Below are 57,671 nucleotides of genomic sequence, written 5' to 3'. Positions count from 1 at the left end.
GCCTTTGGACAGGCGCTGCCGGAAGCACAGCATATCGCCTATGTTGGCGGACCTAACGCAACGGTGGAGATGGGGCAGCACAACGAGGTGTTCTACGGGGAAATGTGGATTCCTGTTGTGAGGAAATAAAGCGGAAATAAAAAAGGAAGCCACGGTATAGGAGGAATGAGGATGGCTTATACGGTCGATTTTAAAAGCGTGTCTACGGTTGGTTTGGAATCATCCCCGGCAGCCGAGGCGCTTGCCGGTTTACGCGCAAACGAAGCCCGTTATTTCATGAATAAGTATAAGCATGAATTTACCGTTGTGCCTGCCAGCGAAAGCAAGGAAACCCTGACGTATGTGAACCGGATTTTACAGGAAGAGCGGGGGATTGTGTTCTCGGCTGCTCCTCTGGAAACCTCGCGTTTCCAGGTGGACAATATCAAATTTGCGTACGTCCTCTATGAGGATGGTCTTGCGCTTAATGTGATGTATACGGTGGATGATCCTAAGAAACGGGCGGTTGGCTTTAAACTATCCGAAGGGATGGAGGTACCGCAGGAGCTGGAAGGGAAGTTTAAGTTTGCAAGGTAGAAATCGAAATTAGCCTGAACCGTCCGGGGCTCGTTTTTTGTCATAAAGGGAGAATATGAAAGCGAGAATTAAAGGGGAACCTTCATGAAGCTAGCATTTTATGTATCGCAAGGTTTTGGTCTTATGCTCATCGGCATGGGCGGATATCACCTGTTCAAGGCGAGACAAATCGAAGGCATGGGAGCGCTGGGTGCCGGATTTCTAGGAGCAGCTGAATTTGGCCTCGGCGCACTGCTCATCATCATCTCTGTAATCGTATATTGGATCAGTAAACGGAGAAAAAATCGCACTTGACCCTTCGGCATTCATTCGCAACAATAAAGTGAAGGGTGAAGCGGTTGCCCTTACTTCAATGAACTCATCCTTTCGAGCAGGTGGTTCCTTAAACGGAGGCGAAAGCCATGAGAGTTACGACGGGCATTATGAAATACAAGCTGGAAATCCCGGTCCCCCGTAAACACTGGATAAATCGATCACATCTCCACTCATCACTTGGGGGAGTGGCAACGCAGGGAATTACCTTGATTGTCGCTCCCGCCGGCAGTGGCAAAACGACGGCCATGACGCAAATCGTACACGGCAGCAAACAACGGATATCTTGGGTTTCGCTTGACGAGCATGATAACGATTTGCACCGATTTTGGCGATATCTCGTACATACGCTTCAACCACATCTGTCCGCAGGTGCCAGTGATCGGCTGCTGTCTTTGCTTGCGGAATTTTCCGAGCATTCGGTTCGACCATTTCTGGACCAATGCCTTAATGAGTTGTATGAGGTGGCTGGTCCGATTAGCGTGGCGCTGGATGACTATCATGTGATCACACGTTGCGAGATTCATGACAGCCTTAATTATTGGCTGGACCATCTGCCCCCCAGGATACAGGTTGTCATCGCATCACGTACCGAGCCTCCGCTGAAGGGGCTGCAGACGTGGCACATCAGTGGAAAAATGCAAAGAATTGGATCGCACCAGCTGGCATTTACACCCGATCATGCTGAAGAGCTGTGCGTATCCGTTCTGGGTCGAGCTCTGCCCAGGGAGTGGGTGATTTCCCTCGTTGAACGTACGGAGGGCTGGGCTGCAGGGCTGCAGCTAGTACTGATCACACTGCTGCAGCGGCCGAGCGAGCAATGGCCAGAATGGATTCGTTCTCAGGATATGGGCAAATATATCGACAACTACTTATTTCGTGAGGTATGGAGCGGACTGGACGAATCAACCCGGATTTTTGTACTCAAGACGTCGGTTCTTAAGCGGTTCAACACTCCGCTATGTGAAGCCGTAACGGGGATTTCGGACTCCGAAGAGAAAATAAGCGATTTGCAGAGCAGAGACCTGTTCCTGCTTCCTGCCGGTGGAGATTATTATCGTTACCACCATCTGGCTGGCGATTTCTACGAAGCAATGCTCAGAAACCAATCCCCCGAGCGGTGGAACATCTTGAAACGCAAGGCATGCCATGCGTACGCACGCATCGGATGGTACGAGGAGGCGGTTGATCTTGCATTCGAGGCCGAGGCGTATGATCTTGCAACCGGGTTACTGGATCAACATCTTCACGAATTGGTTATGCGCGGCGAGTTCAGGCTCATTCAGGAATGGTTTGATCGTTTTCCGGAATCTTTCACGCTGCCAAGCAAGCTGCGACTGATCTGCGCTTTTGTCCGTACATTTATGGGCAAGTTTGACGATGCTCGCGATATGATGGCAGCAATGGAGGCGGAGCTGGACCACTCTTCCTCAAATGAAGAGCAGTTGGAAAATGTAAGCGGGCTGTTTTTTGTCAAAGCCAACCATGCGTTTCATTCCGGCCAGTTCCAGGATTGGTTTCGTTTTGCGGACTCCATCCAGCAACGCCTGCCGCAAGATCCGGTATTTTTTGAATTCAATTATAATCACAATCAACCTTTCGTCAGATATACAACCTTTGGCCTGAAAGGGGCTTTGACTGATACGACTTCAGCATTGGGGTGGCAAATCACATCGATTCTGGAACAGAATGGGTGGGGGGACTCGCTCATGTGTCAATATGTCCTGCAGGCGCTCGCGGAGGGCTACTATGAATGGAACGAACTGGATCAGTGTAAAGAACTGCTGGACCGTATAACGGCCGGAAGCCGTTACTTAAATATTGCGGGGCTGTTCGTCCCGGTACGGCTGACGATGGCCAGACTAAGTCTTGTCAGAGGAGATCGTGCAGGGGCAAGAGCCACGATTGAACAGACCCTTGATCGATTGGAGGGAGCATCCAAGGGGGTATGGTGCCAACCGTTATGGACTGCTCTTGCGGATATGGATATCCAGGAGGGCGCTGTTGACCGCGCTGAGGCACGTATGAAGGACATGAATATTTCCCCTGATCAGCGGGTTCATCTTGGCTCAGTCCAAGAGACGCTCACGCTGGTCAGGCTGCTCATTGCCCAAAGGCGGATCGATGAATCCCGCAGCCTGCTGACACGACTGTTGCTCCAGGCTGAAGAATCCGGCATGGTCAACATTGCCGTATCCATCATGGTTCTCCAAGCTTGCGCAGATGTGGCTCAAGGGAAGAAGCAGGATGCATTCGAGCGAATATATCACGCCCTTGCGCGTGTCCAGCCATTCCGCTATATTCGCACCTTCGCGGATGAAGGAGTATGGCTTCTGGAATTGTTGGAGGAGATGCTGGCTGCTTCTGCATTTGATGATCAACCAGAACTGAAAACCTATGCTCGTACGCTGGCGGCCGTCCTGGATGCGGAATCAGCAGCTGTGAACTCGGGGCCTAACCCAACTGTAACCGGGCACTCCCTAACGCCCCAGGAAACCGAAGTTGTCAAGCTGCTGCATTTAGGTTACACGAATCAAGACATCGCGGATGAGCTGGGATTAACACTCGGCACGGTTAAGGTATACTTAAACCGCATATATAGCAAGCTCGGCGTGCGCAGCCGAACCCAGGCTGTCCTCGCCACTACGCCAGCCCCTCCAGTTGCATCAATTATCCAGAAATAGGGAAATTGTAGATAACCTGGACTCTATTAATGAAAGCCACGGCACAGGGATGCCAAACTTCCCGGAGCTGTGGCTTTGTTGTGTCATGGTTACATTACATCCGAAAGTTAACTTTAGTTAATTGTTGGCATGCTGCTTCTTTGATAGTATGTCGAATAGGATCGGAAGGTGTAAGTGTTCGAAACGCCTTTCAATCTCATTATAAGCCATAGCAATTATGATGAAGGGGAGGTTTTATTTGCGGTTTCTACGTAAATCACTCGCTGTCTTGCTTGCATTCTTGCTGGTAATGACGCATATCCCGATTCCGGGCGCGTTCGCAGCTTCCGGCTTTCCCACAGCAGTAAGAGACGTTGGGGCAGGAAACGGCCACTCTATGTTTATCGATGGGGACGGGAACGTATGGGCATTAGGAAATAATGAATTTGGGCAATTGGGGAATGGAACAACCCGGAATTCGTCTCGTCCTGTGCAAGTCGCGAAATCAGATGGAGCTCCATTAACCGGCGCCATACAGGTTGCCGGCGGTTTCAATTTCTCGGTTGCACTGCTTGATGACGGGACGGTATGGTCCTGGGGTCAAGGAAGCTATGGCAGACTCGGAAACGGCGCGACGGATAATAAAAGCGCAGCCGAACAAGTCACTCAGGCAGACGGTACGCCATTGCATCAGGTGCAAAGCATTGCGACAGGCAAGGCGCATACACTTGCTCTCAAAGAAGACGGGACCGTATGGGGCTGGGGAGAGAATGCCGGAGGTGTGTTAACCGATAACTCGATTAACGGAACCGTACAGCGCGCGATGCAGCTCAAAGCTTCCAGCAGTTCTTATCTCACCAATGTAAAAGCCGTAGCCGCTGGTGAATATCACTCGATGGCTTTGAGGAATGACGGGACCGTATGGGCATGGGGAAACAACTTCTTTAATGGACTCGGTAATGGATCAGATACCGATTCGATCTATCCCGTTCAGGTGATCGATGTCACGAATCAACCCCTGACTGGCATCATCCAGATTGCTCATCACCGCCTTGGAGGCCTTGCTTTGAAAGCAGACGGGACCGTATGGAGCTGGGGCTATAATGAAAATTACAACTTAGGTGTTGGCACTGGCATGAGAACGAGCAGCAAGGCGGTGCAAGTGCTGCAAACCGGTTCGGTGCCGCTTACGGATGTCGCGCAGCTGGGCGGCGGTGATCGACTGAGCATGGTGATTAAGAAGGACGGTTCCGTCTGGTGGTGGGGGTTGCAGAACAACGGTTATTCTGTCGCCACTCGCTTCCTTGAAGATGGCGAACGGATTACAGGCGGAGACCTTCACAGCCTTATTGTCAAAAAGGACGGAACGCTCTGGGGCCATGGCTGGACCGTCAGCGGAGAACTGGGAATATCCTCTAGTTCTGTAAACAAGTATTACACTAACCCTGTACAGGTCTACCCGGCTACCTCACGAATGTACTCGAGCTCAAGCCTGCTTGATGCAGACGGCACCAGTAAAGCAAGAATCACAGTATCTCTCTATGATGGCAGCTACTTGTCCATCGGCAGGAGCGAGGGAACGGTCGAGCTTCATACTTCCCTCGGCGAGATCGGGCCCGTAACCGATCATGGAGACGGAAGGTATAGCGCCGATCTAACATCATCGAACACAGCGGGCACTGCGGTCATTACAGGAACCTTAAACGGATATCCCATACCGGTTGCTTTAAATGTCATTATGGTACCGCTGCCGCCTTCCATCGACCATTCCACGGTGACGGCTAGTCCCTCTTCCATAACCGCAGATGGACGAAGCACAGCCACGATTACGGTACAACTGAAGGATGCCAGCGGCACCGTGGTTAACGATAGACGACACGCAGTCCAGCTCGCAACGACAGCAGGAGCGCTTGGGAACGTACAATACGACGGAAATGGTACGTACATGGCGACATTAACTTCACCAACGACAGTAGGCCTGGCTGAGATTACAGCTTCCGTAAACGGTGCTGCGATCCGTCAAACGGCGACGGTTCAATACGTGGCTGGGTCTGCTTCGGCAGACATGTCAAGGATCGAGACTGGCGCCGGCAATATTGTTGTTGGTATGGGAAGCACGATGGTTACCGTCCATTTGAAAGATGCCTATGGCAATCCGCTGGAGACGGGCGGCGATACGGTCCAGCTTTATGCTTCCAGCGGAACCTTAGGGGCTGTTAGGGATCACGGCAATGGAACCTATACCAGCATGCTTAATGCAAGCACGACGGCCGGGACGTCAACGGTTCGTGCTGAAGTGAATGGGATGCCTCTGAATGATTCCGCTCAGGTTGTATTCGTACCTGGCAGGGCCTCGAGCCAAACTTCAGAACTGACCGCAGAGCTGGGAGAAATCACAGCGGACGGCAGCGACTCAACAATCATCCACTTGCAGATGAAGGATGCGTTTCATAATCTTCTGGACTCCGGAGGGAGCTATGTCGTGCTGAACACAACGGCTGGGGTGCTCAGCCCGGTGCAGGATCATCAGGATGGTACATATACAGCTGTTCTGACTGCGGGTACCAAGGTTGGTATCGCAGAAATAACCGGCAGTATGAATGGATTACCCCTCCTGAGCACTGTACAGGTTCAGCTGCTCCCGGGGCCTCCTGCAGCAAGTACGTCTACATTGTCGGTCGATCGTAGTATGGTATCTACGGATGACGGAATTGCAGAAGTGACGATACAGCTAAAGGATGCGTTCGGTAATGAATTGACAACCGATAGCGGAAGGATCCAGTTGGCCTCCACCCTCGGGACTCTTACCGAGCCTGTCTATACAGGTCATGGACGATATACGTCGCAGATTCGCTCGCGCCAAGCGGGCAAGGCTACCATTACTGCAACGATTAACGATACCAAGCTGGCTGCCGAAGCAGAGGTTGAATTCATTCCGGGTAAAGCTTCGCTCGCAGCTTCCACTATCGTTAGCGATCGGGAACGATTAACTGCAAATGGCACGGAGACGGCACAGATTACACTGCAGCTAAAGGACGACTCAGGCAATCCAATTGTCGACGAACAAGCATTGCCTGCAGTTGAGCTTAACAGCTCTTTAGGCAGCCTATCTGCCCCGGTCTATGAAGGAGAGGGCCGATTTACCGCCCGATTAACGTCAACCCAGACAGGTCTGGCAACAGTTACTGCCCGGATTGACGGTTCTCCTGTCTCTGCCAAAGCGTATGTAGAATGGTTGCCGGGTCAGCCGGACGTGAATGCATCGAGGCTGCTGGTTGACCAGACAGCGCTGCCTGCTAACGGGTCTTCCCATGCGCTCCTTACACTTCATGTGAGCGATGCATTCGGAAATCCTGCAAGCGGGACCGTTCAATTTATATCCTCGCTAGGAACGGTGACCGGAGTAACCTATGCGAGCCCGGGCCTTTATACGGCCGAGCTGCGCTCTACTGAAACAGGAATCGCGGATATTCAAGCCTGGATTGACGGCGAGGCCATACCAGGAAGCGTTCAAGTGGCCTTCAGCGACGGTATATGGTTGATGCCATCGGCCTATCGTGTGCAGATTGGAGAATCCGTGCGAACCGTTGTGGAGGTAACCTACGGCGATTCAGCATGGGACCGAACCGCCGAGTCTGATTTCCACTATGATCATGGTATGATCCAAGTTGCCCGAAGAGATGACGGTTACTGGTATATCACAGGCCTTCAAACCGGGACGACGGTGATTCAGGCGGTTTATCAGGCCGAGTCCGGCCCGATTGCAGCTTATGCCCCCGTCACGGTGTTTGCAGTGCCAACCAACCTGGTGCTAGATCCTTTGCGGTACACGGTAAAAGAAGGGGAGCATGCACAGATTGCGGTATTTGCCGAGTATTCCGACGGAACGAAGAGGGACGTAAGCCTGGAAGCCGACTATGTCCTGAAGGATAATAGCCTTGCTGCCATTGACGTGTCAGGACGTTTGCTTGGGCTTAAACCTGGAAGCACGGAGATCATCATAAGCTTTGAAGGCCTGCAGACTGTGGCTGAAGTGGAGATATTGCCTTCGCCATCTCCTATACCACCGCCGGCACCTAGAAATGATTCTCCTGCGTCTCTCCCGGCGGCTCCAATACCGGCTCCGGAACCTGCCCTGATGTTTGAGCTGCAGCTGGATGGAAATGAACGCCAGCTTATTCGACTGAACGCGACGGACCTCAAGTCGGGGGAAATTGTCATTGACACGACGGAAGGGGAGCGGGAGTGGACGCTGCACATGAAGCGAACCACCCTGGATCAACTCCGGAAGATCGACGATGCCATGGTTGTGACATGGAACACACCGCTCGGAACGATGGTGCTGCCGATTGCAGAAATAGGGGATACATTGTCAGGCTCTTCGGACGAGATTATCTTATCCATTCGGGCAGCGAGCGACAAGGATCAATCCAAGGTGGAGAGCATGGCTTTCAGGCTGGGTGCGACCTTACAAGGGAGAGCTTTCTCTCTGTCGATGGCAACCGTGGGCAAAGGGGGGAACACCGAGCAGCTTGTCCCAGTCCAGGCACTCGTACAGTTTCGACCAAGCGGGATCAGTGGCTCCAATCACCAGGTGACAGTCGCTACGGTGAACGAGGCAACCGATGAGTTCATTTATGCATTTACACATCTCTTCGAGCCTGGTTCAGAGGAGCTTACTCTAAGGACCGTTCCATTATATGCATTGCTGGAGATGACCCCGTCTTTTGCGGATATGCGCGGACATTGGGCCGAAGGCGCGGCAGAACAGCTGGCGAGCAGGCTTATTGTACAGGGTACCGGTCAAGGCAAGTATGAACCAGCCCGTCCAGTCACTCGGGCGGAGCTAGCCAGCATGTTGGTGAGAATGTTTGGCTGGACGGAGAAGGGAACCTCTGAGCCATTCAGCGACGTAGCTAGTCAATGGTATTCCAAGCAGGTGCACTCCGCTTATGAGGCCGGCTGGATTCAAGGCTACGCGGACGGGACATTTCGTCCAGATGCTCATGTCACACGTCAGGAGCTGTTCGTGATGTTGGCTCGCGCACTCCAGTCTGCGGGTTATGAAGCGAACGAGAAGGAGATGCATAACCCTTATGCGGATCAGTCATCGACCGCGGCCTGGGCCGAGCGTGCAATCGACCAGCTTAGAAATGCGGGCCTCCTGGCCGGAACACCGGATAACAAGCTGGAGCCTGCGCGTTATGCGACGCGGGCGGAGCTAGCTGTCTTGCTGGCGCGAGTCACGGGTGTCATGGAGACAGATCAATAGTTTATACATCAGCAGGCATGCATGCCTGCTGATTTTTTTACGCCAAGAGAACAGGAATGTTAACTAAAGATAGATTCGCGCAAATCCAGATTTTATTAAAATGAAAGGGTTACTATAAATGAATGGTTAAAGAAAGGTGAAATGATGTCCAATACATATGCCAACCACCGGATCCCCGAGGCGAGTCTGCAGTTCACAGGCGTTAACGGAACCTATTTTAACGAAAGTGCGTTCTTTTTTTACCACAAGCGTTCTTCAAGCAATAACCGAGATCAAATCCTCTATACCCGGGTCCGGCTGAAGCCGCAGAAGGATAAGGAAGTGCTGGAATGTCTGGAGGCGAACGGGATTGCTTACGACAAGCTCGGCTATAACGTCAACGGACACCGTGAGATATCGAATCTTGCGAGCGTCGTGCATCTGGGGATTCTGTATGTCTTCTGGACGGAGGACGGACATATCCATTATGTTACATCAACAGACGGCAAGGCTTGGTCACCTTCGGTACAGCTTCCGTATTCCTTTATTCGGCGAACCCAGTTCGCAGCCCTTTCGGTTCATGGCCGTTTGATTCTACTCGGTGCCCATCATGCGAATTCGGAGAATCGAATCGGCATCGTATATCAGGACGATAACGGCGTGTGGCGGATCGATGCGAACACCGCCTGGAAAAACGTAAAGCACGTATGTGCATGCGCATACGCTCATCCCGGCGGTTACTTTGATATCATGGTCGGCGTGGTGACCACGCATGCCAATCTGTGGACCGCGATCTTTCGCTCTGATATCGGAGTAAATCCCGGTACAGGCAGCGGTTTAAGACAAATTGCAGACAAACATCACGAGGAGCAGGACGGACGCGTTGACTTTCTCGCGATCGAGGCGGGGACGGTAGAGGACGGTGTGCAGGATCCTTCGGTACAGCTGTTCATCAATGGATGGCATCGTCCACACAGCTGGGCCGGGTACAAAAATAACCAGATGAAAACATATAACATCCTTACCGGCGAATGGAGCAAGGTTTTCACAAGAACGCATGGACACACCAAGTATCCAACATGGGTCTATATGGGGGCGTTTCAATACTTTGTTCCGATCGGAACAAACGGAGAGATGCGGCAAGAAATCTGGCTGTATATGAACTATAATGATGAAAACTTCGTGAAACAAGGGGGAAGCAATCTCGTTCTGTGCCGCTACAAGTCGGATGTTATGAGATTCGTGAATCGAGAAGAAGAGAAGGTCAAGGATGATTTTCGAGCCCTTGTCGGAGTTATTGAAGGAGCACCTCCATACGTGACCAATGGAAGTACGAGGAGTGAATACGGTTCTACCTTCTATTATGGGCGTTCATCCACGGAGCAGATTGCCATCTCCACCCGTTTTCAGATGGGCTCGTACATGCAAGCAGGCCCCAGTCTCCCAGTCGGAGCGGAGGCTTCAGTGAAGTTTTCTGCTCAGCAAGCTGACCACAGCTCGGAGATCTCTGAAATTACGCGGCACATTGACAAGACGATCGTTCCCATTCCGGGAGAGAATTCCGTCACTTACGTATATCTGACACCGCATATTGTTCGAACGACATACGAGCTGTATGACTGGAAGATGCAAAAGCCTTTCGGGGTTCGCACTTATGTTTTTCATACATCCAAAGCAGATATCGACTTTGATGTGCTTCCGATCCTCCATACCTATGTGAACCAGCCGAACACCCATGACTATACCACGTTCTTGCAGCGATTCCCGTCCGTACCTCATTATGCGGATGTGAAGCAAAGTCTTGCTCTGGATGTCAGCTGGGTTCCCGGCGAAACCTCGGCCTTCTTCGAGAAGAAGACATCATCCGTGAACATTACCAGCAGTACCGTGTCCGGAGAAATTACGGCCGGCTACTCGGGTATATTAAGCATGGGGGGGAACACCAGCTTTGAGTATGAATTGTCCCATAGCTCGGAAGTTGCTGAGAAAATAGGGGTGAAGCTCGATTATCCTTATCCTCGTGCCGGTCATCCGGGTGATGTCCGAAAACTGATTCTCCGCATGCTGATGCTGGTGCCAGATGCAGAACAGATCGATTCCTGTTACTGGATTCCGAAGGATAAGCAGAATCAGCGCCCTTGGTGCGTGGCTTGGTCCATTCAAGAGGTGAAGCTCCAAGAATCTTCCGATTGAGGCCAGGAGTGACCTTTTTCATTCGGTAGGTTTAATCTAGCTTGGGTTCGGGTACTGGACTACAAGTACATCATTCCTATGAGAGGAGAGGGTACATGTGGATATACAAATCAGATCATTCTTCATACAGGATGATGGAGAGGTTCCGAACAACCCGGACTTGCCGGTGGTGGTCTATCCAGGAGTATTCGCTGAACGTCCTGACGGTCTGGAGCCGGCCTTCAGCCGCCATCAATGGACTGGAAGCTGGACGGGTGGCATCTACGACTACCACCATTACCATAGCAATACCCACGAGGTCCTTGGTGTTCAGTCTGGCAATGCGACCGTTCTGGTCGGCGGTGACGCCGGAGAGCGGCTTGATCTTCAAGTCGGTGACGTAATCGTGCTGCCTGCAGGCACAGCGCATATGCTGATTGAGGCAAGCCCTGATTTTGCCGTTGTTGGCGCTTATCCGAATGGCACGACACCAAACATGAGAGAACGGAATCCGACCGATCGGACGCAGTCGATCACGGAGATTCGCAGCGTGCCGGTTCCAAGCATGGACCCGGTGTTCGGAGAGGATGGGCCGTTGCTGCATAAATGGGTGAAATGAAGCAGGTGGGAGTAGGAGATGCAGATGGGCCGGATAACGGAATGTGAGATCGAGCGGTGAGATTTTCTTGAAGAAAGGGGCAGTCCCTATTGCGGACTGCCCCTGTTAATTTTTTAATATGCTGAATAATACATAGGATACAATTCGCCATCAAAATCAATGAAATAACTTTCTGCCTCTCCTGAATCCGCGGAAAACGCTGAATAGAAGCTTGGTTTCAGAATTTGGTAATTCCCATTACTTAAAGGTTCGATGTTATCAATACCAAAGGTTGATGTATAGAAAGGAGATTCAAACTCTAGGTATAAAAGAAGATTGACATCGTATGATGACCCGTATCTAGCTTGAAGATCTTTTGCGATAGGTTTGGTCAGTTTATAAATATAGGAGTCGTCCAATGCATTGTCCAATAGGATCATATAATCATCAAAATCAAAGAAAATACCTACGAGTATGGTTTCGTTTTGAACAACCGAAGTATAATATACATCATATAAATCGCGACCCGATCCTAAGGCTCCGTAATTTTGGTCCAGATAATTTCTAACCTGTACGGATGTAGGGGCAGATTTGGTTGTTTGTGCTGCAGGCTGCGAAATGGATCTACCATTCCCACTAAAGACTTCAATAACATTACCATTGTTTCTAATACTTAATGAAGCACCTGTGGATTCGCTGATAAATCTAAGTGGAACGAATACTTTCCCCGCTACAACGGTAGGTGCAACCTGAAGATTAACAGGAGAGCCGTTGACATAAGCCGTCTTGTTTCCAACATTAAGAATAATTCTCGTACTGCCTTTGGTTGCAACAACTTGCTTTTTTTCTTGATTCCAGGTGGAGGTGATGCCCAGCTTCTTAAATACAGGCGTGAATTGGACTAGTGTAGTTCCGTCAACAATAATAGGGTTTAGATCGAAAATAACCCTCTGTCCATCCACGACCACTTGCTTACTTACGGGTGCTGCGTTTACACTTGGCAAAACACTGGGGGAAATGAGTGTTAGCAGCAGCGTCGTGATAATTGCTACCTTTTTTTTCATTTGTTTACTCTCCTTTTGAGTAGAATCTAGTCAGTAAGGTCTATCTACTATATATGTATACAAGACTCTTTACCTAGTATTATTTTACTATTTGGTGTAAAGGTTTTACAGGTAAATTGCCCATACGTCGAAAATCCTCTAATTTCAACCAACTTGGTTTTGATCATCTTCGGAAAAGGTTCCAGGACGATTCATCCTGGGAAAATGCTAAAACGTCTCCCAAGCCGTAGCTCGGAAGACGTTCGAGGTGTTACTGGAAACTCAGGTTATCCCAGTTGCGTTGAAACTGCTCCAGCATTTCTTCACGCGTCAAACTGCCACCGATATAGCCCTGAATGCTGCTGTACATTTCCTGTGGCATGCCGTTCGGCAGCCGGGTCCAGTTCCAGCTCAGTGTTTTGCCTGCATCGGCATATTTCAGCACTTCGACCCCGAGCTGGCCGAGACCTTCTTCGGTGCCCTCAATGCTGTCCAGCGCAGGTATAAACTTAAACTCGCTCGTAATATATCGTTTTCCCATTTCCGAGGTGACCATCCAGTTCAGGAATGTTTTTGCCTCTTCCTTGACCTTGGAGTTTTTGTTAACCACCCAGTTGCCGGGAACTCCGGCATAGATCATGCCTCGGTTCGTATCGGAATCGTGAATCGGCATCGGCAGAATGCCCAGATTCAGATCCGGATCGATACCATCAATCTGCACCTGCGTCCAGTTGCCCTGCTGCATCATGGCCGCTTGTCCGGTAGCGAAGGTGGACACCTGACTGCTGTAGTCCATGGAGAGCGGATTCGGGTTGCCATATTCAAGCGTTAGATCCAGAAGATCGATCCATTGCTGGAATATTTCGTTGCCCATGAAGGTGGCTGTTCCTTCCGTTAACTCGGCAATAAACTGTTCCGGATCCGGCTGCTGGGCAAAAGCCACGTTGGCAAAATGATTCCCGAGCACAAACCATGCCTGATAGCCATTGGCAAATGGCGTAATGCCTGCGGCCTGCAGCTTCTCACAAGCCTCCCGCAGCTCGCTGAGCGTCTGCGGCTCCTCGGTTATGCCAGCCTGCTCGAACAGATCCTTGTTATAGATAAAGCCGTAGCCTTCCAGGTTCATCGGCATGCCGTACAGCTTCCCATCCACCGTCATCTGATCCAGCGCGACTTCCTTCACATCAGCGACCCAAGGCTGATCCGACAGGTCTTCCAGATACTCCAGCCACATATCCCGCTCATGATCCCCGCCAAGCGTGAACAGGTCAGGCTGATCGCCGGAGGAGAATTTCGCTCTCAGGGAAGCGCCGTAGTCGCTTCCGCCTCCGACCGTCTGGATATTCAAGCGGATGTTCGGATGCTCCCGCTCGAATTCTGCTTTCAGCTCATCCAGCTGCTGTGAAATTTCGGCTTTGAACTGAAAGACGTCCACCGTAACGACACCGGCCGTTCCGCTGCTCTGGCTGCAGCCTCCCGCAACGACGATGAGCAGGGGGAGCAGCACCAGCAGCGCTCTTTTCCATCTATTCATGAATGTCATCCTCCCTTACGAAAGTAGCTGTCGTTGATTAACCTTTGACCGAGCCCTGCACAATCCCTTCGATAATGTATCTCTGCATGGCCAGGAAGAAGATTACGATCGGCGTTATTCCCATCACAAGGGCGGGCAGCGCCAAATCCCACTGCTTCGTATATTCACCGAAGAACATATACGTTGCGATTGGAATGGTTCTGAGCTGCGGATCATGAAGAATGAGGGAAGGCATCAGATAATCGTTCCAGATCCAGAGTGTGTTCAGAATAATGACAGTCACAATAATCGGCTGCATCAAGGGCAGCACTACCCGGAAAAAGATGCCGTTCGGGCTGCTTCCATCGACCGTAGCGGCTTCCTCAATATCGATCGGCACGGATTTGACGAATCCATGCAGCAGAAACACGGTGAGCGGCGCGCCAAACCCGAGGTAAGCGACAATGAGGCCAATCCGGGTATTCATCAGTCCGATGCCGCTGATGACTTGCACGAGCGGGATCATGATCGCCTGAAACGGAATGACCATCGCCGCGACGAAGGCAACGAACAGCACGCGGTTGAACAGATTGTCGTTGCGAACCATTTTATAGGCACACATGGCACAGAGCAGAGCAAGAAGAACGTTGCTGACCACGGTAATGACAAGCGAGTTCATAAAAACATAAGAGAAGTTCGTGGCATGCCAGGCCTGCGTATAGTTGTCCCCGTTGAAGGAGCCAGGGAACGATGCGGAATTGGACAGTATCTCGCCATAGCCCTTGAATGAATTGCCGACCAGGAAATAGAAGGGCACAAGGAACAGAATCGCGAGCAGGATGACGACGATTTGCGTCACAATCCGTGAGCCATTGCGTTTACGCGCGGTAAAATCCATCACATTTCAACCTCCTTTTTCTTCGTTGCTCGAACTTGTAGAAGAGAAATAATAGCAACGATAATAAAGAAGATCATCGCTTTGGCGGAACCGAGCCCGAACCGGCTGATCGTAAACGCTTCCTCATAAATGTTAAGCGATACGGTCTGCGTGGACTTGAACGGGCCGCCTTCCGTCAGAGACAGGTTCAGGTCAAACAGCTTGAAGGACCAGGAGATGGTGAGAAAAAGACATACGGTAACCGCGGGCATAATGAGCGGAATAATGACCTTTCGCAGCAATTGGGATCGGCCTGCACCATCCACCTTGGCCGCTTCAATGAGTGAGGACGGGACGTTGTTGATCGCGGAAATGTAAATCACCATCAAATAGCCGGCATTCTGCCACACAAACACGATGACGATTGCCCAGAAGGCTGTCGTGCCCGTTCCGAGCCAGGGAAGGGTGAAGAAGGACCACCCCGTCAGCTCCCCGATAGAAGAGAAACCCTGGACAAAAATAAACTGCCAGATAAATCCGAGCAGCAGTCCCCCGATGACGTGAGGAATAAAGAACACCGCCCGAAGGGTGTTGCGGGCAAACAGCCTGCGAGTCAGAATATAGGCAAGCGCAAAGCCAAGCAGATTGGTCAGTAGAAGCGCAACAACCGTAAATTTGGCTGTAAACCAGAATGCGTTCAGGAAGGAATAGTCGCGGGTGAAGATATGTACGTAGTTTTGGATTCCGTTCCAACCCACATGACTGGATATTCCGTTCCAGCTGGTGAATGAATAATAGATCCCCAGAAAGAAGGGAACCAGCACCATACATAGAAAAAACAGGGCAGTAGGTCCGACGTAGAGATACTGCTGCAGTAATTGAGATCTTTTGTTTCGGATCATCGTTTCCTCTCCCTTCATGAAATAAGCTAACAACCTTAAATAAACCGGGTATAAATTGTTTGAATCTCCAGCTACCATAATATGGTTGTCCTTCAGATAGAGGTATCCAAACTGTGGAGCGGGAGAATTGTTGACCTATTCGTGGGTTGACGAACGGTAAAATCCAGGATAAAGTGAATCTTATATTTAGTAATTTAGTAATTTAGTAAATTCATGAGGGTGAGGAGAGTATCCATGGATAAAGATAAGCGGAAGCAGCTTCTTGAGGAATACAAGCAGATCAAGATTTATATGGGAGTCATCCAAATCAAGAATAAAATCAACGGCAAAATCTACATCGACAGCTATCCCAATTTGAAGAACAAATGGTTCACCTTGCGAATGCAGCTGGATATGGGCAGATTTGCGAATGCACAGCTTCAGGAGGACTGGAATGAACTCGGGGGCGATGCGTTTGAATACGAGGTGTTGGAGCAGAAAGAAATCGACGAAGTGACCGATATACGTTGGGAAAGAAAGCAAATGCTAAAGCCGTGGCTAGAGCAGTTGCAGCCTTATGGGGATCGCGGTTACAATACCCCCAGGTGAAATGAAGCAGACCAATGACTGAGCAGCCATTTTCTAAACCTTAATGAAGGGTTGGACCAATGTGGTTAAAATCGTATCGTATGTTTCCAGAAGAAATTTAGATGAATTTGACATGTCCCCGGGAAACCACAAGGATAATTTTGTCTCCATCCACGATCCATTATCAAAGGAAACCGCGAATGAACAGCTTTTATTTCGTTCAGTCAACAGCTATTCAGAATGGACAGCATTCATCGCCTAAAATCCTTAATGGCTGAATTAACGACATTGGCCCAGCCCGATGGTCACTAACTTGACGTACATCCATATGGCGAACTTCTATAATAAGGCATGGCACAAGCATTTTCTGCATATAGGGATATAATGGAGAATGTGGTTGATGAAGAGAACCCAGTAAGCGATAATATGGATATAACACTTCATGAGGTATGGCTGTCTGGATATTGTGCAACAGAAGTGGCTGGCGAGAGGTGAGGCCGCACATCCAAGAGGCCAGCACAGTTCATGAAAAAATAAAGGAGATGTGGGGGAGCTCGTAAATAGCGGGCTAGGCCTCACGATGTCTAACCATGACGATGAAATTGCTGTTAGCCGTGCTGTTAAGCGTCCCGTTTACCATCATTAATTTTAACGCTTACTTAAAAGGCAATGCTCCCTCTGCCGTTCACGTCCTAAGTACCGGGCTGTTTCTGCTTGTATGGTTGGCATGGGCGTTCTATACCAGTCAACAGGACAGAAAGCCTTCTCTATTTATCAGATTCAGCTCTGTATACGGCCTTATCTCGATCATTGGTGTATTCCTCATGTATTTCGTCGAAGCCTGGATCATTGCAGTGCCTGTAGGGATTATTATTCTAGGCCCAGTATATGGACTGAGACATTTCATGCCGACGCTGCCGTATGAAGCATTCGGCTACGCTTGTGTCCTTATCGTGTATGCGGCCAGCCTGATCGGTGCCTTTATTGGCGAGCTTTCTAGTAAAAGGTCGGCAAAAGCGTAAAGGGAAGGATTTTCACGAAGTTACGGAGCACTAAGGTACTCAGAAGCTTGTTGAAAAACAGTCGTTCTATGAAAATTAAACTCTTGGAATGAATGGAAATATGTTGTATCATAAGCTTAATTACATACGGAATAGAGGAAGCACCTCTGGCATGGGCCTATCGCCTGTGTCGGGGGTGCTTTTTTTGTTGTCCATGGATGGATTGCTTATGAATACTGAACTTAGTCGAGAGGTGAATGGAATGAAATCCAAATCTTTGTTACTTACATGTGGGTTAACGGTGCTGTTTATGCTGTGGCTTCTTTCACTGATAAGCTCGCCATCTTATGCAAGCCAGGCTGCAATTCCGGAGCAGGCTCCGAAGGCATCGTTCTGGTTTGCACCCAGCGCCAAGGAAGCCCGGAACGGACTTGGTTATTACCGTGAAGACGTTATGCCCGGGGAAACCAAGGATTACAAATTCTATGTTAAAAATCTGGAGAATACTGAGCTCAGCTTGAAAATATACGCCACTGATCCGATCCCGCTTCAAAACGGCGGCAAGGATTTCAAGTCGTATAATGCGGGGGTGACCCATGCTGGAGCCTGGTTGCATCCTCAGGGCCCCAAGGACATTACCCTTGGCCCGAATGAGATGCGAGAGTATACATACATAGCATCCATTCCCGATGACCTGGAGCCCGGACAGCATATTGCCGTTGTCGCGGTGTCGGAATATATCGAGTTTCAGGGACCAGCCGTTGAGACCAACATGGTAAACACAACAGTCGCACCGGATATTGAGAACCAAAGCGGACTATGGATTGTCATGGACTACGAACTCGAGAAGGCCCGGCACGGATTGGCGATTCATTCCTTCAAGCATGATTATATTGCATCGGGGGAATCGCGGTTCACAGTGTCTCTGGAGAATACGGGCACGATTTTGGAGCAGCCCACCGGTTATCTGGAGATACGCGACACTTCAAAAAATATCATATACCGCAATGATTATGAAGCCGGTTCGATCTATTACGGAACCACAGCCAGCATGGTCAGCATCGCCAGGGGCAAGCTCCTGATGCCTGGGGAGTATGAAGCCTACTTTGAGGCGAATTATGCGGGTCAAAAAGCGTGGAGGATGTTTAAGTTTACCGTTACTCCAGAGGCAAAGAATGAAGCACAGGCATTAATGGAGTATGCGGGGAAAATCGAAGTCGACGGCGGGATTCCAGATTGGTTGAGATCTGTTCTTATTGCTGGCGTCATCCTGATATCCATTCTTGTACTCCTGTTGTTATGGTTACTGGTCAAACGGAAGAAGGGGGACCTTGAAGAACGGATCAGCAGATATATGAACAAAGGCTATTCCTTTGAAAGGACCAGGAGAAAAGTACAGCTTGATCGTACAACATTCACCCTCTATGTGGTGAAGCTTGGATACATAGCGGAAGGGGAAGAGCCGAAATGGAATCAGACGCTTAATACAAGTCAGGCAATGGAGCTATCCCACAACCTGAAAGGGGATGATGACAATGTAATGAAAGGAGCTTAACGAATGAAAAAACATTGGGGTTTCGAAAGTACATTTAAATGAAATTGGAGGTTGGGTTCATGGTTCAACGACAAAGGCGATCATCCTTTCAACGGACACTTTCCGTTGTGCTAGCTGCGGTATTATTCGCTCCTGCGCTTCTGCTCCAGGGTACGAATACAGCTCAGGGAGCTGGTTATGGGAATATTGATGGTACAACCTATGAGTACGATCAAATTTCCAAAGGTACTCAGACACAAATTCATTTAAGCGATGGAAGAACGATTGGGGTCAATACCGGGAGTAATCTGCCCGTCGATTCAAAATTCATTACACATGACCATAATGCCAAACGAATCTTTACAGCTGGCGCACACAATGGTTTTACAACGAACATGCAGATCAAGCTGATGAACAATGGAGACCTATTGATTCGTACAAATAATAACCCTTTAACACTCCGCGATACGAACGTCGTTGACTTTGCATACTTGGATGGTCGTGGGGAACATACGAGCATGCAATTGCAAACGATGAGTTGGTTTTCGTTAAAAGCGGATGGCAGCGTATATGCCTTTGGTGGGGGAACCAACGGACAGCTAGGTACCGGCACAAAGTCAGATAAAACCGCCCCGACCGAGGTCATTAACCCGGATACGGACACTCCATTGACGGGTGTAAGGAAATTTATTCAACTCAATTATAACAATGTGCTTCTTGTCACGGATGGACAAGTATATAAGATCGGAAGAGCTTTTAATTCGGATTCCTTTCATGATGCTAAGCCGATTAACATAACTAGGATGTTTCCAGCGTTTACATCTGCGGATGATTTCGAAATGGGATACTTGCATAAGGATGTTGGCAGACATGCTTTGTGGCAGGATTATTCAGCGAACCAAACTATCCAACCCTTATTGGACATGCGATATTTTAAAATTAACGGCTCCTACTATACGTTAACTGACTCTGCTCAACCGGCACCTTATATGACAAAATTGGGCAGATACGGTTACGACGAACTTCGCTCAACACAGCTATACCCGCTTCCAGTCTCCAACGCAGAAAATGTAACCAGAGCGTTAACTGATTTTAAAGCTATAGGGAATGCGTCTCTTTCAACAAGATTAGATAACACGTTCTTCGAATTGCAGTCTAATGGGGACCTTGTGTCATGGGGGATTCCAATTGGAAATATGGGGTATAGTTCCGGAAACTATAACGCGAGCAAAACTTTAATTGCTTCTAGTGTTGTCAAATACTTAGTTGCACCGCATACCTCTTCATCGGTTGTCATTATTTTGCAGGACAACGGCAGGGTATACGCATTGGGCAGCAACGGGAATGATCCAGCCAACTTGGGCACGGGGAATATCGGTCCCTTAACCGGAATTCGAGGGAAGCTTACGGTTCCTACTCCAATCGAAGGAACAGACAATGAAGTCAAAGATATAGTCGACATTGCTGCTTCTTACAACCATTTATATGCGCTACGTGACAATGGTGAGGTCTATGTTATTTCGAATACACAATACGGCAAAATAAACAATGTACGTTATGTCGGGCTGCTGGAAGTTCCTCCAACATATACGGGGACTGATGCTAGAAATGAAGTATACGGAATCGGAGAAGATGGTAATTTGTATTACTTCCAAGGATCCAGCCCGGTTATGCAGAATGGAGTAACTGGCATCTACCCGTCCGGCTATACGCCTGTGCCAGCAATGATAGACAAGCCTATAGAGTCCCTCTCTTACGATAAATTCGAGAATTCTGTCGTCACCCTGGATTACCCAGCTTCAGCAATGATAAAAGAGTATTCTATGGACAACGGCGTCACTTGGGTGAACTACACTCATCCGATTGTAGTCACTTCCGTCGGATCTGTGACGATTCATGCACGAGCAGGTTTAGATACCGGCACCAATATCATCTACAGTGATCCACTCATTATGAACATCAGCAATGATCCAATCGAGATTCCGGTGGGTTACCCTAAATTGCTTGAGCAAGATGGGGTTGTGACCGTTGATACCGGAGCGATTGATTTGAGCCGGGTACAAGTTCAAGTGGAGGTAAACGGCCAGGTATCCGACTACGTATCGCCGATCCAGTTAATGAATGGTAACCATACGGTTTCTGCAATCATTCTTAATGCCTTCGGAGCCGAGCTAGCAAGGGTCACTGATAACATCAATGTGTCACCGGCTACTCCAGGCGTGCTGACGGCACCTATTGGCCATCTGGGTGATGTCGATTCGAACGATCAGCGGTCCTTATCATTTAGCTTTAATCCAACCCAAGGGTTCCTCCAGCTTCAGCATGATCACGGCCTTTGGGTGGACGAGCCTGACATTTTCAACCATTATACGGGCTCATCGTCTGATCCCGACTCTACGGAGCGGAAGTACACCTTCATGATTCCTAACGTCATTGGTTCCGTATATAAAGCACGTGTCACAGACGGGGTGAATGTCAGTGCCGAGACGACGCTTGTGGTCACCGGCGTAGTCTATGATCCTGCATTCCTTCGTGACGCGAACGATAAACTGGTGATTGATTTCTCCAATCTTCCAACAGGCAACTGGATGAAAGAATACTCTCTCGATCATGGCGGAAATTATCATGAATATGTTGGTCCGATTGACGTCGGGGCTCATCTTCCGATCAAAATCAGAGTCTTGGATCCGTCAACGGGATATATTCTGACAGACAAAGAATATATCACACCCGCCTTAAATGGCGCTAATCCGAATCCGAGTCCGGGTGTAGACCCAACCTGGGGAACCGAGGTAACGGCAGCGGATCAGGAAGCGATTCTAAACGTCATAGGCGGGGGGCTTTCTTCACAGTTTCATGGTTTGTTGCTGGACAACATCGAAATCCAGACCGTCCATGATTACCAGATGATCAACAGTGTCACGAGTGCGCTGCTTGAAGATAGTACAGGCCAAGGTGATGGCTGGACGTATTCCTTGTCGATCACCGACTTTGTGAGTGATCCAGTTCTTGACACCGGCTTAAACACCTCGGATCTCATAGTTAAGATTCCATCTTCGTCTCTGAGTGTGGATGTGAAATCTGCAAAAGTTCTTGCCGGTTCACCAGATCAAGTTGCTAGAACAGGGAATTATATTTTGGGTGCTCAAAAACAAGCCTTGGCACAAGCCGAACCATTCCAGGGAATGGGTTACTACGATATTCCTATGGATTTTACATTCCGCGTCCCTAGCTCGGTGGAAGTCGTCTCGGCAGGAGCGGGAAGTGCACATCAGGCAGGAGACAGAGTCGGTTTGAGAGTGGGCGTATACAGATCCCTGTTCACCTTCTCTTTGGCCAAAGGAATTTGATTGCAGGAGGGGAATGAGCGCATGCCCAACCTGCCTAACCATTCCTGAAAAAGAAACGATGGAGGAAATAATATGATAAGTCGGTATAAGAAGATGCTGCTTGGCACTATGAGCATGTCTGTATTGCTGCTTTCTCTGGGTACTTCCACCTTTGCAGCTGACGTGTCGGAACAAAAGCTGGAGGTTGTCGGCTCGGGGTTAAGGGCTTTTCAAACGCCTCTGAAATTTGATGACATACGCCTGGATGTCAAACAGGCTCAGTCATCACAAGCGGAGACAATGATGACGGTCGTTGATGGAAGAGGTACTGACGCTGGTTATACAGTCAGTATGAGCTCTACCGATTTTGAAATCGAGAAAGTAATCAATGGTGTCCTGGAAAAATTCTACATTCCCGCATCAGCGGTTGAGGTAACGACAGCGTATAAAGGGCCGGTAACCGGTGCTCCTATCCATTTTGGTTCGGGACAGGGGACGCTGGTGTCTCAACTTGTTCTCTCGAATGCATCGCAGGCCATTATACAAGCCAGACCGTCCTTCGGCGGAGGAACGCATCAGTTCGAGGTTCGTTATGATCTCAAATTGCCTCAAACGATTAGCAAGCAGGATGGCACGAAGGTTGGGGTATTACAAGGCTCTTATAGAGCACGCTTTACCTATAAAGCAACTTCCGGCATTTAATATTTCCCAAGGAGGGCGAGTTCGCCCTCTTTGTTTTTATGTCTGCAAATATTCGTGCTTGTAAATCGCATGCATTCTCTCCAAAATACGAGGCGCTTGATCGATATATTTCAACTCCATCATCCGATTGTTGGATATAAACACCCCCGTCTTATCCCGGTGTTGTCCAAGAGCGCCTTCATACAATTTGTCCGCACCATGGGCTGGAGGAGGAAAGAACAGCTTCATTAACATGTGGACCAGAACAGGCAGTCCGGACGTTTTCCCTTTTCGGATCGTATTGTTGCTCCCGGGATCGACGCTGCGAATCTTAATGTTATCCAGGGCAAGCTGAGGGGCAATGGCGTGTGTCCATAGCGAAAGTCCCAGCTTAGAACTGGCGTAAGGTCCGATCAGTTTACGGAAGGTCCTGGGCTCCTCCAGAATTTCCAGACTAAACTTCTTCGTCATCCGAAGCACTGCAGATGAAGTGTTAATGACCGTTTTCAAACGGCCGTGCTTTAGTAGATCCTTTAGCTCCATCAGAATGATATACGGTACTACCGTCATCAGTTCATAATGCTTCTCACGTCCTTGTGGTGAATAAGCCAGCTCCGGGAAGCTGCCGCCGGCATTATTGAACATAATATCAATCTGCTGCTCGCTGGTTCGAATGGTATGCAGTGTGGTTCTCAAGCTGGCGTAATCCGTAAGGTCTGTGACTTGATAAAGACGAAGCTGTTTGCTCAAGAGCGCTTGCTGGATGAACGAGTCCTCAGGCGAAAAGGCTGAGCGGTTCAAGGCGGCCACCTGCCAGCCTTCGGACAGCAGTTTCTTCGTTAACGCCAAGCCGATCCCGGCGTTAGCTCCTGTAATCAGTGCGGTAAATCCTTGCTGGTGAGTGTTCATGGTCTCTTCTTCCTCCTAAGATAGGGACATTTCCCCGTGATTTCACACATTGTAGAACTTGGAGTCGACTCCAAGTCAAGAAGTGAAATGTAGTTCTTGCGGATAAGGGAGAAGAGAGTTGACTTAGAGCCAGCTCCAAGATATATTGCACATAACATAATTTTTAGGAGGGAATCGGATGGAGGCACAACAGGTATTTACGATCAAGCAAACGGCCGAGCTGACAGGCATCTCTGAGGATACGATTCGTTATTATGAAAAAATCTCCTTGCTCCCCCGAGCGGAGCGGAAAGAAAATGGACATCGCATCTATCGGCAGGAGGACATTGAGACGATCCAGCTGTTATCCTGTCTGAAGAAGACAGGGATGCCACTGGATGAGATGCGTCCATTCTTGGGGGTAGCCATCGATGCCGATCCCGGGGAGTTCCCGGAGCTGGTGGAACGTTTAAGGAACCATCGGGAGAATATCGTCAGCCAGATTGCCTCGCTGCAGCAGGTCGTCGATTTTATTGATATGAAGCTGGAAGAGGGACGGTATCGCCGAAATTGCTCGGATGGAAGCGGGAATGATGCAGCGTTGACGTCACCGTCAGCGGTGGAAGAACCGGTAGCTAAGCCTGTGTCCGCTGTTCAGATGACCTATTTTTCAGTACCGGCCAAGGCTGGGAAGTAAATGAGCATAGCTTATCCAAGTGGAGACCCCTTGCATTCAGACGATTCCCGAGATCTCTAGTGCTCCAATTCATAAAGATTCCCCCCTATTAAACCAAGTGGCGGCGAAAATATCGCATATATCCTACTTCTAAAGGGTAATGACTAACAGCAGAGTAATCGTATAATGATGAAGCGATAGAGGGGATGAATCGAATGAAACGGAGACTGTTACTGACAGGAGCAGCGGGTACGATTGGGAATGTCCTCTACAGCCATGAGGATCCCCTTCGTTTAGAGGGCCGAGGATTAGGCCCTGGGGCAGGCAGCAATAATGTGGTGAACACAAGCTGATGTGCGTGCGTAAAGCTGGCAGGCAGAGCGGCAGGTAGAATACATTTATAATTGATCATTCCTTTGACCTCACGGCATTCGGCTTTTATCATGGTTGTAATCATGAACGATGAGAAAGCGAGTGGACACCTTATATGATTCCGTTGGTATACGACCAGGTTAATCACTGGGGAAGAGACGATGAATTTTTCCTGGCCCTTCTAAAGAGCCTGGATGTGAAAAGGGTTGCAGACTTAGGCTGCGGCACAGGAAGATGGACGATGCATCTTGCTCGGGAAGGCTATGACATTACAGCTATTGACCCCAATCCGGAAGCGATTGAAGTGGCCAAAGCCAAGGACGATGCACACCATGTCACTTGGATTATTGGGGATAGCACGATATTGCAAACCAATGCTTATGATGCCGTTATCATGACAGCCAATGTTGCCCAGGTATTTCTGACCGACGAGAGCTGGGAGCAGACGATCTCGGATGTATACCGCTCCTTGAGAGCTGGGGGACATTATATATTTGATACACGAAACCCGTTAGCTAAGGCTTGGGAAGCGTGGGAGAAGGATACGGCTCCTGATGCAGCCAAAGATATGGCAACCGGAGATCCGCTTGAAATTCATACGAAATATGAAGGGTTCGAGGGAGATATCTTCACTTTTTATGAAACCGTCAAACATGCAGGGACAGGCGAAGTGTTGATTCATGAAAAAATGCAGATCAGGTTCCGGAATCAGGAGGAGCTCACCGAGTCGCTAAAAAAGGCAGGTTTTACGCGAGTCACAACTTATGGCGATTGGGAGTTGAAACAAGCGGGGCCTGAACACAAATCGTTTGTTTTTCATTGCATCAAATGAACGCTTGTACATGAATATTGAACGGATCAAGCTTCGAATCCCGGCAGGTATTGCCGTTTGCAATAATGGATTGGGAAAGCTTATCAATTGACAGCTGTCAAATGCCAATGTTAAGATACGGCTCTTAAAGAAGAGGGGGATTGTAATCAATGGTTCACTCCATGCGTTTATGGTAAGTATGCGATAAAGAAGCGGATTTCCACTCAGGTGGGCTTTTTTTGAGCTGCTTATTTTTACGTATGAGGACATGGATTGCGACCCGGACGGCATATTTGCTGTGCTTTATTTCGCTCTGTTCTGGCACGTAACCCATGCAGATTCAAGCCCACATGTGGACTTGGATCTGCATTTTTTATTGCTTTCATGTTGGAATTGAAACGTCAAAGTCATTGATGTGAAAAGGAGGCATGACAATGCATAGGTTACACTGGTACTTCTTTATATAATCCTCTCTTTGTTAAATCGCAGGTCAACCTGCGAACAGAACGACGGAAACTGCGATTTTCGAAGGAGGAAAAATAAATGTTATTGATAAAAGCGAAGGATCTTTATGTGGAATACTTGGGACGTACTGTGCTCGATATCGACCAGCTGGAGTTGTATGAATATGACCGAATCGGCCTGGTTGGTGCCAACGGAGCTGGAAAAAGCACGCTGCTCAAAACGTTACTCGGCAAAATGCCTCTGCAGCACGGCAAGATTGCAAGGGAAGGCACGTTCACTTATCTCCCCCAGTTGGATGAGGTAATCGTCCAAGATGTGCAGGATTACGCTATCGTTGGCAAATTAGGCATTGACCGAGTGCAGGCCGAGACCATGAGCGGCGGGGAAGAGACACGATTGAAAATTGCACAGGCACTGTCGGGCGAAGCGCATGGCATCTTTGCCGACGAGCCGACATCTCATCTGGATCGCGAAGGCATCGACTTCCTCGTGAACCAGCTTAAACATTATTCCGGTGCGCTGCTCATCATCAGTCATGATCGTTATTTTCTCGACCAGGTTGTCGATAAGATCTGGGAGCTAAAAGACGGGAAGATCACGGAATATTGGGGAGGGTATACCGACTACTTGGTTCTGAAGGAAGAGGAACGACAAGCCCAGGTAGCCCAATATAATCAATACGTGGCAGAACGGGAGCGGCTGGAACAGGTTATGATCGAGAAGAAGAATCAGGCACGGAAGCTTGACCGTAAGGAATCGGGCAGAAAGAGCAGATCGGAAAGCGGCGGACGTCTCGGACATCAAAAATCCCAAGGCAGCAAGCAAAAAAAGCTTCATAACGCCGCCAAAAATACGAAACGGAGAATCGAAGCGCTTGGCGAAGTCACTCCGCCCGAGGCTGTGCGAAATGTCCAATTTCGACAGAATAAAGCGCTGGAGCTCCATCATCCATTTCCGATTACAGGGCACGACATCTGCAAGCGATTCGGGGATAAGGTGATCTTCGACCATGTATCCTTCCAATTCCCGCTAGGAGGCAAGATTGCGATCAAGGGCGCAAACGGCGCCGGCAAAACGACGTTGTTCAACATGATCCGCGATCGGGAAAGCGGTATTACGTTATCGCCAAAGGCGGAAATCGGCTATTTTGTCCAAACCGGTTACAAATTCGATCGAAATCAGAACGTCATGGCATTCATGCAGGAAAACTGTGATTACCCGGTTTCCGACATTCGATCAGTTCTCGCCTCCATGGGGTTCACGCAGCAGGATGTTCGCAAAGAGCTGTCGGTATTAAGCGGTGGCGAAATTATCAAGCTCCAGCTGGCCAAATTGTTGCTTGGACGCTATAATATCCTGCTCATGGACGAACCGAGTAATTTTCTGGACATTCCAGCCGTGGAAGCGCTCGAGACGATGATGCGAAAATACACAGGCACGATCCTCTTTATCTCCCACGATGCCCGCCTGCTTGAGGGCGTCGCCGATCAGGTGTATGAAGTGAAGGATGGCGGGCTTGTTCGTGTGTAACCATTGTGAACTCAGATCCTAATCCGATGACCAATGTCGTGATGTGGGACGTTACGGTTACAGAGGCGAACACAGGACAACGGTTCATCAACCGCATGAGATCACGGTTTCAAGTGAGTGAGTAGAATCTGACCCTGCTCAAATTGGGGCAGATGAAGGCCCTTTGTCTCATGAACATTAAGAAGCAGCCGCTCCCAGATTGCGTCACGAATCACGCTTTCGCCATCTGATGAGCGGCTGCTTCTTGTATCATTCATTTGGGGTCAGTCATCGATGTAAAGTCTTCGGTATCTTAAACCATTTCTTACCCAAATAATCATAGCGAATGTTGCTGCTGGCAATCCCGACCAGGATCGTGGCAACTCCTATCCACTGTGTGAAACTAATCGCTTCTCCGAGCACCAGGGAAGACAATATAATGACAACCGGCAGCTCCGATGAGGTGAGAATGGTTCCGAGTCCTGAGCCGACATGCGGCATTCCAATCGCAAACAGAAGGGGCGGCAGCACGACACCGAATACTCCCAGTGCCAATCCATAAGGAATCATACCGGTGAACACATCCCAATCCATTAGAAACGTAGGCGGAAAAACGATGAACACCGTCATTACGCCGCCAGTGGAGATAAGGGCGCTTTTTAACATGGGCGGGGCTGTTCTCTCGACGGTACTGCTTAAGAAAATGAATGTGGAGAAGGTGAACGCCGCAAGCATGCCCCATAGACTTCCTTGCCATGACACCGCCATCTGGTCCTGAAATAATAGATCGGTGGCCAACACAGAGCCCGCGAGCAGCAATCCGATGGAGATCAATTTGCTCTTTGTCGGCTTTTTCTTATGGAAAACCCACTCCAGCAGCGCTCCGATCCAAACGAACTGGAACAAGAACACGATCGCCAGTGACGCATTAAGGGTCTGCAAAGCTTGATAATAGAAGATGCCGGTTAATCCAAAGGGAATTCCGGACAGCAACAGCTTGATGATTGGTTTACGGGTTAATCTCTTCTTGTTGGTCAACAGAGCTGCAAGCCATGCCAGCACAGCGCCAAATAAGTACTGCCCTCCAGTGACTGCCGAAACCGTATAACCGGCCGCGTACGCCAGTTTAACAAACGTGGATAATATGCCGTAACAGCAGCCTCCAAGAAAAACAATCAATGCATAGTGCCACAATTTCATGAATCTATTCTCCTCCTTCATCGTGAACCAAACGCAAAAAACCACACAAATGACCAGCAAGGCCTTTGTGTGGCGAAAATGAAGATTACTCTCCAGAAAAGTCCACATCCGCAATCGGTTTTAAGTATTCGACTCGGTAACAGTATAGTAGCATGGCCTGAATGTTGTCAATTCTAAAATTACGGGGACTCCATCACGGTTGGAACTCGGGGACGAGTCGATGATCGTTATCATTAGGCAAGCACATCGATTCACCGTGTCGTATCATGCGTACAAATAAATAATGAATATGAAGGCAAATGCTGTTTACAAACCAACTACTTAGTGATACTATGTAGTGGTAATAAGTAATACTGAATACCAGTCATACAGAATAGCAGAGGTGATTGTACTGGAGAACCTAACCGAAATGCTTAAGGGTGTGCTTGAGGGCTGTGTCCTTGAAATTATAAACCGCGGAGAAACTTACGGCTACGAAATCACACGGCGGTTGAATGCCCTTGGCTTTACAGATGTTGTGGAAGGAACCGTCTACACCATTTTGGTGCGGCTGGAGAAGAACAACCTTGTGGACACCGAGAAGAAGCCATCCGATATGGGTCCACCGCGCAAGTTTTTCGTGCTCAATGATGCGGGGCGCGAGGAGCTGCGAAAGTTCTGGGAAAAATGGGCGTTCTTATCATCAAAAATGAATGAGTTAAAGGAGAGAGAGCGATGAACTTCTGGGAGATGATCACGGGCAGTGACATGACAAAAGAAATGAAATCCTTTGAATTACGGGTCAAAGAGCTGCCAGCCGACTATCAGGCTGCATGGGAAGAAATCAACGTCAATCTTTGGCCACACTCCAATTTCACGGGTCGTAACCTCATGCCTATTCTTGACGGCGTGCTTGGCCTGCTCGAGGAAACAGCAGCCGAAGGTCAGCGTGTCCAGGAGGTTCTCGGGGACGATATTAAAGGCTTCTGTTTAGCGCTGGTTGGTGAAGAAGGGGCGGCGTCCTACCGTGACAAGTGGCGCAAGCAGCTCAACGATAATGTCGCCAAGAAATTAGGGAAATAGGAGGAGGAAACCATGAGAATACGAGAGATGATTGAAGGCAGAAAAGAATGGCGAGCACATGTGGCTCGTGTCAAAGCGCTCCCGCGGGATTATCAGATTGTGTATAAAGAGATTCAGAAGTATCTGTTTAAGGTCGGTCCTGTGCAGTTAACCGAAGGGACGGACCTGCTCTCGGGGATCGTCGATCTTTTTGAAGAAGGAGCGGCTATGGGGAAAGACGTGCTTGAAGTGACAGGCCGTGATGTCGCGGCGTTCTGCGACGACCTCATCAAGGATTCCAAAACCTACGCTGATCTCTATCAGGAATCTGTTAATCAGGAAGTTCATAAAGCCATACAAAAGGTGTCGAAAAAAACAAAGTAGAGGGGCTGCCGGCATGGAAAAAGCGATTGAAGTGAAAGGACTGCGGAAATCTTTCAAAGATGTTGAAGTCCTAAAAGGCGTAGATTTTGAAGTGACGCGAGGTGAGATTTTCGCACTGCTTGGCTCCAACGGGGCCGGCAAGTCGACGATCGTCAAAATTCTCTGTACGCTGCTTAAACCGGACGGAGGCACTGCGGTTGTCAATGGAAATGATGTGGCGTCACGTCCTGGCCATGTGCGCCAGTCCATCAGTCTAACCGGCCAGTTTGCTGCCGTAGACGAGATTCTGACCGGACGGGAAAATCTCATCATGATCGCGAAGCTGCGGCATCTTAAGAATCCGCATCAGGTGGCAGATGATATGCTTAAGCGCTTCGGACTGACAGAAGCCGCTCATCGCAAGCCGTCTACGTATTCAGGAGGGATGCGCCGCAAACTGGATATCGCCTTGAGCCTTGTGGGGAATCCGCAGATCATCTTCCTCGACGAACCGACGACCGGACTCGATCCTGAAGCACGAATCGAGGTGTGGAAGATTGTCAAGGCGCTTGCCGACAATGGCACAACAATCCTCATGACGACGCAGTATTTGGAAGAAGCCGAGCAGCTTGCCGACCGAATTGCCATTCTTCATGAAGGCAGGATTATTGCGAATGGCACACTCGCCGAGCTGAAAACGCTGCTTCCACAAGCGAAGGTGGAATATGTTGAGAAACAGCCGACTTTAGAGGAGATCTTCCTCGCCATCGTCGGCAATAAGGAGGCGATCTAAATGGAAACGGCAAAGAACCGCTCCTTCAGTGATATGGGCGTGATGCTCGGACGTTCCATCCGCCATGTTTTTCGCAGCATGGACACCATCATCACGGTATGCATCACTCCAATTGCGATGATGCTGCTGTTCGTCTACGTGTTTGGTGGCGCAATTGACACAGGCACGGATAACTATGTGAATTATTTACTGCCTGGCATTCTGCTGATTGCAATCGCCAGCGGGATCTCCTATACAGCTTATCGTCTGTTTCTAGATAAGCAACGGGGGATTATTGAGCGGTTCCATACCATGCCGATCGCGCGCTCCGCCGTGCTTTGGGGTCATGTGCTGACATCTCTGGTATCCAACGCCTTATCCGTGTTCATTATTATTCTCGTAGCACTCCTTATGGGCTTTCGCTCATCGGCGGGGATACTGTCTTGGTTAGCCGTAGCCGGTATACTCATGCTGTTCACGCTCGCTTTGACTTGGATCGCGGCTATTGCCGGATTGTCCGCAAAATCGGTAGAAGGTGCAAGCGCATTTTCCTATCCCCTTATTTTCCTGCCATTCATCAGTTCGGCGTTTGTGCCTACGGAATCGATGCCGCTCGTGGTGCGTGTCTTTGCGGAAAACCAGCCAGTAACCCCCATTGTAAGTGCGATACGCGCTCTGCTTGCCAGCCAACCCGTCAGCAATAACATTTGGATTGCGCTCGCTTGGTGCCTGGGTATTCTTATTGTTGCGTATATTTTCGCCATTAGGGCTTATAAACGAACATCATCCGCTTAAGGTTTGTCCCGGAGTGATCGGTAAGATTGGTAATCAACCTATTGGCGGCTTTGGCTTTACTCCCTCCACAACCTTTAGGAATGCAGGGCATTCATTCCCTGCTTCTTGGTTGTGGTGTTTTTTATTACGAAATGAACTTTTAGAACCTCTGACATCTCTTATCTATGAAAGGAGGGGGATCATGAAAGTCAGCCGTCTTGTCAAGCAAGCCCAAAAAGGAAACAAGGAAGCTTTATTACAGCTCATTCTGGCTGATCAGGATGCATATTACCGTCTTGCATACTCCTATATGGGAAACGAGCATGATGCGATGGATGCCTTGGAAGATATGATTGTCACGATCTATGAAAAGATCGATCAATTGCATCATGGCGAAGCCTTCTACAGTTGGAGCAAAACCATTCTGGTCAACCGGTGCAAAACGCTACTGCGCAATAGAACGCGGTACCTGCCTATGCAAGGAGAAGAGGAAGCATCGCTTGCGGGAATGACGGACGATAATCCATTTCGCTATTCCGAGTCTGCCATGAACATGCAGGAATTGTTATCCCATCTGAATGCTAAGCAGCGGGAAGTGATCGAGCTCCGTTATATTCACGATCTGTCCTATCAGACGATCGCAGACATGACCGGTGCACCGCTTGGCACCATCAAATCAAGAATGACACAAGGGCTGAAGAAGCTCAAAGACTTGATTGGAGGTGATCGTTATGAGAACGATCGAGAAGAAATTACAAGCACACAAGCAGAGCTTTCTTAGTGTACAAGCCCCGCCAGAGCTTGAGGGCAGACTTCGGCATGCACTTGAGAATGTGCCGGTCAAACGGAGAAGAAGCAAAGCGCTGCCATGGGTTGCATCGGCAGCCGCAGCACTTATGCTGATTGCCTGCATATACCAGTATCCGGCCTTTGCTTATTACGGCGCGAAGCTGCTGGATCGAAACGCATTGACTTCGCTCAGCTTCTCAGAAGTGGAAGAACACGGGTATGGCCAGTCAGTGAATAAAAGTAAAACGTTTGATGACGGTACTGCCATTACCGTGAATGGAGTGATTGCGGATGATAATGCATTCATTATGTATTACTCCATTGATTTGCCTCAAGGCACCGTATTCGATCCCGATGATCGTTCATTTCGCTACAACGTGGATGCACTGCAAGGCTTTCTGACGGATTCCGATCCGAAAGAAGGGTCAGGCACCTTTAGCCCTGACGGATCGCAGTATAAGGGAATATATAAATTCGAGCCGGTTAGTCCATTCTCCAGAACATTAACAGCAACATTCAGCAGGTGGGAGGATTCGGGGAAACGGATAACCTATCCCATCTCCTTCCAATTTGAAGCGAATAAAGCGATGAAGAGCATTATTAAACAAAAACTGTCCATTTCGGTTCCAGTTGATCTGGGAACCGTTCATTTCGACTTCATAACGGCGTCGCCATCTTCAACGATCGTAAGAGGCTATTATGACCTGGAAATAGACGGCCATCCTAGGTTTACAGGCAAAACCAAGCTATTCGTCAATGGGACCGAAGTCAAGTCTTGGGGAATGAGGTCGATTCGTCACGCTGAAACAGAACTTCCAGGGTTTGAACTGGATTATGATGTGCTTCCAACCGATCAATTGGAGTCCCTTGAGCTTGTACTCACAAACTTCCAAGGTTATCAGCAAGTAGAGAAACCCATTTCGCTTGCTTCACCATCCGATCAGTCCATTCGTATAGGTGACGAAAAATTATGGATACGAAGCGTGACCGAGACCGATGGAGGCTATGACATCGTCATTGCCAGCAAACAATTTACAATCCTGGATAAGGACCAATTATCCATACAAGCCGGGGGGAGCATTGTGCCCGTATCGTCGATTTCCAATTCACGGCCCTGGGATCTGAACAATGGCAACATCCTATGGGAGCAGACCTATTCATTTAACACTACAGACAAGCCAGAGCAATTGCTGTTGCCTGGATTCTACTATATAAAAACTTATGACCATAAAGTATCCATCCCGGTCCATATCAAGTAAACTTACGGTGTATAGAGGGAGGGAGGCATTATGATGATTTTAAAAGCAGGATATGGTTTGGATCCGAGTGGATGTATTATAAGCGATGTCAGCATAAACAAAATAGACAGCAAGTATCAACATTGCATCGAAGAAGCTGTCGAGCGTCTCAAAAGTGTGTTCCAGGAGCAATTGCACAGTGTTTATGTATACGGCAGCGTAGCCAGAGGTGAAGCGGTTGAAGTTCAATCCGATTTAGATCTCATCGCTATGTTTTATGGCAAGCAGGATTCGATGAAATTGGCAGAACTAAAGCAACTGTCCGGAGACCTGTCCGAGCCGTATCGTTATCTTGTACGTGATGTAGGCATCGCTGCTGCATTTTACGATTATACAATGGATCCATCAAATTATTACGAGAATGCATTCCTTAGAGAACTCTGTGTTTGTGTGTACGGGGAGGATATAGGCAGACATTTTGGTCCGTATAAACTTACATCCGAGATTGCCATTTCCTTCAATGGCGATATTGGTCAATCCCTCGCGCGGACACTTACTAGGGTAGAAACGGCTTCTGTTGAAGAGCTCCAATCCATTACACAGGGCTTCGCTCGTAAACTGATTCGAACCTATTATTCCATGGTGATGGCGCGGTCTCAGATTTGGACGACAAGACTTCTGGAGCAATGTGAAGTATTTTTGCAGCACTTTCCGGACAAAGAACCGATCATTCGTACTCTGTTAAGTTGGATCGATGAACCGCCGGCAAGTCGTGAGGCTGTCGTTGAGCTGTTTAAGAACGAAGGGGAGTGGGCGAGGGTGAATTTTGAACGTGAAGCGAGTAAGGTCAATTGAATAAATGAGAAGCTGTCTTTTGCTCAAAAACCCTCCATGCCCCTATTAGAGGGCAGGAGGGGGAGAGTAATCATATACTCGCTTGAGGAAGAGAAGCTTATTTTACTTATCCACTCGCCAATCTACCTTTTTCAAAATCAATATGATGGAAATCAGTGAGAACAGCAATAGTGCAAATGTGTTCCAGGCGACAGAGCCGGACCAGCCCGAAATCAGCACCTCCCGCATGGCTGCGGCGGCATAAGTGGTCGGAAAGATATAAGCGGACCACTGCAGGATCGCGGGCAATTGATCCATATCTACCATGACTGGCGTCAGAAACGAGATGAACATCATCAACGCCTGGACCAGCATATTCGTCAATTGGTGGTTAGGCGACCAGAAGCCGATCAGGACGCCCGCACCGACAACGCTAAAGACGGTGAGCAGCAGTACAGGGACAAGCCCCCAGCTGTAATGGAATTGAATGCCGTAAGCAAGCTGACCGATCATCGCCAGGATAATAAAAGACGGCACGCTCATGATCAAACCGCGCAGCAGGTTGGCGAAGATGAAGTTAACCTTGGCGATCGGCAGGGACGAATAATAGGTGAAGTGGCCTTGATGCTTCTGCCAAGATATCTCCTGAGCCATCGAATTGAGTCCCATGACGATAAGGCCGAAGAGCATGTTCCCTGTAATAATGCGTGTCATGACGGCCGGCGTTGGATCGACGGTGAAAAATTTGAGAAATAGCAGGGTGGTTAGTGGAAACATGCATGCCATGATGAATATCCAAACCCATGCCTCGCGGATGATCGTAAATTGAATGCGGGCCAGAATCAGCCATTCGGTTATTCTGCGTTGGATTAAACTTTGCTGCTCGTGCCCTTGGAGAATAACAGCCTCCTGCAGCTGCGTATTCTGGCTTTGTATGGAGGGTTTCAGCTGTTCCATGTTAGACCACCTCCGCTTGATCTGGCTTATGCTGTTCGTCATCGATATGAAAATAGACATCTTCAAGATTCGGCGGTACCAAAGAATATTCCTGAATCGGTAGTTGATGCTTGCTCAGAAATTCAATCGCATAGCTGGCGTCCTGCTTCTCGATCAGCGTTCGGATTCGATTTTCACCGATTTGGGTCCACTGTCCCAGGGCGCTTAAGCATTGGCTAACATGCTCGCTTTCGCCCAAGGATGTCGTAATCTCCAGCTTCATCCGCTGATCGACTCTTTGCTTTAAGACACTCACGTGATCGATGGCGAGCAGCCTGCCGTGATTGACTACAGCTACTTTATCTACAACCTGTTCAGCCTCCAGCACATTATGTGTCACCAAAATGACCGTTACCCCTTGGCGATTGCGTTCTTGAATCAGATCCCATACAAGCCTTCTCTTTTTCGGGTCCAGCTCATTGGTCGGTTCATCCAGGATCATGACAGGGGAGTAGCCGATCAAGCAGGTTCCAATCCCGATTAAACGCTTCTGTCCGCCCGACACATTCTTCAGCAGCTTGTGACGGAGATCCTGCATGCCAAAGCGCTCCAGCAATTCCTCGGTTTGTTTTCGGGCCGACTCCTTGGTCAGTCCCCGCAGCCTTCCTGTAAAATACAAGGCTTCCCAGGTTTTCAAACTGGTCAGGGCGTGAGGCTCCTGCGAGTAGTAGGCCACCTCCTGCGCAACTCGTTTGGTTTGTGTCTGTACACTTGCTCCTCTATAGCGTACCGTACCTGATGAGGGAGCAAGGTGGCCTACCATCTGTTTGATTAGCGTCGATTTCCCAGCTCCATTCGGACCGAGCAGACCGAGAATTTCCCCTTGCTGAATGTCCAAACTGATGTCCTGATTCGCAACAACTTTTCCTTTTTTGTACGTTTTATTCACATGCTCTAACTGATAGATCATCTCCATCGTTTCTTACTCCTTTCCATTCGTGTGATATGGCTTTGCTGCTGCATGACTGCTTCCGGAGAGTGTATGTATTCTTATTCGTTAATATCAAGATATCGTATGCTCCACTTCGGAGTGACGGGCGGCAGAACGGTTTTCGTCTCGGTCTCGGGACGGATAAGGTGTTTTCGGACAATAAGAACGCGACTCCGGGGTATCGCCAAGCGAGAAATTGCGTTCTAAGTTGCTATGTATGCGGTGTTTTTTGAAGTATAGTTATAAAAGTTTATCCATTTACTGAACCTTTTTCCCCGTGAGAGCGAATTAAGAGTTGTAACATGTTCAGGAGGGGCCCCCATGAATGATAAAGAGTTACTTCCATGGCTGGAAAAGGCGACGAACGGCGATGAGTCGGCCTTTGAGCTTGTCTATCAGGCAACGCACGAGGACGTCTATCGGACGGTTGCTTTTCTGGTCTATAACAAACAGGACATAGAGGATATTGTGAATGAAGTGTACATGCGCATGTGGCGGTCTTTTCACAACTACGATCCGAGCCGTCCTTTCCGGTTTTGGCTGCACGGGATCACGGTGCGTCTTGTCCAGGATTGGAAAAGAAAGGCCTGGCGGAGGATTCGCCTGTTTGAGCGCAATCGTCAGATGACTTGTGAAGAGTTCGTATGGACGGATAAAGCGGTGCTGCAGTCCGAAATGCAGCATGATTTGTTCAGTCTGGTTCGCCAGTTGTCGTACAAACTGCGTGTCGTTGTCATCCTGCGTTATTATCACGATTATGCGCTGGAGGAAATCGCAGACATGCTGCAGATCCCGGTTGGCACCGTGAAATCCAGACATCATCTGGCAATGAAAGAACTCCGGAAACGATTCGAAATGACGGGAGGAGATGCGTATGTCCATTGACAAGGAATTGCGGGAAGAGCTTCGCCAGGTGTCAGCGTCGATGAACTGCCCACCCGAGCTGTACGGACGAGTCCGGCAATCTTATCAACATTATGTGAACGAAAAGAGAGGTCGATTTTCCATGAAAAAACGCATACTTGCAGGCGTGATTGGAATGGCTATCCTGGTTCCGTCTGCTGTATTCGCTTCGCCTTATCTAGCCGATATGATCTTCGGTTCTGTTGAAACCATTGAACAGCACGGAGGGACTCAGGAAGAATATCAAGAGATTGAGGCCATGCTTCAAGTGGCCAAGGGCAAGCTTACGGAAGAGGAATTCCAGGAATATACGGAGCTGACCAAGCAGTTGATGCAGTTAAAGCTGAAGATTACCAATGAAAATGGAGTCAGAGATGTAGAGAAGCTGACTCCCGAAGAACAACAGCAGTGGGATGAGCTCAGCGCGAAGCTTACACCGTACTTTGAGAAGATTACCGGTAGCACCGAGCCGTAAGACACAATCTAGCAGGGACCCGTCCGATGTGGATGAGGTCCCTTCATGTTGTCCTATCGTGACAGATCCCCTAGTGAGTTTTGAGGACGCGCAGCTGGAGCAAGCCAACAAGCAGATTTTGAATAAGGACGATGATACGCCGGTCAACATATCGGTATGAACGGAAGCCCTCAGCATATTGCTGGGGGGTTTTTATGTGGAAATACGTATATGTGAAAAAATGTGTAGGTAAATCGATATACAAGTGACATGCTTCGTCATATTTTCAGCCTCTTTTCTGTTATAGTGGCTCCCTAATTTATGGGAATATGATATTCTTAAGAAAAATGCTGCAGAGGAGAGAACAGAATGTCGGACCATGATGAACTGGCGAAATATCGGCGGAAAAATCTAAAGCTCATTCATTTCAGTAAAGACGATCAATCGTTTGTTGAATCCGAGAAACCCATGGAAACGTTTGCCGATGTCGGGGGCCTGGAAGAGGTCAAGAAAAAGATCAGAATGAACTTCATATTGCCGCTGCAACAGCCGGAGATCTTTGCCGCCTACGGCAAACAAGCCGGAGGGAGCCTGCTATTGTTCGGGCCGCCGGGATGCGGCAAAACTTTTTTGGCACGTGCGGTGGCAGGCGAGATCGATGCTCATTTTTTTCATGTTGAGCTTCAGTCCATTCTTTCCATGTACACCGGACAGAGCGAGCATAATTTGCACGATATATTCGAGAAAGCCCGGGAAAACAAGCCGTGCGTGATTTTCATAGATGAAATTGATGCCCTCGGAGGCAGCCGTCATCAAATGCGTCAGCATCATGACCGCATGCTGGTAAACCAGTTGTTGCTGGAGCTGGACGGACTGCAGGCGGAGAATGAGAATGTGTTTGTCATCGGAGCCACCAACACGCCTTGGTACCTTGATTCCGCGTTGAGACGTCCCGGACGGTTTAACCATCTTGTTTTTGTGCCGCCGCCTGATGAGGCAGAGCGTCAAACGATTCTGGAACTTAAGCTGTCAGGCAAGCCGCTCGGTTCGCTGAACCTAACCAAAATTGCCGCCGAGACGAAGTTTTTCTCCGGAGCCGATTTAGAGCAGCTCGTTCATGATGCTGTAGATGCCGCGATGGAGCGAACCTTTGAGAAAGGGGAAATTCAGCCCATTACGCAGGATGATTTAAAGCGGTCGGCAAAAGGCCGGAAGGCAACCACACTCGACTGGTTTGCAACCGCCAAAAACTATGCGACCTTCAGTGATGTCAATCAGGATTATCAAATCGTGTTGGAATACATAAAGAAGCATGGTGTCAAATCATAATTCGACCAGGAGGATTGAGCATTTGGAAACCATACAGGATTATTCCGCTTATGCCAAAGTGCAACAGCTTATCGAATGGAGGCGGTATAAGGAAGCGTTAAAGGAAGCCCAGCAGCTCATAAAACAGGAACCGGAGGACCCGGATGTTTTTGCGTTGATCGCAAATATCTATCTTCTGATGGATGAAAATGATAAGGCACTCCATTGGTCCAACGAGGCGCTCCGCCGGGAGCCGGAGCAGAGGCTGGCCTGGTATGTGCGGGTCTGCGTGTACTATGCCGCCGATAAGGACCGGGCTTTCGATGAAGCGGTGCAGGAAGCGCTCCGAATCGATCCCTATGAGTCTCATTATTATTATTTGCAAGCGAATATGTTTAACAAGAAAGGGAAGCTCAAGCAAGCGAAAGCCGCACTATTACAGGCGCTTGAAATCCATCCGGAAGTACCGTTATATTTGGCCGTGTTAAGTTATACGGAAGCGCTGCTCATTCACTTTGAGGAATCTGTAAGGCTCGAAAGAATCGCCCTCGAGCATAATATGGAGTCGTCCGAAGTATATTTTTTTCTCGGCCTGGCATCTGGCCAGCGGGGGGATTACAAGTTAAAAGAGACGTATATGCGAAATGCCGTTCGCTTAGAGCCTGACAACAAACAGTACCAGGAAGAGTTTCTAGATGCGCTTCAGCATAATGAGCTGTTATTCAAAATCATTCTATGGCCGGTCAAGTTTCTACGCAAATTGAAGCATTGGCAAGTTCTGATCGCCTGGATTGTCGCTATGCTCTTCTTAAGGCCGCTGCTTATCTTGTTCATTGTGCTGTACGTACTCTCCTATTGGGTGACCAAAGCGACGGTACACGTCAAAGTTTTTGGCTGGGGACGCAGAAGGGTGTGAGTTCTTCCCTCCCCTATAAACGCATTCCTGCTGGAAACCCCGGAGGCTAAGATACGAGCTATCAAGCCCCCGGGGTTTCATATATCTACTTTACTTCCCCGGGGGTTCAGGCGTATAATCCGTTCAGATACAGGAGAGAGAGAAGAGGGAACATATTGATGAACAATGGGTTAGTCAACGCAATTATTGCGTATATCATGTGGGGGGTTCTCCCGCTTTATTGGAAGTTGTTTGACGATGTGCCGGCTGGCGAGATTCTGTCGCACCGGGTTGTCTGGTCGTTTGTTTTCATGGGGATTCTCGTTGCCGTTCAGCGCCGCTGGGGGGATATGAAGCGGGTGGCGGCTAACCGCTCGCTCATCCTATCGCTCACCGCCAGCGGACTGCTGATCGCCTTGAATTGGCTTATCTTCATCTGGGCCGTCAACAACGGCCATGTTGTCGAGACCAGCCTCGGCTATTATCTGAACCCGCTGCTGAACGTGCTGCTGGCGGTCGTCTTCCTTCGGGAGAAGCCTAACCGGGGCCAGTGGCTCGCGATTGCCATCGCAGGCGCTGCGGTGCTCGTCATCGCCATCGATTACGGGCGGTTCCCATGGGTTGCGCTATCGCTCGCCGTATCGTTCGGCTTGTACGGCCTTGCGAAGAAGAAGATCGCCCAAGACGCCTCGGTGGGCTTATTGTCGGAGACAGCTGTCGTCCTGCCCATCGCGCTCGGCTACTGGATCTATTTGGCCGCTGCCGGAAAGACAACGGCGTGGACGCTGCCTGCGCCGATGTTTATTGAACTGCTCCTTTCCGGCGTGGTAACGGCGCTGCCGCTGCTCTTCTTTGCACGGGCGGCCGCCCGGATGACACTGTCCACGCTCGGCTTTGTACAGTACATCGGGCCGACCATCATGCTGTTACTGAGCATATTTGTGTTCAAGGAGTCGGTGTCGCCGGTTCTGCTCATCGGATTCGCGCTCATCTGGACAGCGCTCGTGGTATACACTACCGCATCAATTCGCAGCGCAAAACTGGCGAGGGCGAGCTGAAGCCCTCGCCTTTTCGCGCCCAAATAGCTCAGAGAAGGGCGAGAAGCTAGTTGTGATGTTCTAGACAGGCAGCCGTCGAATGTGATCGGTTGCCTTTTTTAAGTAATGACTGAATCGTTCAATAAATGGCAAGATAACCAATGTTTCACGAACGAAGAACATGTCCCATGCAAAAGTCGTTTGCTTGGCGGCTTTATAGTTTGTCGGTAGAAGGTCATGTCCCGAGCCAAGGACAAAGGGAAGGTCTGATTACCGCTCCATTCGCGATTTCATCAAGCTCGGGCAGGAAGAGGTAGTAATTGATTAAATCTATAGTCAACCTTTCTTTGATGTCTTCTTTTCAAATATGATGTTTATATAGGATTGTGATTTTATGTCAGTGAATCCAAGTATTATATAAACCACAGGTCCACAAGGATACGCGAGAAATTGTATCTATTGGATATTGGAGGACATCACAATGAGCGTGATAAAGAACGAAACGTTAACACAGGTCCTAAGCAAAATGCTCGGAACAAAAATAATCTGCGCCGACTTCCAAACCAAACCATTACATGGTGGTACAGTGGGTAATGTAGAACTCGTAACGGGTAATGCAGAAACCACTGACGGCAGGAAACTCCCCTATAAAATGGTTTTAAAGACACAGAAGAAATGGGAACGCTACAGCGATCCTGATTCGTGGCGCAGGGAATACGATTTGTATAGATCCCATTTCGACGCTCTATTTTCCGAATCTTTCCGCTGGCCGCAATGTTATCACGCCGAGACGAGCGAAGAAGAAAACGAAACGAAGATATGGATGGAATATATCGACGGCATATCGGGTGTAGATTTGACCGGCGACATGTATGAACACGCAGTTGAGGAACTAGGAAGGTTCCAAGGCAAGTTATATGCAGAACAGCCAGCTCTGTTACAGGACCTGACCAACCTAAGCAACGTGGATTATATGAAGAACTTCTATCTTCATTATCGGTCATGGGATAGCGTGTACGGTTATATACGCTCTGACGATTGTGAAATCCCGAAACTTATATGTGACATGCTCATCGGCATTGATGAACGCGCTGACGAAATATTGAGCCGGATTGAAAAGCTGCCCATCGTGCTCTGCCACAGGGATTTTTGGGTGGCAAACATATTCTACTCCGAAGGAAATGTCATACTCCTCGACTGGGATACCAGTGGATGGGGCTATTTAGGTGAAGATATGGCTAGTCTTATCGCAGACGAAGCCGATGTTGAACATATGGTTGCATACTACCGTCGATGTATCCCGGCGTACTACAAGGGCTTCTCGGAATATGCGGACATTTCACACATCACGGATAACTGCGTTTATGAGATGATTCTGCTTATGTTCGGATACAGGCTTGTAGAATGGTATATGAACGCAGAGTCAGATGATGAACGAGCGCTGCACATCCATACCCTGCATAACATCTATGAGATCGGTACCGAACAATGATTGGCCATTCTCAAAAAACATTTTCCTGCATCGATAAATTGAAGCTCTATTAAACCAACCTGCCTAACCGGCAGGTTTTTCTTTCGTTGATCAGAGAAATGGCAATCGTTCGCATAGTGAGCATTGATCGCAAGGATTCGCATTAAATTTCATATATCACTGATATGTATTTTGTGATTATAGAACTCAAAAACTCGATTTAACTTAGATTTTACAAGACTTTTACATAGATATCATTGAATATGTCAGTGACATTCTTTATGTTCAAATTAGATCCCTTGCGGATTCGAGTCGACTCAACGATTAGAGGGATATTTGATGAAAGATATTCGTGTGACCAAACAGAACCAACTCTATCACCGGGTGGCCGATGAGGTCATCGAGATTATTCAAAGCCGCAGGCTGCGTCCGCATGATCCGGTTCCATCGGAAGGCGAGCTTGCCAAGCTGTTCGGCGTGAGCCGAATGACAAGTAAGTTAGCGCTGCAAAAGCTGGCCGAGGAGGGACTGGTGTACCGTTTGCCCCGAAGAGGAACATTCCTTGCTGAACCGCAAGACGGAAGGGCGCAAGGAGGATTTTCTTCCCAGGATACCGCAGCGCTTCCGGCCGCCGAGAAGCGGTTCGGGCAGATCGCGCTCATCATGCCTCACCTGTCCGATTACACGTCCAGAATCATCGCCGCCACCGAGGCTGAAGTGCGAAAGCACGGCTGCGACCTCATTCTAAAAATGACGAAAGACTGCGACGATGAGGATCATTGTCTGGAAAGGCTGGCCGAAGGAGGAATCACTGGCATTATCCTATTTCCCCAAGGGCGAAAGACCTGCAGCGATCAAGTATTACGGTTAAAGCTGAAAAAACTGCCGCTTGTCATCATCGATCGCATTTTCCATGAAGTGGAGATCGATTGCGTATACCACGATCATTATATGGGCTCTTACCAAATGACCAAGTATTTGATCGAGAAGGGGCACCGCGAAATCGGATATACTTCGAACGCGATCGATCATATCACAAGTAGGAGGGAGCGGTATCAAGGTTATATTCAAGCGCTTCTCGACCATCAAATTCCGGTACAATACCAGAACATTCATTTTCGAACCGTCGCTTGCGATACCAGACGCATTAATGAGCGCGATCCGGAACAAGAGCGGTTTATTCAGGACAACCCCCGGATGACGGCCATCATGTGCGGGGATGACCATGTCGCGATCTCGACAATTCACACCGCATTGCAAATGGGGATTCCGGTTCCTGAAAAGCTGTCCATCGTCGGGTTCTCCGATATCCAGTTAGCGGCATATATTCCGACCCCGCTCACGACGGTAAGGCAGGATACCGAGAAGCTTGCCCGATCGGCCGTGGATTTGCTGATGAAGCGCGTTGGCAACTCCAACGAGAATCCAATCACCATTAAAATTCAAACATCGATTGTAGAACGACAATCCGTCCTGTTCAGGACGTAGAATGGATTGCTACAGTTTGCATGACAAGGAGAAATGACTTTTGAAGATTCACTTTCTAGGAACCGCAGCTGCAGAAGGCTTTCCTAATGCATTTTGCCGCTGCGAGCATTGCAGCAAAGCACGGGAGCTTGGAGGCAAAAATATACGCACGCGAACTTCCGCCATCATTGACGATGTCATCAAGTTTGACTATTGCCCGGACTCCTATATGCAGGCGCTGCGGGACAACATTGATCTGGGGGCCATCGAGCACCTGCTCGTCACCCATACGCATTCGGACCATTATAATGCTGCGGATCTGGAATGCCGCAGGGAAGGGATTGCGCACGGCCTCGAGCTTCCGATGCACATTTACGGCAATGACGCCGTGATGCACCACACGCGTGCCGCCATCGGCCGATTCGAAGGACAAAGGTATGCATTCCATCTGGTGCGCCCATTTGAGACGTTCGCTATGGGCAATGCAAGGGTAACGCCATTGTTGGCAGATCATGACCGCATGGAGACCTGTCTGCTGTACGTGATTGAAAAGGAAGGAAAAGCTTTGCTGTACGGGCATGATTCAGGTTGGTTTCCGGATGCGACGTGGGCGTGGCTAAAGGGTAAAAATCTGGATTGCGCCATCCTCGACTGCACCCACGGATACACGGGGAATTCCCGCGACCGCAATCATATGTGTGTGGAAACAGTGCTGGAGGCGCAGCGCGAGTTCCATAAAGAAAACATTCTGAAGCCTGAAGGACAAATCGTCGTCACCCACTTTAGTCATAATTCCAAGCTGCTTCACGAGGATTTTGTCCGCATCTTCGATCCCGTCGGTATTGTGCCAGCTTATGACGGGTTGATCTTAAACATTTAAATTCAAACAAAAGGAATCGATCAAAGGAGTGTTAAAAGAATCATGAGAAAACTATCCATGGCGTTACTCCTCATTATGTGTGTGATTGTATCGGCTTGCGGAGGCGGCAACAATGCCAGCAGTACTAACGGAGGCCCTTCGGAGTCCGGAGCGCCGGCAGGAACACCGGCTGCGTCGGATTCTTCAACTACCGAACCGGTCAAGAATGAGAAGCTGATCGTGTACACGAATGCGAACTCTGACGGCCGCGGCGAATGGCTGATCGAGAAAGCGAAAGGCGCGGGCTTTGATATCGAAATCGTCGGCGCGGGCGGCGCTGACTTGACGAACCGGTTGATTGCCGAGAAGAACAATCCGATCGCGGACGTTGTATACGGCCTGAACAACATGCTTTATGAGAATTTGAAGAAGGAAGACGTTCTGGCGAAGTTTGTTCCAAGCTGGGCCGGAGATGTTGAACAAGGGTTGAACGATCCGGAAGGCTACTATCATGGTCTTGTGAAGCAAGCGATTCTGCTTGGGTACAATCCGAACGAATTCACGCCCGACACTGCGCCAAAGGACTGGACGGACCTCTATAAGAACGATGCGTATAAAGGGAAGTACGAAGCTCCTACGCTGCTAGGACAAAATACGCCTCGCCTTGTCGTTGCGGGGATTCTGTCAAGATTCCAAGATCCGAATGGTGACCTCGGCATATCCGATGAAGGCTGGAATGAAATTCAGCAATTGTATGACAATGGCGTTGGCGCGGTCGAAGGCGAAGACTTCTATGCCAATTTGGCCAGCGGCAAAACACCACTTGGAGCGCTCGTCTCCGGAACCCTGCAGCAGAAGGAAGAGCAATATAACGTGAAAGCCGGCATTGTCAGTCCGGAAATCGGCGTACCGATGGTCGTGGAACATGCAGCAATTATAAACGGAACGAAGAAGCAGGCAACGGCGGAGCGGTTCGTCGAATGGCTCGGATCGAGCGAAGTTCAAGGAGAATTTGCGGTGGAGTTCAATGCCATGCCTGCCAATACGAAAGCGGTCGAGCAAGCCAACGAGTCCGTCAAGGAGCTGTATAATTCCTTAAAACCACAAGATTTCGATTGGGCCTTTATTGCGGATAACATGGATCTGTGGGCAGAGAAGATTGAGCTCGAGATTATGCCATAAATCACGGAATGGAGTCAAACCGGCTGCATATGGAGAACACCAATATGCAGCCGTTCATTCAAGTACAACATAAAGGAAGCGAATAAGATGATTACATTCCAGAACGTTGACATAAAATTCGGAGAATTTCATGCGGTTAAAAACCTTAATTTGCATATTCGGGAAGGGGAATTCTTCACATTCCTCGGGCCCTCGGGTTGTGGGAAGACGACGACCCTCCGCAGTCTGGTCGGGTTTATTATGCCTACAAGCGGACAGATCCTGCTGAAAGACGCCGACATTACCCGGTTGCCGATCGAAAAACGAGAGATCGGGATGGTATTTCAAAGCTATGCGCTGTTTCCCACGATGAATGTGTATGAGAACATCGCCTTCGGCTTGCGTGTCAAGAAGTTCTCTAAGGCGGAAGTGGACCAGAAAGTAAAGGACATTGCCCGGAAAGTGGATTTAAAAGATGAGCAGCTGTTCAAAAAAGTATCGGAGCTATCCGGTGGCCAGCAACAACGTGTGGCGATAGCCCGGGCGCTCGTATTGCAGCCGAGCATCTTGGTGCTGGACGAGCCTTTATCCAACCTGGACGCGAAGCTGCGGGTACAGCTTCGGAACGAGCTGAAACAACTGCAGAAGAAGTTCGGGATCACAACGATTTATGTCACACACGACCAGGAAGAAGCGTTAACACTGTCCGATCGGATTGGTGTATTCAATCATGGGGTCTTGGAGCAGGTCGGTACGCCCCTGGAGGTTTACAATCAATCCCAAACGGAGTTTGTATGCAATTTCATAGGAGATATTAACCGGATCGATCCGGGGATGATCGAGAATAGCCCGCTTAAAGATGTTGTTCAGCCGGGCAATATCGCCTATATCCGCAATGAGAAGGTAAGCCTGCTGCCCCTGCAGGGTATCGATACGGTCCAACTGAAAGGCAAGATCGCGGACCGGGAATTTTACGGTTTATACAGCAAGTATGTATTGGAGATTAAAGGCGGCGGGCAACTAAAGACGATCGAAAAAGAAAGCCGGTTATTTCATCACGAGGTCGGCGACGATGTGGACATCTACCTCCCGGTCTGCGATATTTTGCAATATCCGATGAAGGAGGGGGGAGCATGAAGGCCCGGAACCTGAGCACCCGGCTGGCTTCCATCAACCCTGTCTCGATCCTGTTATACGGACTGATTGTCTGGTTTGTTATTGCCTTTCTGATTTATCCGAACTTGAATATTTACGGCGAGATTTTCTTTAAGGATGGCCAATTCACACTGGAGGCGGCAGAGAAGCTGCTCTCGTCCGAACGCGCGATGCGAAGCTTGTATAACAGCTTTATTCTCGCATTTTCCCTCATCATTACGGTAAATGTGGTGGGCATTACACTGGTACTCATTTCGGAATACTTCGAAATCAAAGGCGCGAAGATCTTGCGATTGGGTTACTTTACGACCTTGATTTACAGCGGAGTCGTGCTCGTGTCCGGCTATAAATTCGTCTATGGCGAAGAGGGCTTTATGACCAAGCTCCTGGTGTACTTGTTCCCTTCATTTGATGCAACTTGGTTTCATGGTTACTGGGCGGTGCTATTCGTCATGACGTTTGCCTGCACATCCAATCACTTTCTATTCTTGAGCAATGCGATTCGCAAAATTGACTTCCAAACGGTGGAGGCCGCAAGAAATATGGGGGCGTCTACTTGGTATATCCTAAGGCGGGTTGTACTTCCGGTGCTGAAGCCTACAATCTATGCACTGACGATCCTGACCTTTCTTACTGGCCTGGCTGCAACGTCTGCGCCGCTGATCCTCGGGGGCAAGGAATTCCAGACGATTACGCCGATGATTCTGACGTTCTCGAGAAGCATGACGTCCAGGGACTTGGCTGCGCTATTGGCACTTATTCTTGGAGTGGCCACGCTGGTGTTGTTGACCATAATGATCCGGTTCGAACGCAAGGGCAACTTCATGTCGGTCTCCAAGGTCAAATCGGAGCTGGTCAAACAAAAAATCCGGAGCAAATTCGGCAACATCGCCGCTCATATTCTGGCTTACGGCCTGTTTGTTCTATATATCGTTCCGGTTGTGCTGATCATCATCTTTTCGTTCACCGATGCGGCTAGTATCTCTACCGCTACGTTGAATCTGAACAGCTTTACCTTGAATAATTACATTCAAGTGTTTTCATCCATGTCGGCCTTCAAGCCTTATCTGGTAAGTATTCTATATGCCGCAGCAGCCTCCGTGATTGTCGTCGCATTGGCGCTGGCCGTGTCCAGAATATTGCATAGATATAAGAACAAGTGGGCGCTTGCCTTGGAATATGCAATGCTGATTCCGTGGATTCTGCCTTCGACGCTGATTGCGGTCGGACTGATCGTCACCTTTAACACGCCGAAGCTGATTATCGGGAATACGGTACTGGTTGGCACCGTCTGGATGCTCTTGATTGCGTATGTCATCATCCATATTCCTTTCACCCTGCGAATGGTCAAGGCCTCCTTCTTCAGCTTGGACAGCAATCTGGAGGACGCTGCAAGGAATCTGGGCGCCAAACCGTTCTATACGTTCAGAAAAGTATTGCTGCCGATCATTCTACCGTCGACCTTAGCGGTTCTGGCACTGAATTTCAACGGAATTTTGGCTGATTATGACGTTACCGTGTTCCTCTATCATCCGGTGTACCAGCCGTTAGGCGTCGTCATCAAGAACAGCACGGATGCGCAGGCGCTCGCGGATACCAAAGCGTTGACCTTGGTTTATTCGGTGATCTTGATGATTATGTCGTCCGTGACGTTATATTTTGTTTATGGAAGAAACAGCAGATCTTGAGGAATTTAAAAAAAAATCATCGAGGGATAAAACCCCGGACTCGTTAAAGTCGCTATATTAGCGGCTTTTTGGTTTTATAACGCTGCTACGTCGAACTGCTCCTGGTAACAGCGTGTTCGGTAGCTTTTGTTTAACTAATGGGCAGTTTGCGGAATTGTGTTGTTGGAAAGTTTCGATACATGTCGAGGAGCAAGAACTTGTCCAATTGCCGATTAGCTTAGTATTAAGTTAACGGGCAGGATAATTCAATAATTTCGCGAATACTCTTATGAAAAGATTAATTTGCGAAGTTCGTAGATATGGAGTTATGTGAAATCGGGCTATAACATAAAATCAAGGAGGTTGTAATAATGTCTAGTAGGTCTAGTGTCTTTAGGGAAGATGTCAGAAAAACCAATAAAGAATATTACTCATTAAAAGACAAAAAAGTCAAATATTATTTGATACCAGAAATGATATATTTAGAATCTATTGGGTCTGGGGAACGAGATATTTATAGAATGTATGATTATAAAGAGGTCTGGACGATTGGTCGATTTATTAACCGTGTAAAGTTCTATACGGTAAGAGATTTGGGTAAAAACTTTAGCAGAATGCCACTGGAATTAGCTTGGGGGGATTCGGATTATGAATATAAAGTATCAATGTGGGTGCCTGAATATATAACCGAAGATTTATTTGAGGTGACGATGACTGACCTCAGAGAAAGATATGATTTTGTTAAAAACTTGTCTATATCTCTAAATTCCAGGCAAGAAAGAAAATGTGCACAGCTACTTCACTTCGGTGAATATAGCCATATAGAATCATCAAAACAGTACCTTTTGGAAGAGATAAATGCAAAAGGGTATAGCCCGACGGGCAGACTAGAAGAAATCTTTATGAACCATCCACACTGTAACCCACCGGATAAACTCCAAATACTCCTAAGACAAGAAGTTGATGATAGCTTTCTCATTGAAGAGCCCGACATCACCTAACACCGCATTAGCGCATCGTCGCATTCGCTCCTCGGTCACTGGTGATGCTTTTGACAGAGAAGTTGAGTCATGTGACAACCCTGCAAGGCTAAGTCTACGACCCGTTGCGCTGTGCTTCACTTAAGCCTTTCGGGTTCGTTAATGCAAGAACGTTATAAGAAATCAGCGCAAATCTGAAAAACAGGAGTGATAATTATTAAATTCATACTAATATTTGGCCCTCAGGCAGTAGGTAAAATGACAGTCGGTTATGAGTTGACGAAAATAACTGAATTGAAATTATTCCACAATCATATGTCAATAGAATTGTTTCAACCCTATTTTGGATTCACTAGTGAAACCTGGAGACTATCAGGTATTGTTAGGAACGAGTTTTTTGAATCATTTTCTCGAAGCAATCAGTATGGTCTAATTTTTACTTTTGTATGGGGACTCGATCTTGAGGGTGATTGGGATTTTGTAAGGAAAACTTGTGAAATTTTTGAATCTAAAGGTGCAGAGATCTATTTTGTTGAGTTAGAAGCAGAAATCGATGAAAGAATTGTCAGAAACAGAACATCTTTTAGATTGGATCAAAAACCGAGTAAAAGGAACGTTGAACAATCTGAGAAAGATCTAATAAATACGTTGGAAAATCATAGGTTAAATTCATATCAAGGAGAAATTACAAGGGAAAACTATATGAAAATTAATAACACTAATCTAAGTGCTGACGAAGTAGCAAATATGATTAAAAAGCATTTCAATTTATGATAAGTGCTATGTAAGTTTTTCATGAAGGCGATGACATCCTATAACAACGTATTCACGCTGCGTGCCTAGCGACCCTTGGTCTGCAGAGGCAATTCGGGGAAGTTGATTCAGCAGACAACCCTGCACTGGCTAAGTCCATCGGACCCGGGGCTAACGCCCCTTAAGCCAGTGAGGGTTCGTGAATACAAGAACGTTATACGCAATATTGCTAGCAAAACTAATGTAGTGGGTTACGGAGGTGTTAAACTTGAAACAAATTGGTCAGGGTAGGACAGCAGACATATTTGAGCATCATGAAGATGAAAATATGATAATTAAACTTTACAAGAGGAGTTTCCCTGAAGATGCAATTAATCAGGAATTTCAGATTAGTAACTTAGTATATTCTTTAGGTATTAATACACCTCAACCAATTGAGTTAATTCAGTTGGATCATAGGAAGGGTATAATATTTCGACGAATATCAGGAGTCTCTTTACTTAAGATCATGGGAAAGAGTCCTCTTTCAATTAATAAGCATTCAAGGAAGTTAGCAACATTACATCATAATTTACATGGTCATCATGTGGTTGGGGAGCTAAGACAGCAAAAAAATGTATTGAGTAATAATATTAAATCAGCTTCTGCTCTTACAGAAAGTGAAAAGAATATAATAATTGACTACTTAGAAAAACTACCTCATGACAACAATAGGTTATGTCACGGAGATTATCATCCTGATAATGTGATGGTTGGCGAAGAAAACTGGATTATTGATTGGATGACAGGAATGTATGGTAATCCCGCAGGGGATGTTGCCAGATCAGTCATATTACTCAGTACTGGCACGATGCCCAACGGCACTTCGAAACATATAAATTCTGTTATTAATTTTTTAAGGGATAAATTGAAGAAAGAATACGTAAGGCATTATATAGAGCTATCAGGACTTGATTACGCTGATATCGATAGATGGATCTTGCCAGTTGCTGCAGCCAGATTAGTAGAATGGATGCCTAAAGAAGAACAAGAGCAATTATTAAAAATCATTAAAGAACGATTGAGGGCAGTTTCATAGAAGCGCAATACAGCGTATAACAATATGTTCAAGCATCGGGGCATACGCCCCTCGGTCATGGCATTGGTCAGAAGAAACCGACCGAGTGGCAGCATGGCACATCCATTCACCCAACCGCATCGCGGCCGGTCGAAATCGTGCTAGTCGCGCGACTCATGCAGCTTAGGGTGAATGGACGTCTTGAACACGGAAACGTTATGCGAAAGTTCGAAGAGTTACAGTAATTGTAATAATTATTAACAGTGCTATAATTAAGGAGCCATTCCTGTAATGAAGTAATTTGCCCTTTGAAAATAAAAAGCGCCTCCTGTATGCTGGGTCTCGGAATGACGGTCATTCACTGCCCTAATTGAAGGAGGACGCTCAATATGAAGTATAAACTGAAACAAAAACAGAATCAACGGATTACACGAATTACCGAATCGACGTTAGTTGTCGGAGCGGATATCGCCAAGAAAGTACATGTGGCTCGTGCAATAGATTATCGCGGGATAGAGCTAGGTAAAGATTGCGTGTTTCACAATAGCCAGGAAGGGCTGGCGAAGCTGGCAACGTGGATGAAAGAGCTCGGGCAAGCAAACGGTAAGACAGACATCGTGTTTGGCATCGAGCCTACCGGACACTACTGGTTCCCGTTAGCAGCCTTTTTAGAGAATCAAGACATCAAGATTGTCGTTGTAAACCCGCACCATGTCAACAAAAGCAAGGAACTCGAAGACAATTCGCAGACAAAGAGTGACTACAAGGATGCTAAGGTGATCGCGGATCTTATTCGGAATGGAAAGTACTCTGAACCGAATTTGCCGAAGAAAGAATACGCAGACCTGCGGATTCCAACTGAGCCACTCGGCATTCGATTCGCTTCCAAGCGTACCGACCCGCGAAGTCCTTTGCCAGTTTGAGAATGACCGATCGACTGTGCTGAATGAGCTTGGCTGCGATGTGAAAGAACTCCAGCCGGAACCTGGCGATCGTATAGCCACGATGAACCGGTTCGCAACAATCACGTTTGAATCGCTCGAACAAATTATAAGCGAGCAGCTTGATCAAAAGATCCAGTTCATTAGCCTTCAAAAACGCCGGAATCCCTTGTCACATAAGGTTTTTCGCTATTCCACAACTTCGCTTTTCTCGCTTCGAATTCGCATAACTTTGATTTTGTCAGCCAAGATATACGAACCCAGTCGCTTATGGGTTATACCTGTTATACGCACCTGATTCTTAGGTGATATACGAAGCTGATATTGAAAGCGTATCTTTTGTCAAAGCAGTGGTCAAGAGTATGATGCAATTGCGAAGCCGTATAACTCACTCGACAGGAATTTCTCTTCTGGGACAGCCTTTTTGTGTTCATTTGGTTGGATATCAAAGCAGCGCTCGGTAGTTTTTCGTTTATAAGTAATGGGGAAATTTTCCTATAGAAGAAACCATGATGGATTATTCACAGGGAACCCGCAATATTATGGAGGGGATGTCTAAGCATGGTGTGAAGCGATTAATTTGTGTATCGTCGAGTGCCTTAGAGCTTCCGCCACAAACCCCCTTCTTGAGCCGGGATGAATTGATCAACCTGGCTCCCTCAAAAGAGCAGGTTACCATTATACAGAGTACCTTGATGGGGGAGTGATACCGTAACATCTGGTTAGGATTGCCTGCAGGCATCTACAAAGATACGGTGTATGGTAGCATATTGGGATGAGCTTATGCACGCTGTAAAATATAATTTTCTGATTACGTTGGATCTCAGGTAGCCATTAACGAAAGTTAACGCTTATTCTACATCAATTGGATGCTGAATTTTATCTTTATAATCATCCACATAAAGTTGACCATTGCTGCCTTATACGGCGTAGAATACTTCCTCTAACTTTTTGCCACGTACCTTCAGTTGGGACAAAAGCCAAGATTCGGGAATATGGTTGGCTTTTAAAGTGTCGTTTAAAAGTTGCCCGTCGATTACAAGCTCAATTGGGAACTGTTTGGCATTGCTACCTGCATTCAACTGTAGATCTTTTAATGTCACGAATTGCTGTTCCTTTTTCTTTTGAACAGATAGTTTACCGTTGATCTCAAGGAGAGCGTACTCCACATCTTCTATATTAAAAATCTCTTTCTGGCGAAGCTGTTCGTTCAAAGAATCCATTGTCATATTATTTTTTTTCATATTGTCTTCCAAAATTAACCCACCTTCAATGAGGACGGTGGGTGTTCCTTCTGTCCACATCTTAAATTTCCTGAATTTCAAGAGTAACTTTGATAAAATATAAGAAGTAATTGTAAAAACAGACAATGCTATTAACAAGTGGGTAACTTCTATTTTTTCGTTAAATGCAAAGTTGGCTGCTATAGCTCCCAATATGACTGCTGTTACGAAATCATGAAAGTTCATGTTGGAGAGGGTTTGTTTTCCTAGTGCTCTAGCTATTAGCATTAGGATTATGAATGCTGAAAAACTTCTAATCAAAATAATGAGATGGTCCTTCATGCAGAAACCTCCAAGTTCAATTAATCATTTTTAGTAAAAAGGTTACCCTCCAAACTTGTTTGATATACCAGTGTGGAGAATTTATTTATAATTTTTGGACAATGCTTCTGATCTCTTCATTCGAATACTTGGTCATACGTTTCACCTCCTTTATGAGGCGTTTCTCCTCCGGATTAATATCGCTGGATTCATCTTAATCATGCTACATACCAGCCGGGTAGTTGTTTTTCAGTGTTTAAGCAAGGTTATCCAAGCAAATGATCCACATAGAAAATCATTTTTGCCTAGGCAAGCTACGATTTCTAACATTAGGCATATGATGGAGTATTTCAGAATGGAGGAAATAAAAAATGATGCATGCTGTGCCTCAAGCATTCATGAACCCAACATATCCCTATTACCCTTGGCAACTATATCAGCCATATCGCTATCCTCATTATGTTACGGGTTTTCCACCGGTGCATCCGCCCTACTATGTCAATGAGCGGTTTAGCTCTTGGCATGGGACGGAAATAAAGGACTATGGAAAAGAACCGCTTGTCATCAACATCGAACAAGTAACGAAACAGAACAATACGTACCGTACTGCTTTATGGACGGGGGAGCATTTCCAGGTAACCGTGATGAGCATTCCCGTCGGAAGTGATATCGGGTTAGAAGTCCACCCTAATACGGATCAATTTATTCGAATTGAAGAGGGGAAGGGCCTGGTTCAGATGGGGGATTCTAGAAATAATCTGGATTACCAGACTGAAGCCTATAAGGATTATGCCATTATGATCCCTGCCGGAAAGTGGCACAATCTGACCAATACCGGAAATAAACCCTTGAAGGTATACGTCATCTACGCTCCGCCAGAGCATCCGTTCGGCACCGTCCATGCCACGAAAGCTGAAGCTATGGCATCCCATCATCAGCGAAGTTGGTAGCATCTATTGGTTTAGTGTATATGGTTTTGGTTTCAGAGGAGAACCGGCTACCGCAGAATGGTGGCTGGTTTCTTATTTATGTGCAGGTAATATAATCGAGAATAAAAGATTGTAGCAATTCATCGAAGCTTAATTGCTGCTTTACCACACTTGGATTCTCAATGCTTGCGAGTGTGTTTTGCCGACGCTTACCGCTCATTAAACATGCACCTCGCTTTCATTTACATGAAAGAAGGGGAGTTCCTCGGCAAGATGCTCGATCGGACTGTACTTCTCGTGCTGCATGTTCAAGTCACGCGCAAACAGCTCCACATACATTTCCGTCGTTTCGATCCGCTCATGACCTAGGATGCTTTTCAGCGTGAAAATGTCGCCGCCATTCATTATATATTTCTTGGCGAATGTATGCCGGAATGTATGGCAGGAGCATTGAATGCCTTGAATGTTGGCAGCGGCGCAATAACGGGAAATCATCATCCGGATGCCGCCTGTTTGGAAGGGTTCATTTTCCAGAGTGATCCAAAGGTACTGGTGCCCGAGCGCCCCGCGTTCTTGCATATAACGCTTCAAGGCGTTTATGGCGAGCCGTTGAATCGGGACAAGGCGGCTTTTTCGACCTTTGCCTTGTACAATCCGAAGGGAAGCTTCTTCCGTCAAGACATCCGAAGTTTGAAGCTTGGCCAATTCTTTCAAACGGATGCCGGTATCAAGCAGCGTCAACATCATCACGTAATTGCGCAGGCCAGTAAAGGTGGAGCGGTTCGGTAAGGCAAATAAGTGTTGCAGATGCTCGTCCGTAAAAGTATGAGCCGTAGCTGGTTGAAGCTTAAACGGCTTTAACCAGACTCCAATATCGGATGCTGCCAGTCCTTCTCCGCAGAGAAATTTGAAAAATTCCTTGTAGATGCACAGATTGCAATTCACTGTCCGGAGTGAGAGCCCTTCCTCCAGCATACTCGGTATGACGTAATGGGTCAGGAGCGCAGGGGCCAGGTCGGACCATTGCATTTTTTGTAAGGCCAGGTGCTGATGGAGCTTTTCCAGACCGTTGCGGTAACGACGAATGGTCGCGTTGGTTAAGTTTCGAGATTTGCAGTCTTGAAGAAAAAGCCGGACGGCATCGTGCCAGTCAGCACTTGGTGAGAAGTGATCATTCTTTTGCACTTCGCATATCCTCCCTAAGGAGTTATGCGAACCGAAATGGATATACGAAGTAGGGGAAAGGGATTCGTATAACTATTGGATATACGGTTTCGTATAACTTTCACGAAAAACCGGGTTATTTGCAGCAGGTTAGGGCTATTTAAGAATACCCCAAATACCTTGATACATAAGGGTTTATCGGCATTTCGGAGGGTGTGCGGCACCTCCTTCCGGTTCATATAACACCATATTCACGCATCGGCTCCTGAGGGAGCCTTGGCCTGCAGGAAGAAATTCGAAGAGGGATATCAGCAGACACATCCGATTTCGTCGGACGTCATGAATACACGAACGTTATGCGAAACCTCTGGAAAGATAAAGGGGAAGTTTTAGATGATGCAAATAGAAGAAATACGAGAAATTGCGCTATCTTTGCCTGGAACAGTAGAAGTGGAGCACTGGGGAAAACCTTCATTTAGAATCAATAATAAGATCTTTGTAGTCATACAAGATGATATGAGCACTATTACAATTAAAACGACGAAAGAAGAAAGGCATTTATATACAAGCATGAGTCCTGAAACATACAAGATTCCGGACTCATTTTCAAACTTAAATTACATGCACATTGATCTTAAATCAGCAAAAAACGAAGAAGTAATTAATCTAATTAGGAATGCATGGGGTATCGTTGCTCCCAAGAAATTAACAAAAGTGTACTTTGAGAGCTGATTCGACGAAGCCCGAGGCATCATATAACACTGCATTCACGCTGCAGGAAGCTGTTGCTTATCTTGGTCTGCCCGAGGATTTTCGAGGAAGAAGAAGCAGGCGGACAACCCTGCACTGGCTAAGTCCATCGGACCCGCTCGCTTCGCTCACTTAAGCCAGTGAGGATTCGTGAATGCCTGGAACGTTATCGGAAATCAGCAAAAAATATAAAATAATACATAGAATATGAAACTACCATAAATTAAGGTTATCAAAATCGCTAGTCGGGGGGTTGCCCATGGAAATTGCAAATGAAGTAATCGAAAGTATGTTGATTAAGTTTAACTCGGAGAGGAAATGGACTCTCCAAGCGATTGGACAATTGTCAGAGGATGATTTAACATGGGTGCCTAACTCTGAAAGTAATAGTATTACTAATATAGTTGCTCATATTCGAGGTTGTGTTCATTCCAGAATAGAAACAATCTTATATGATATTCCAGACACGAGGGACAGAGACAAGGAGTTTGAGCGTGG

49 protein-coding genes and 3 pseudogenes (2 of these 52 cut by a window edge) are annotated in these 57,671 nt (G+C 47.9%); 41 read left to right on the top strand and 11 right to left on the bottom strand.

Annotation, left to right across the window (positions count from 1 at the left end):
* The 7 genes and pseudogenes from CHH75_RS00590 to CHH75_RS00560 form a co-directional block, all read left to right on the top strand.
* Positions 1-129, top strand: the end of a protein-coding gene (locus tag CHH75_RS00590; RefSeq protein ID WP_095397168.1) for a GyrI-like domain-containing protein. The gene continues 351 nt to the left of window position 1, outside the view; 129 of the gene's 480 nt are visible here — the last part of the coding sequence; the start codon falls outside the window, past its left edge; the stop codon is at positions 127-129.
* A 42-nt stretch (positions 130-171) separates the two neighbouring features.
* Positions 172-573 (top strand): annotated as a pseudogene (locus CHH75_RS00585) (phage tail protein); the annotation flags it as partial.
* An 87-nt stretch (positions 574-660) separates the two neighbouring features.
* On the top strand, positions 661-870 hold the full coding sequence (locus CHH75_RS00580; RefSeq protein ID WP_095397166.1) for a hypothetical protein: 210 nt from the start codon (positions 661-663) through the stop codon (positions 868-870).
* Between the two features lie 107 nt (positions 871-977).
* Complete coding sequence (locus CHH75_RS00575; RefSeq protein WP_095397165.1) at positions 978-3,572, top strand: winged helix-turn-helix domain-containing protein; 2,595 nt, start codon at positions 978-980, stop codon at positions 3,570-3,572.
* A gap of 217 nt (positions 3,573-3,789) precedes the next feature.
* Complete coding sequence (locus CHH75_RS00570) at positions 3,790-8,823, top strand: invasin domain 3-containing protein (RefSeq protein ID WP_369680136.1); 5,034 nt, start codon at positions 3,790-3,792, stop codon at positions 8,821-8,823.
* 141 nt (positions 8,824-8,964) lie between these two features.
* Complete coding sequence (locus CHH75_RS00565; RefSeq protein ID WP_141235795.1) at positions 8,965-10,995, top strand: hypothetical protein; 2,031 nt, start codon at positions 8,965-8,967, stop codon at positions 10,993-10,995.
* Between the two features lie 97 nt (positions 10,996-11,092).
* Positions 11,093-11,593, top strand: a complete 501-nt coding sequence (locus CHH75_RS00560; RefSeq protein ID WP_095397162.1) for a cupin domain-containing protein — start codon at positions 11,093-11,095, stop codon at positions 11,591-11,593.
* Positions 11,594-11,706: 113 nt separating this feature from the next.
* Here CHH75_RS00560 and CHH75_RS00555 read toward each other — a convergent pair whose 3' ends face one another.
* The 4 genes from CHH75_RS00555 to CHH75_RS00540 form a co-directional block, all read right to left on the bottom strand.
* Positions 11,707-12,636 (bottom strand): copper amine oxidase N-terminal domain-containing protein, encoded by a 930-nt coding sequence (locus CHH75_RS00555; protein ID WP_095397161.1) that lies wholly within the window; start codon positions 12,634-12,636, stop codon positions 11,707-11,709.
* Positions 12,637-12,886: 250 nt separating this feature from the next.
* Complete coding sequence (locus tag CHH75_RS00550) at positions 12,887-14,149, bottom strand: ABC transporter substrate-binding protein (RefSeq protein WP_255222920.1); 1,263 nt, start codon at positions 14,147-14,149, stop codon at positions 12,887-12,889.
* Positions 14,150-14,186: 37 nt separating this feature from the next.
* Positions 14,187-15,026 (bottom strand): carbohydrate ABC transporter permease, encoded by an 840-nt coding sequence (locus CHH75_RS00545; protein WP_095397159.1) that lies wholly within the window; start codon positions 15,024-15,026, stop codon positions 14,187-14,189.
* Complete coding sequence (locus CHH75_RS00540) at positions 15,026-15,907, bottom strand: carbohydrate ABC transporter permease (RefSeq protein WP_095397158.1); 882 nt, start codon at positions 15,905-15,907, stop codon at positions 15,026-15,028. Before CHH75_RS00540 ends, CHH75_RS00545 begins: the two co-directional genes overlap by 1 nt.
* Before the next feature lie 234 nt (positions 15,908-16,141).
* Here CHH75_RS00540 and CHH75_RS00535 point away from each other — a divergent pair, with 234 nt between their 5' ends.
* The 5 genes from CHH75_RS00535 (at position 16,142) to CHH75_RS00515 (ending at position 23,040) form a co-directional block, all read left to right on the top strand.
* On the top strand, positions 16,142-16,495 hold the full coding sequence (locus CHH75_RS00535; RefSeq protein ID WP_095397157.1) for a GIY-YIG nuclease family protein: 354 nt from the start codon (positions 16,142-16,144) through the stop codon (positions 16,493-16,495).
* Between the two features lie 575 nt (positions 16,496-17,070).
* Positions 17,071-17,496, top strand: a complete 426-nt coding sequence (locus CHH75_RS00530; RefSeq protein ID WP_141235794.1) for a hypothetical protein — start codon at positions 17,071-17,073, stop codon at positions 17,494-17,496.
* A gap of 256 nt (positions 17,497-17,752) precedes the next feature.
* On the top strand, positions 17,753-19,030 hold the full coding sequence (locus tag CHH75_RS00525) for a COG1470 family protein (protein WP_141235793.1): 1,278 nt from the start codon (positions 17,753-17,755) through the stop codon (positions 19,028-19,030).
* Between the two features lie 59 nt (positions 19,031-19,089).
* Positions 19,090-22,359, top strand: a complete 3,270-nt coding sequence (locus CHH75_RS00520; protein WP_176475409.1) for an RCC1 domain-containing protein — start codon at positions 19,090-19,092, stop codon at positions 22,357-22,359.
* A gap of 114 nt (positions 22,360-22,473) precedes the next feature.
* On the top strand, positions 22,474-23,040 hold the full coding sequence (locus CHH75_RS00515) for a WxL domain-containing protein (protein WP_141235792.1): 567 nt from the start codon (positions 22,474-22,476) through the stop codon (positions 23,038-23,040).
* Between the two features lie 36 nt (positions 23,041-23,076).
* Here CHH75_RS00515 and CHH75_RS00510 read toward each other — a convergent pair whose 3' ends face one another.
* Positions 23,077-23,928, bottom strand: coding sequence for an SDR family NAD(P)-dependent oxidoreductase (locus CHH75_RS00510; protein WP_095266152.1), 852 nt, complete (start codon positions 23,926-23,928; stop codon positions 23,077-23,079).
* Positions 23,929-24,106: 178 nt separating this feature from the next.
* Here CHH75_RS00510 and CHH75_RS00505 point away from each other — a divergent pair, with 178 nt between their 5' ends.
* From CHH75_RS00505 to CHH75_RS00495, 3 genes are all read left to right on the top strand, one after another.
* Positions 24,107-24,604: a MerR family transcriptional regulator gene (locus CHH75_RS00505; protein ID WP_095266153.1), complete on the top strand. Its 498-nt coding sequence runs from the start codon at positions 24,107-24,109 to the stop codon at positions 24,602-24,604.
* 466 nt (positions 24,605-25,070) lie between these two features.
* On the top strand, positions 25,071-25,787 hold the full coding sequence (locus tag CHH75_RS00500) for a class I SAM-dependent methyltransferase (RefSeq protein WP_095266154.1): 717 nt from the start codon (positions 25,071-25,073) through the stop codon (positions 25,785-25,787).
* 522 nt (positions 25,788-26,309) lie between these two features.
* Positions 26,310-27,761 carry an Msr family ABC-F type ribosomal protection protein gene (locus tag CHH75_RS00495; RefSeq protein ID WP_095397152.1) on the top strand — a complete coding sequence of 484 codons (1,452 nt, stop codon included), beginning with the start codon at positions 26,310-26,312 and terminating at the stop codon, positions 27,759-27,761.
* Between the two features lie 267 nt (positions 27,762-28,028).
* Here CHH75_RS00495 and CHH75_RS00490 read toward each other — a convergent pair whose 3' ends face one another.
* Complete coding sequence (locus CHH75_RS00490; protein WP_095397151.1) at positions 28,029-28,940, bottom strand: EamA family transporter; 912 nt, start codon at positions 28,938-28,940, stop codon at positions 28,029-28,031.
* 409 nt (positions 28,941-29,349) lie between these two features.
* Between CHH75_RS00490 and CHH75_RS00485 the strand changes: the two genes are divergently transcribed.
* The 8 genes from CHH75_RS00485 to CHH75_RS00450 all read left to right on the top strand — a co-directional run bounded on the left by CHH75_RS00485 (position 29,350) and on the right by CHH75_RS00450 (position 34,772).
* Positions 29,350-29,658: a PadR family transcriptional regulator gene (locus CHH75_RS00485; protein ID WP_095266158.1), complete on the top strand. Its 309-nt coding sequence runs from the start codon at positions 29,350-29,352 to the stop codon at positions 29,656-29,658.
* A complete protein-coding gene (locus CHH75_RS00480) occupies positions 29,655-30,002 on the top strand; it encodes a DUF1048 domain-containing protein (protein ID WP_095397150.1) in 348 nt (115 codons plus the stop codon). Before CHH75_RS00485 ends, CHH75_RS00480 begins: the two co-directional genes overlap by 4 nt.
* A 12-nt stretch (positions 30,003-30,014) precedes the next feature.
* On the top strand, positions 30,015-30,365 hold the full coding sequence (locus CHH75_RS00475; RefSeq protein WP_095397149.1) for a DUF1048 domain-containing protein: 351 nt from the start codon (positions 30,015-30,017) through the stop codon (positions 30,363-30,365).
* A 13-nt stretch (positions 30,366-30,378) separates the two neighbouring features.
* Positions 30,379-31,137, top strand: coding sequence for an ABC transporter ATP-binding protein (locus tag CHH75_RS00470; RefSeq protein WP_095266161.1), 759 nt, complete (start codon positions 30,379-30,381; stop codon positions 31,135-31,137).
* Positions 31,138-31,911, top strand: a complete 774-nt coding sequence (locus tag CHH75_RS00465) for an ABC transporter permease (protein WP_095266162.1) — start codon at positions 31,138-31,140, stop codon at positions 31,909-31,911.
* A gap of 181 nt (positions 31,912-32,092) precedes the next feature.
* Entirely contained in the window at positions 32,093-32,671 is a 579-nt protein-coding gene (locus CHH75_RS00460) for an RNA polymerase sigma factor (protein ID WP_095266163.1), read from the top strand.
* Positions 32,622-33,938, top strand: a complete 1,317-nt coding sequence (locus tag CHH75_RS00455; protein ID WP_095266164.1) for a DUF4179 domain-containing protein — start codon at positions 32,622-32,624, stop codon at positions 33,936-33,938. The genes CHH75_RS00460 and CHH75_RS00455 overlap by 50 nt, the downstream gene beginning before the upstream one ends.
* 30 nt (positions 33,939-33,968) lie before the next feature.
* Complete coding sequence (locus CHH75_RS00450) at positions 33,969-34,772, top strand: nucleotidyltransferase family protein (protein WP_095266165.1); 804 nt, start codon at positions 33,969-33,971, stop codon at positions 34,770-34,772.
* A gap of 102 nt (positions 34,773-34,874) precedes the next feature.
* Here CHH75_RS00450 and CHH75_RS00445 read toward each other — a convergent pair whose 3' ends face one another.
* Positions 34,875-35,708, bottom strand: a complete 834-nt coding sequence (locus CHH75_RS00445; RefSeq protein WP_095266166.1) for an ABC transporter permease — start codon at positions 35,706-35,708, stop codon at positions 34,875-34,877.
* A gap of 1 nt (position 35,709) precedes the next feature.
* Complete coding sequence (locus CHH75_RS00440; protein WP_095397148.1) at positions 35,710-36,663, bottom strand: ABC transporter ATP-binding protein; 954 nt, start codon at positions 36,661-36,663, stop codon at positions 35,710-35,712.
* Positions 36,664-36,999: 336 nt separating this feature from the next.
* On the opposite strand from CHH75_RS00440, the gene CHH75_RS00435 reads away from it, so the two are divergent.
* The 15 genes and pseudogenes from CHH75_RS00435 to CHH75_RS00365 form a co-directional block, all read left to right on the top strand.
* Entirely contained in the window at positions 37,000-37,563 is a 564-nt protein-coding gene (locus CHH75_RS00435; RefSeq protein ID WP_095266168.1) for a sigma-70 family RNA polymerase sigma factor, read from the top strand.
* Positions 37,553-38,056, top strand: a complete 504-nt coding sequence (locus CHH75_RS00430; RefSeq protein ID WP_095397147.1) for a DUF3600 domain-containing protein — start codon at positions 37,553-37,555, stop codon at positions 38,054-38,056. Before CHH75_RS00435 ends, CHH75_RS00430 begins: the two co-directional genes overlap by 11 nt.
* Before the next feature lie 348 nt (positions 38,057-38,404).
* On the top strand, positions 38,405-39,364 hold the full coding sequence (locus CHH75_RS00425; protein ID WP_095397146.1) for an ATP-binding protein: 960 nt from the start codon (positions 38,405-38,407) through the stop codon (positions 39,362-39,364).
* Between the two features lie 22 nt (positions 39,365-39,386).
* Complete coding sequence (locus CHH75_RS00420; protein WP_095397145.1) at positions 39,387-40,259, top strand: tetratricopeptide repeat protein; 873 nt, start codon at positions 39,387-39,389, stop codon at positions 40,257-40,259.
* Positions 40,260-40,417: 158 nt separating this feature from the next.
* The gene (gene rarD, locus CHH75_RS00415) at positions 40,418-41,296 is read left to right on the top strand and encodes an EamA family transporter RarD (protein ID WP_095397144.1); all 879 of its coding nucleotides are present in this window, start codon (positions 40,418-40,420) and stop codon (positions 41,294-41,296) included.
* Positions 41,297-41,756: 460 nt separating this feature from the next.
* Positions 41,757-42,767 carry an aminoglycoside phosphotransferase family protein gene (locus tag CHH75_RS00410; protein ID WP_095397143.1) on the top strand — a complete coding sequence of 337 codons (1,011 nt, stop codon included), beginning with the start codon at positions 41,757-41,759 and terminating at the stop codon, positions 42,765-42,767.
* 318 nt (positions 42,768-43,085) lie between these two features.
* On the top strand, positions 43,086-44,234 hold the full coding sequence (locus CHH75_RS00405) for a GntR family transcriptional regulator (protein WP_095397142.1): 1,149 nt from the start codon (positions 43,086-43,088) through the stop codon (positions 44,232-44,234).
* A gap of 40 nt (positions 44,235-44,274) precedes the next feature.
* A complete protein-coding gene (locus CHH75_RS00400) occupies positions 44,275-45,093 on the top strand; it encodes an MBL fold metallo-hydrolase (RefSeq protein ID WP_095397141.1) in 819 nt (272 codons plus the stop codon).
* Positions 45,094-45,135: 42 nt separating this feature from the next.
* Positions 45,136-46,254 carry an extracellular solute-binding protein gene (locus CHH75_RS00395; RefSeq protein WP_095397140.1) on the top strand — a complete coding sequence of 373 codons (1,119 nt, stop codon included), beginning with the start codon at positions 45,136-45,138 and terminating at the stop codon, positions 46,252-46,254.
* Between the two features lie 87 nt (positions 46,255-46,341).
* On the top strand, positions 46,342-47,370 hold the full coding sequence (locus CHH75_RS00390; RefSeq protein ID WP_095266177.1) for an ABC transporter ATP-binding protein: 1,029 nt from the start codon (positions 46,342-46,344) through the stop codon (positions 47,368-47,370).
* Complete coding sequence (locus CHH75_RS00385; RefSeq protein WP_095397139.1) at positions 47,367-49,076, top strand: ABC transporter permease; 1,710 nt, start codon at positions 47,367-47,369, stop codon at positions 49,074-49,076. The genes CHH75_RS00390 and CHH75_RS00385 overlap by 4 nt, the downstream gene beginning before the upstream one ends.
* Positions 49,077-49,426: 350 nt before the next feature.
* On the top strand, positions 49,427-50,056 hold the full coding sequence (locus CHH75_RS00380) for a hypothetical protein (RefSeq protein ID WP_095397138.1): 630 nt from the start codon (positions 49,427-49,429) through the stop codon (positions 50,054-50,056).
* 195 nt (positions 50,057-50,251) lie between these two features.
* Positions 50,252-50,809 carry a shikimate kinase gene (locus CHH75_RS00375; protein ID WP_095397283.1) on the top strand — a complete coding sequence of 186 codons (558 nt, stop codon included), beginning with the start codon at positions 50,252-50,254 and terminating at the stop codon, positions 50,807-50,809.
* 247 nt (positions 50,810-51,056) lie between these two features.
* A complete protein-coding gene (locus tag CHH75_RS00370; RefSeq protein WP_095397137.1) occupies positions 51,057-51,866 on the top strand; it encodes an aminoglycoside phosphotransferase family protein in 810 nt (269 codons plus the stop codon).
* Positions 51,867-52,234: 368 nt separating this feature from the next.
* A pseudogene (locus CHH75_RS00365) lies at positions 52,235-52,699 on the top strand (IS110 family transposase); the annotation flags it as partial.
* Here CHH75_RS00365 and CHH75_RS00360 read toward each other — a convergent pair.
* Both CHH75_RS00360 and CHH75_RS00350 read right to left on the bottom strand, forming a co-directional pair.
* A pseudogene (locus tag CHH75_RS00360) lies at positions 52,698-52,937 on the bottom strand (transposase); the annotation flags it as partial. The pseudogenes CHH75_RS00365 and CHH75_RS00360 sit on opposite strands and share 2 nt — an antisense overlap.
* Before the next feature lie 769 nt (positions 52,938-53,706).
* Positions 53,707-54,351 (bottom strand): DUF421 domain-containing protein, encoded by a 645-nt coding sequence (locus CHH75_RS00350; RefSeq protein ID WP_341037514.1) that lies wholly within the window; start codon positions 54,349-54,351, stop codon positions 53,707-53,709.
* A gap of 377 nt (positions 54,352-54,728) precedes the next feature.
* On the opposite strand from CHH75_RS00350, the gene CHH75_RS00345 reads away from it, so the two are divergent.
* The gene (locus CHH75_RS00345; protein WP_255222919.1) at positions 54,729-55,280 is read left to right on the top strand and encodes a cupin domain-containing protein; all 552 of its coding nucleotides are present in this window, start codon (positions 54,729-54,731) and stop codon (positions 55,278-55,280) included.
* A gap of 198 nt (positions 55,281-55,478) precedes the next feature.
* Here CHH75_RS00345 and CHH75_RS00340 read toward each other — a convergent pair whose 3' ends face one another.
* Positions 55,479-56,444 (bottom strand): tyrosine-type recombinase/integrase, encoded by a 966-nt coding sequence (locus tag CHH75_RS00340; RefSeq protein ID WP_255222918.1) that lies wholly within the window; start codon positions 56,442-56,444, stop codon positions 55,479-55,481.
* Positions 56,445-56,816: 372 nt separating this feature from the next.
* Between CHH75_RS00340 and CHH75_RS00335 the strand changes: the two genes are divergently transcribed.
* Both CHH75_RS00335 and CHH75_RS00330 read left to right on the top strand, forming a co-directional pair.
* On the top strand, positions 56,817-57,155 hold the full coding sequence (locus CHH75_RS00335) for an MmcQ/YjbR family DNA-binding protein (protein ID WP_095397135.1): 339 nt from the start codon (positions 56,817-56,819) through the stop codon (positions 57,153-57,155).
* Positions 57,156-57,432: 277 nt separating this feature from the next.
* On the top strand, positions 57,433-57,671 hold the beginning of the coding sequence (locus tag CHH75_RS00330) for a DinB family protein (protein WP_095397134.1). The gene runs 271 nt beyond the window's last position; only the first 239 of its 510 coding nucleotides appear in the window; it begins with the start codon at positions 57,433-57,435; the stop codon falls past the right edge of the window.

It is taken from the genome of Paenibacillus sp. 7541, from assembly GCF_002276395.1.
In the GTDB taxonomy this organism is placed as follows: domain Bacteria; phylum Bacillota; class Bacilli; order Paenibacillales; family Paenibacillaceae; genus Paenibacillus_AQ; species Paenibacillus_AQ campinasensis.
This window is presented reverse-complemented; position numbering and strand designations above follow the sequence as displayed.

Excerpts from the sequence above, each read along its gene's own strand:
- CHH75_RS00465 (WP_095266162.1), top strand. The coding sequence starts at position 31,138 with ATGGAAACGGCAAAGAACCGCTCCTTCAGTGATATGGGCGTGATGCTC.
- CHH75_RS00335 (WP_095397135.1), top strand. The coding sequence starts at position 56,817 with ATGATGCAAATAGAAGAAATACGAGAAATTGCGCTATCTTTGCCTGGA.
- CHH75_RS00345 (WP_255222919.1), top strand. The coding sequence starts at position 54,729 with ATGAACCCAACATATCCCTATTACCCTTGGCAACTATATCAGCCATAT.
- CHH75_RS00490 (WP_095397151.1), bottom strand. The coding sequence starts at position 28,940 with ATGAAATTGTGGCACTATGCATTGATTGTTTTTCTTGGAGGCTGCTGT.
- CHH75_RS00440 (WP_095397148.1), bottom strand. The coding sequence starts at position 36,663 with ATGGAGATGATCTATCAGTTAGAGCATGTGAATAAAACGTACAAAAAA.
- CHH75_RS00390 (WP_095266177.1), top strand. The coding sequence starts at position 46,342 with ATGATTACATTCCAGAACGTTGACATAAAATTCGGAGAATTTCATGCG.
- CHH75_RS00455 (WP_095266164.1), top strand. The coding sequence starts at position 32,622 with ATGAGAACGATCGAGAAGAAATTACAAGCACACAAGCAGAGCTTTCTT.
- CHH75_RS00425 (WP_095397146.1), top strand. The coding sequence starts at position 38,405 with ATGTCGGACCATGATGAACTGGCGAAATATCGGCGGAAAAATCTAAAG.
- CHH75_RS00530 (WP_141235794.1), top strand. The coding sequence starts at position 17,071 with ATGAAATTGCTGTTAGCCGTGCTGTTAAGCGTCCCGTTTACCATCATT.
- CHH75_RS00580 (WP_095397166.1), top strand. The coding sequence starts at position 661 with ATGAAGCTAGCATTTTATGTATCGCAAGGTTTTGGTCTTATGCTCATC.
- CHH75_RS00470 (WP_095266161.1), top strand. The coding sequence starts at position 30,379 with ATGGAAAAAGCGATTGAAGTGAAAGGACTGCGGAAATCTTTCAAAGAT.
- CHH75_RS00520 (WP_176475409.1), top strand. The coding sequence starts at position 19,090 with ATGGTTCAACGACAAAGGCGATCATCCTTTCAACGGACACTTTCCGTT.
- CHH75_RS00545 (WP_095397159.1), bottom strand. The coding sequence starts at position 15,026 with ATGGATTTTACCGCGCGTAAACGCAATGGCTCACGGATTGTGACGCAA.
- CHH75_RS00380 (WP_095397138.1), top strand. The coding sequence starts at position 49,427 with ATGTCTAGTAGGTCTAGTGTCTTTAGGGAAGATGTCAGAAAAACCAAT.
- CHH75_RS00350 (WP_341037514.1), bottom strand. The coding sequence starts at position 54,351 with ATGAAGGACCATCTCATTATTTTGATTAGAAGTTTTTCAGCATTCATA.
- CHH75_RS00445 (WP_095266166.1), bottom strand. The coding sequence starts at position 35,708 with ATGGAACAGCTGAAACCCTCCATACAAAGCCAGAATACGCAGCTGCAG.
- CHH75_RS00430 (WP_095397147.1), top strand. The coding sequence starts at position 37,553 with ATGTCCATTGACAAGGAATTGCGGGAAGAGCTTCGCCAGGTGTCAGCG.
- CHH75_RS00575 (WP_095397165.1), top strand. The coding sequence starts at position 978 with ATGAGAGTTACGACGGGCATTATGAAATACAAGCTGGAAATCCCGGTC.
- CHH75_RS00450 (WP_095266165.1), top strand. The coding sequence starts at position 33,969 with ATGATGATTTTAAAAGCAGGATATGGTTTGGATCCGAGTGGATGTATT.
- CHH75_RS00570 (WP_369680136.1), top strand. The coding sequence starts at position 3,790 with ATGATGAAGGGGAGGTTTTATTTGCGGTTTCTACGTAAATCACTCGCT.
- CHH75_RS00480 (WP_095397150.1), top strand. The coding sequence starts at position 29,655 with ATGAACTTCTGGGAGATGATCACGGGCAGTGACATGACAAAAGAAATG.
- CHH75_RS00565 (WP_141235795.1), top strand. The coding sequence starts at position 8,965 with ATGATGTCCAATACATATGCCAACCACCGGATCCCCGAGGCGAGTCTG.
- CHH75_RS00500 (WP_095266154.1), top strand. The coding sequence starts at position 25,071 with ATGATTCCGTTGGTATACGACCAGGTTAATCACTGGGGAAGAGACGAT.
- CHH75_RS00410 (WP_095397143.1), top strand. The coding sequence starts at position 41,757 with ATGAGCGTGATAAAGAACGAAACGTTAACACAGGTCCTAAGCAAAATG.
- CHH75_RS00475 (WP_095397149.1), top strand. The coding sequence starts at position 30,015 with ATGAGAATACGAGAGATGATTGAAGGCAGAAAAGAATGGCGAGCACAT.
- CHH75_RS00385 (WP_095397139.1), top strand. The coding sequence starts at position 47,367 with ATGAAGGCCCGGAACCTGAGCACCCGGCTGGCTTCCATCAACCCTGTC.
- CHH75_RS00495 (WP_095397152.1), top strand. The coding sequence starts at position 26,310 with ATGTTATTGATAAAAGCGAAGGATCTTTATGTGGAATACTTGGGACGT.
- CHH75_RS00535 (WP_095397157.1), top strand. The coding sequence starts at position 16,142 with ATGGATAAAGATAAGCGGAAGCAGCTTCTTGAGGAATACAAGCAGATC.
- CHH75_RS00510 (WP_095266152.1), bottom strand. The coding sequence starts at position 23,928 with ATGAACACTCACCAGCAAGGATTTACCGCACTGATTACAGGAGCTAAC.
- CHH75_RS00460 (WP_095266163.1), top strand. The coding sequence starts at position 32,093 with ATGAAAGTCAGCCGTCTTGTCAAGCAAGCCCAAAAAGGAAACAAGGAA.
- CHH75_RS00405 (WP_095397142.1), top strand. The coding sequence starts at position 43,086 with ATGAAAGATATTCGTGTGACCAAACAGAACCAACTCTATCACCGGGTG.
- CHH75_RS00515 (WP_141235792.1), top strand. The coding sequence starts at position 22,474 with ATGTCTGTATTGCTGCTTTCTCTGGGTACTTCCACCTTTGCAGCTGAC.
- rarD (WP_095397144.1), top strand. The coding sequence starts at position 40,418 with ATGAACAATGGGTTAGTCAACGCAATTATTGCGTATATCATGTGGGGG.
- CHH75_RS00435 (WP_095266168.1), top strand. The coding sequence starts at position 37,000 with ATGAATGATAAAGAGTTACTTCCATGGCTGGAAAAGGCGACGAACGGC.
- CHH75_RS00485 (WP_095266158.1), top strand. The coding sequence starts at position 29,350 with ATGCTTAAGGGTGTGCTTGAGGGCTGTGTCCTTGAAATTATAAACCGC.
- CHH75_RS00555 (WP_095397161.1), bottom strand. The coding sequence starts at position 12,636 with ATGAAAAAAAAGGTAGCAATTATCACGACGCTGCTGCTAACACTCATT.
- CHH75_RS00540 (WP_095397158.1), bottom strand. The coding sequence starts at position 15,907 with ATGATCCGAAACAAAAGATCTCAATTACTGCAGCAGTATCTCTACGTC.
- CHH75_RS00505 (WP_095266153.1), top strand. The coding sequence starts at position 24,107 with ATGGAGGCACAACAGGTATTTACGATCAAGCAAACGGCCGAGCTGACA.
- CHH75_RS00550 (WP_255222920.1), bottom strand. The coding sequence starts at position 14,149 with ATGAATAGATGGAAAAGAGCGCTGCTGGTGCTGCTCCCCCTGCTCATC.
- CHH75_RS00395 (WP_095397140.1), top strand. The coding sequence starts at position 45,136 with ATGAGAAAACTATCCATGGCGTTACTCCTCATTATGTGTGTGATTGTA.